The 43526-nt window shown below is 67.0% G+C and carries 44 protein-coding genes, 2 tRNA genes and 1 other RNA gene; 14 read left to right on the top strand and 33 right to left on the bottom strand.

Going from position 1 to position 43526, the window contains the following annotated elements; translation table 11 throughout:
• Nucleotides 1–177: 177 nt before the first annotated feature.
• From nrdF to AC0B44_RS20375, 8 genes are all read right to left on the bottom strand, one after another.
• Complete coding sequence (gene nrdF / locus AC0B44_RS20410) at nucleotides 178–1185, bottom strand: class 1b ribonucleoside-diphosphate reductase subunit beta (RefSeq protein WP_471904586.1); 1008 nt, start codon at nucleotides 1183–1185, stop codon at nucleotides 178–180.
• A gap of 52 nt (nucleotides 1186–1237) precedes the next feature.
• Nucleotides 1238–3319, bottom strand: coding sequence for a class 1b ribonucleoside-diphosphate reductase subunit alpha (gene nrdE, locus AC0B44_RS20405; RefSeq protein ID WP_471904591.1), 2082 nt, complete (start codon nucleotides 3317–3319; stop codon nucleotides 1238–1240).
• Nucleotides 3320–3521: 202 nt separating this feature from the next.
• Complete coding sequence (gene nrdI, locus AC0B44_RS20400; protein WP_471904585.1) at nucleotides 3522–3974, bottom strand: class Ib ribonucleoside-diphosphate reductase assembly flavoprotein NrdI; 453 nt, start codon at nucleotides 3972–3974, stop codon at nucleotides 3522–3524.
• Nucleotides 3975–4080: 106 nt separating this feature from the next.
• Nucleotides 4081–4311 carry a redoxin NrdH gene (locus AC0B44_RS20395; protein ID WP_169619677.1) on the bottom strand — a complete coding sequence of 77 codons (231 nt, stop codon included), beginning with the start codon at nucleotides 4309–4311 and terminating at the stop codon, nucleotides 4081–4083.
• A 332-nt stretch (nucleotides 4312–4643) separates the two neighbouring features.
• Nucleotides 4644–6734, bottom strand: coding sequence for a xanthine dehydrogenase family protein molybdopterin-binding subunit (locus tag AC0B44_RS20390; RefSeq protein WP_471904584.1), 2091 nt, complete (start codon nucleotides 6732–6734; stop codon nucleotides 4644–4646).
• On the bottom strand, nucleotides 6731–7732 hold the full coding sequence (locus AC0B44_RS20385; protein WP_471904583.1) for an FAD binding domain-containing protein: 1002 nt from the start codon (nucleotides 7730–7732) through the stop codon (nucleotides 6731–6733). Before AC0B44_RS20385 ends, AC0B44_RS20390 begins: the two co-directional genes overlap by 4 nt.
• Nucleotides 7729–8289 (bottom strand): 2Fe-2S iron-sulfur cluster-binding protein, encoded by a 561-nt coding sequence (locus tag AC0B44_RS20380; protein ID WP_471904582.1) that lies wholly within the window; start codon nucleotides 8287–8289, stop codon nucleotides 7729–7731. The genes AC0B44_RS20385 and AC0B44_RS20380 overlap by 4 nt, the downstream gene beginning before the upstream one ends.
• Before the next feature lie 193 nt (nucleotides 8290–8482).
• Nucleotides 8483–9046 (bottom strand): NAD(P)H-dependent oxidoreductase, encoded by a 564-nt coding sequence (locus AC0B44_RS20375; protein ID WP_471904581.1) that lies wholly within the window; start codon nucleotides 9044–9046, stop codon nucleotides 8483–8485.
• Between the two features lie 90 nt (nucleotides 9047–9136).
• Here AC0B44_RS20375 and AC0B44_RS20370 point away from each other — a divergent pair, with 90 nt between their 5' ends.
• Together AC0B44_RS20370 and AC0B44_RS20365 are read left to right on the top strand one after the other, a co-directional pair.
• Entirely contained in the window at nucleotides 9137–9739 is a 603-nt protein-coding gene (locus AC0B44_RS20370; protein WP_471904580.1) for a TetR/AcrR family transcriptional regulator, read from the top strand.
• Between the two features lie 42 nt (nucleotides 9740–9781).
• Entirely contained in the window at nucleotides 9782–10207 is a 426-nt protein-coding gene (locus AC0B44_RS20365; protein ID WP_471904579.1) for an META domain-containing protein, read from the top strand.
• 64 nt (nucleotides 10208–10271) lie between these two features.
• Here AC0B44_RS20365 and AC0B44_RS20360 read toward each other — a convergent pair whose 3' ends face one another.
• Nucleotides 10272–10820, bottom strand: a complete 549-nt coding sequence (locus AC0B44_RS20360) for a nucleosidase (protein WP_471904578.1) — start codon at nucleotides 10818–10820, stop codon at nucleotides 10272–10274.
• A 118-nt stretch (nucleotides 10821–10938) separates the two neighbouring features.
• On the opposite strand from AC0B44_RS20360, the gene nadE reads away from it, so the two are divergent.
• Nucleotides 10939–11778, top strand: a complete 840-nt coding sequence (nadE, locus tag AC0B44_RS20355; protein WP_471904577.1) for an ammonia-dependent NAD(+) synthetase — start codon at nucleotides 10939–10941, stop codon at nucleotides 11776–11778.
• 18 nt (nucleotides 11779–11796) lie between these two features.
• On the opposite strand, the gene AC0B44_RS20350 is transcribed toward nadE, so the two are convergent.
• Both AC0B44_RS20350 and moaA read right to left on the bottom strand, forming a co-directional pair.
• Nucleotides 11797–12075, bottom strand: a complete 279-nt coding sequence (locus AC0B44_RS20350; protein WP_471904576.1) for a MoaD/ThiS family protein — start codon at nucleotides 12073–12075, stop codon at nucleotides 11797–11799.
• Nucleotides 12068–13126: a GTP 3',8-cyclase MoaA gene (moaA, locus tag AC0B44_RS20345; protein WP_471904575.1), complete on the bottom strand. Its 1059-nt coding sequence runs from the start codon at nucleotides 13124–13126 to the stop codon at nucleotides 12068–12070. The genes AC0B44_RS20350 and moaA overlap by 8 nt, the downstream gene beginning before the upstream one ends.
• 131 nt (nucleotides 13127–13257) lie before the next feature.
• Between moaA and AC0B44_RS20340 the strand changes: the two genes are divergently transcribed.
• From AC0B44_RS20340 to AC0B44_RS20325, 4 genes are all read left to right on the top strand, one after another.
• Nucleotides 13258–14451 carry a molybdopterin molybdotransferase MoeA gene (locus tag AC0B44_RS20340; RefSeq protein WP_471904574.1) on the top strand — a complete coding sequence of 398 codons (1194 nt, stop codon included), beginning with the start codon at nucleotides 13258–13260 and terminating at the stop codon, nucleotides 14449–14451.
• A complete protein-coding gene (gene moaCB / locus AC0B44_RS20335; RefSeq protein ID WP_471904573.1) occupies nucleotides 14448–15437 on the top strand; it encodes a bifunctional molybdenum cofactor biosynthesis protein MoaC/MoaB in 990 nt (329 codons plus the stop codon). The genes AC0B44_RS20340 and moaCB overlap by 4 nt, the downstream gene beginning before the upstream one ends.
• A complete protein-coding gene (locus tag AC0B44_RS20330) occupies nucleotides 15430–15897 on the top strand; it encodes a molybdenum cofactor biosynthesis protein MoaE (RefSeq protein WP_471904572.1) in 468 nt (155 codons plus the stop codon). Before moaCB ends, AC0B44_RS20330 begins: the two co-directional genes overlap by 8 nt.
• 226 nt (nucleotides 15898–16123) lie before the next feature.
• Nucleotides 16124–17551: a DEAD/DEAH box helicase gene (locus AC0B44_RS20325; protein WP_471904571.1), complete on the top strand. Its 1428-nt coding sequence runs from the start codon at nucleotides 16124–16126 to the stop codon at nucleotides 17549–17551.
• Nucleotides 17552–17564: 13 nt separating this feature from the next.
• Here AC0B44_RS20325 and AC0B44_RS20320 read toward each other — a convergent pair whose 3' ends face one another.
• The 4 genes from AC0B44_RS20320 to AC0B44_RS20305 form a co-directional block, all read right to left on the bottom strand.
• The gene (locus AC0B44_RS20320) at nucleotides 17565–18587 is read right to left on the bottom strand and encodes a CobW family GTP-binding protein (protein ID WP_471904570.1); all 1023 of its coding nucleotides are present in this window, start codon (nucleotides 18585–18587) and stop codon (nucleotides 17565–17567) included.
• 84 nt (nucleotides 18588–18671) lie between these two features.
• Nucleotides 18672–19310 (bottom strand): MBL fold metallo-hydrolase, encoded by a 639-nt coding sequence (locus AC0B44_RS20315; RefSeq protein ID WP_471904569.1) that lies wholly within the window; start codon nucleotides 19308–19310, stop codon nucleotides 18672–18674.
• Nucleotides 19307–20392, bottom strand: coding sequence for an S-(hydroxymethyl)mycothiol dehydrogenase (locus AC0B44_RS20310; RefSeq protein ID WP_471904568.1), 1086 nt, complete (start codon nucleotides 20390–20392; stop codon nucleotides 19307–19309). The genes AC0B44_RS20315 and AC0B44_RS20310 overlap by 4 nt, the downstream gene beginning before the upstream one ends.
• Before the next feature lie 65 nt (nucleotides 20393–20457).
• Entirely contained in the window at nucleotides 20458–20628 is a 171-nt protein-coding gene (locus AC0B44_RS20305) for a helix-hairpin-helix domain-containing protein (RefSeq protein WP_471904590.1), read from the bottom strand.
• A 366-nt stretch (nucleotides 20629–20994) separates the two neighbouring features.
• Here AC0B44_RS20305 and AC0B44_RS20300 point away from each other — a divergent pair, with 366 nt between their 5' ends.
• Complete coding sequence (locus tag AC0B44_RS20300; protein WP_471904567.1) at nucleotides 20995–22626, top strand: cutinase family protein; 1632 nt, start codon at nucleotides 20995–20997, stop codon at nucleotides 22624–22626.
• 301 nt (nucleotides 22627–22927) lie between these two features.
• On the opposite strand, the gene AC0B44_RS20295 is transcribed toward AC0B44_RS20300, so the two are convergent.
• From AC0B44_RS20295 to AC0B44_RS20265, 7 genes are all read right to left on the bottom strand, one after another.
• Nucleotides 22928–23000, bottom strand: a tRNA-Ala gene (locus AC0B44_RS20295).
• A gap of 139 nt (nucleotides 23001–23139) precedes the next feature.
• Nucleotides 23140–23886: a DsbA family protein gene (locus AC0B44_RS20290; protein ID WP_471904566.1), complete on the bottom strand. Its 747-nt coding sequence runs from the start codon at nucleotides 23884–23886 to the stop codon at nucleotides 23140–23142.
• A gap of 36 nt (nucleotides 23887–23922) precedes the next feature.
• Entirely contained in the window at nucleotides 23923–24411 is a 489-nt protein-coding gene (locus AC0B44_RS20285) for a MauE/DoxX family redox-associated membrane protein (RefSeq protein ID WP_471904565.1), read from the bottom strand.
• Between the two features lie 10 nt (nucleotides 24412–24421).
• Nucleotides 24422–25729 carry an MFS transporter gene (locus AC0B44_RS20280; protein ID WP_471904564.1) on the bottom strand — a complete coding sequence of 436 codons (1308 nt, stop codon included), beginning with the start codon at nucleotides 25727–25729 and terminating at the stop codon, nucleotides 24422–24424.
• Between the two features lie 60 nt (nucleotides 25730–25789).
• The gene (gene pgm, locus AC0B44_RS20275) at nucleotides 25790–27418 is read right to left on the bottom strand and encodes a phosphoglucomutase (alpha-D-glucose-1,6-bisphosphate-dependent) (RefSeq protein WP_471904563.1); all 1629 of its coding nucleotides are present in this window, start codon (nucleotides 27416–27418) and stop codon (nucleotides 25790–25792) included.
• Between the two features lie 128 nt (nucleotides 27419–27546).
• A complete protein-coding gene (locus tag AC0B44_RS20270) occupies nucleotides 27547–27789 on the bottom strand; it encodes a DUF2630 family protein (RefSeq protein WP_471904562.1) in 243 nt (80 codons plus the stop codon).
• 81 nt (nucleotides 27790–27870) lie between these two features.
• The gene (locus AC0B44_RS20265; RefSeq protein WP_471904561.1) at nucleotides 27871–28041 is read right to left on the bottom strand and encodes a hypothetical protein; all 171 of its coding nucleotides are present in this window, start codon (nucleotides 28039–28041) and stop codon (nucleotides 27871–27873) included.
• 386 nt (nucleotides 28042–28427) lie between these two features.
• Between AC0B44_RS20265 and AC0B44_RS20260 the strand changes: the two genes are divergently transcribed.
• Complete coding sequence (locus tag AC0B44_RS20260) at nucleotides 28428–28952, top strand: SRPBCC family protein (protein WP_471904560.1); 525 nt, start codon at nucleotides 28428–28430, stop codon at nucleotides 28950–28952.
• Between the two features lie 59 nt (nucleotides 28953–29011).
• On the opposite strand, the gene ssrA is transcribed toward AC0B44_RS20260, so the two are convergent.
• The 9 genes from ssrA to prfB form a co-directional block, all read right to left on the bottom strand.
• Nucleotides 29012–29383: a transfer-messenger RNA gene (ssrA, locus tag AC0B44_RS20255) on the bottom strand.
• A 127-nt stretch (nucleotides 29384–29510) separates the two neighbouring features.
• Nucleotides 29511–29921 (bottom strand): TIGR03667 family PPOX class F420-dependent oxidoreductase, encoded by a 411-nt coding sequence (locus AC0B44_RS20250; RefSeq protein WP_471904559.1) that lies wholly within the window; start codon nucleotides 29919–29921, stop codon nucleotides 29511–29513.
• Between the two features lie 121 nt (nucleotides 29922–30042).
• Entirely contained in the window at nucleotides 30043–30900 is an 858-nt protein-coding gene (locus AC0B44_RS20245) for an EamA family transporter (protein ID WP_471904589.1), read from the bottom strand.
• Entirely contained in the window at nucleotides 30897–31373 is a 477-nt protein-coding gene (gene smpB, locus AC0B44_RS20240) for an SsrA-binding protein SmpB (RefSeq protein ID WP_072699659.1), read from the bottom strand. Before smpB ends, AC0B44_RS20245 begins: the two co-directional genes overlap by 4 nt.
• Before the next feature lie 69 nt (nucleotides 31374–31442).
• Nucleotides 31443–32348, bottom strand: coding sequence for a permease-like cell division protein FtsX (gene ftsX / locus AC0B44_RS20235; RefSeq protein WP_471904558.1), 906 nt, complete (start codon nucleotides 32346–32348; stop codon nucleotides 31443–31445).
• A 50-nt stretch (nucleotides 32349–32398) separates the two neighbouring features.
• Nucleotides 32399–33088: a cell division ATP-binding protein FtsE gene (ftsE, locus tag AC0B44_RS20230; protein ID WP_471904557.1), complete on the bottom strand. Its 690-nt coding sequence runs from the start codon at nucleotides 33086–33088 to the stop codon at nucleotides 32399–32401.
• Nucleotides 33089–33119: 31 nt separating this feature from the next.
• A complete protein-coding gene (locus AC0B44_RS20225; RefSeq protein ID WP_471904556.1) occupies nucleotides 33120–33587 on the bottom strand; it encodes a hypothetical protein in 468 nt (155 codons plus the stop codon).
• Entirely contained in the window at nucleotides 33584–34468 is an 885-nt protein-coding gene (locus AC0B44_RS20220) for a mechanosensitive ion channel family protein (protein WP_378528711.1), read from the bottom strand. Before AC0B44_RS20220 ends, AC0B44_RS20225 begins: the two co-directional genes overlap by 4 nt.
• Before the next feature lie 21 nt (nucleotides 34469–34489).
• Nucleotides 34490–35608, bottom strand: coding sequence for a peptide chain release factor 2 (gene prfB / locus AC0B44_RS20215; RefSeq protein ID WP_471904555.1), 1119 nt, complete (start codon nucleotides 35606–35608; stop codon nucleotides 34490–34492).
• Between the two features lie 32 nt (nucleotides 35609–35640).
• On the opposite strand from prfB, the gene hisN reads away from it, so the two are divergent.
• The 3 genes from hisN (at nucleotide 35641) to AC0B44_RS20200 (ending at nucleotide 39172) form a co-directional block, all read left to right on the top strand.
• Nucleotides 35641–36426: a histidinol-phosphatase gene (gene hisN / locus AC0B44_RS20210; RefSeq protein ID WP_378528713.1), complete on the top strand. Its 786-nt coding sequence runs from the start codon at nucleotides 35641–35643 to the stop codon at nucleotides 36424–36426.
• Nucleotides 36427–36534: 108 nt separating this feature from the next.
• Complete coding sequence (locus AC0B44_RS20205) at nucleotides 36535–37929, top strand: acyl-CoA dehydrogenase family protein (RefSeq protein ID WP_471904588.1); 1395 nt, start codon at nucleotides 36535–36537, stop codon at nucleotides 37927–37929.
• 28 nt (nucleotides 37930–37957) lie between these two features.
• The gene (locus tag AC0B44_RS20200) at nucleotides 37958–39172 is read left to right on the top strand and encodes an acyl-CoA dehydrogenase family protein (RefSeq protein ID WP_471904554.1); all 1215 of its coding nucleotides are present in this window, start codon (nucleotides 37958–37960) and stop codon (nucleotides 39170–39172) included.
• A gap of 69 nt (nucleotides 39173–39241) precedes the next feature.
• Here the strand turns inward: AC0B44_RS20200 and AC0B44_RS20195 are convergent, their stop codons facing one another.
• Nucleotides 39242–40186 (bottom strand): alpha/beta hydrolase, encoded by a 945-nt coding sequence (locus AC0B44_RS20195; protein ID WP_471904587.1) that lies wholly within the window; start codon nucleotides 40184–40186, stop codon nucleotides 39242–39244.
• Between the two features lie 319 nt (nucleotides 40187–40505).
• Here AC0B44_RS20195 and AC0B44_RS20190 point away from each other — a divergent pair, with 319 nt between their 5' ends.
• Complete coding sequence (locus AC0B44_RS20190) at nucleotides 40506–42191, top strand: acyl-CoA synthetase (RefSeq protein ID WP_471904553.1); 1686 nt, start codon at nucleotides 40506–40508, stop codon at nucleotides 42189–42191.
• Nucleotides 42192–42248: 57 nt separating this feature from the next.
• Here the strand turns inward: AC0B44_RS20190 and AC0B44_RS20185 are convergent.
• A tRNA-Met gene (locus tag AC0B44_RS20185) sits at nucleotides 42249–42325 on the bottom strand.
• A 445-nt stretch (nucleotides 42326–42770) separates the two neighbouring features.
• On the opposite strand from AC0B44_RS20185, the gene AC0B44_RS20180 reads away from it, so the two are divergent.
• A complete protein-coding gene (locus AC0B44_RS20180; protein WP_471904552.1) occupies nucleotides 42771–43379 on the top strand; it encodes a transglycosylase family protein in 609 nt (202 codons plus the stop codon).
• Nucleotides 43380–43526 lie beyond the last annotated feature (147 nt).

Genomic DNA, 43526 nt, shown 5'->3' with positions numbered 1-43526 from the left:
CCCGCGCGGGGGCCGGGCGGGGGGGGGGGGGGCGGCCCCCGGGCGCCCCCCCCCCCCCCCCCCCCCGGGGGGCGCCCCCCCCCCCCCCCCCCCGGGGGGGGGGGGGGGGGGGCGGGGGGGGGGGCCCCCCCCCCCCCCCGCCGCGGGGTACTGCGAGGGATCGGAGATCCCTGTCTGTCAGAAGTCCCAGTCTTCGTCTTCGGTGACGACAGCCTTGCCGATGACGTACGAGCTACCCGAACCCGAGAAGAAGTCGTGGTTCTCGTCGGCGTTCGGCGAGAGCGCCGACAGGATCGCCGGGTTCACGTCGGTCTCGTCCTTGGGGAACAGCGCCTCGTAGCCGAGGTTCATCAGGGCCTTGTTGGCGTTGTAGCGGAGGAACTTCTTGACGTCCTCCGTCAGGCCCGCCTCGTCGTACAGGTCCGAGGTGTACTGGGTTTCGTTGTCGTACAGCTCGAAGAGCAACTCGAAGACCCAGTCCTTGAGCTCGTCGCGCTCGGCCTGGGTGACCTTCTCGAGGCCCTTCTGGTACTTGTACCCGATGTAGTAGCCGTGGACGGCCTCGTCACGGATGATGAGGCGGATCATGTCGGCCGTGTTGGTCAGCTTCGCGCGCGACGACCAGTACATCGGCAGGTAGAAACCGGAGTAGAAGAGGAACGACTCGAGCAGCGTCGAGGCGGCCTTCCGCTTGAGCGGGTTGTCGCCCTTGTAGTAGTCGAGGACGATCTGCGCCTTGCGCTGAAGGTTCGCGTTGTCCTCCGACCACCGGAACGCGTCGTCGATCTCGCGGGTCGAGCAGAGCGTCGAGAAGATGTTCGAGTACGACTTCGCGTGCACCGACTCCATGAACGCGATGTTGGTGAGGACGGCTTCCTCGTGCGGGGTGACCGCGTCGGGGATCAGCGAGACCGCACCTACGGTGCCCTGAATGGTGTCGAGCAGGGTCAGTCCCGTGAACACCCGCATCGTGAGCTGCTGCTCGTAGGCGTTGAGCGTTCCCCACGACGGGATGTCGTTGGACACCGGCACCTTCTCCGGAAGCCAGAAGTTGCCGGTGAGGCGATCCCACACCTCGGCGTCCTTCTCGTCGGGGACGCGGTTCCAGTTGATCGCGGAGACGCGATCGATGAGTTTGACGCGCAGGCCGTCCGCCGGCGAGTGCGCGTGCGGTGCTGAGGTCATCGGTTACCTACCTGATCGGTGTTCTTGTGCAACGGGTGTCGGGGAAGTCGGATCACAGCATGCAGGAGACGCAACCCTCGACCTCTGTGCCCTCGAGCGCCATCTGCCGCAGGCGGATGTAGTACAGCGTCTTGATGCCCTTGCGCCACGCGTAGATCTGCGCCTTGTTCACATCGCGAGTGGTCGCGGTGTCCTTGAAGAACAAGGTGAGCGACAGACCCTGGTCGACGTGCTGCGTCGCCGCGGCGTAGGTGTCGACGATCTTCTCGTACCCGATTTCGTACGCGTCCTGGAAGTACTCCAGGTTGTCGTTGGTCAGGTAGGGAGCCGGGTAGTAGACGCGGCCGATCTTGCCCTCTTTGCGGATCTCGATCTTCGAGGCGACGGGGTGGATCGAACTCGTGGAGTTGTTGATGTACGAGATCGAGCCGGTCGGCGGTACGGCCTGCAGGTTCTGGTTGTAGATACCGTGCTGCTGCACCGACGCCTTCAGCTCGCGCCAGTCGTCCTGCGTGGGGATCTCCACACCCGACTCGGTGAACAGCTGACGCACCCGCTCGGTGGCCGGCTCCCACGTCTGGTCGGTGTACTTGTCGAAGAACTCACCCGACGCGTACTTCGACTCGGGGAAGCCCTTGAAGTACGAGCCCCGCTCGATGGCGAGCTTGTTCGAGGCACGCAGTGCGTGGAACAACACCGTGTAGAAGTAGATGTTCGTGAAGTCGATGCCTTCGTCGGAGCCGTAGTAGATCCGCTCGCGGGCGAGGTAGCCGTGCAGGTTCATCTGCCCGAGGCCGATCGCGTGGGAATCGTTGTTTCCCTGCTCGATCGACGGGACCGAATTGATGTGCGTCTGGTCGGACACCGCCGTGAGCCCGCGGATCGCGACCTCGATGGTGTGCGCGAAGTCCGGCGAATCCATGGTCTTGGCGATGTTGAGCGAACCGAGGTTGCAGGAGATGTCCTTGCCGACATGGCTGTAGGACAGGTCGTCGTTGTAGGTCGACGGCGTGGACACCTGCAGGATCTCCGAGCACAGGTTCGAGTGGGTGATCTTGCCGGCGATCGGGTTCGCGCGGTTCACCGTGTCCTCGAACATGACGTACGGGTAGCCGGACTCGAATTGCAGCTCGGCGACGGTCTGGAAGAACTCGCGCGCCTTGATCTTCGACTTGCGGATCCGCTTGTCGTCGACCATCTCGTAGTACTTCTCGGTGACGTCGATGTCGGCGAACGGCTTGCCGTAGATGCGCTCGACGTCGTACGGCGAGAACAGGTACATGTCCTCGTTCCGCTTCGCCAGCTCGAACGTGATGTCCGGGATCACGACGCCGAGGGAGAGCGTCTTGATGCGGATCTTCTCGTCGGCGTTCTCACGCTTGGTGTCGAGGAAGCGGTAGATGTCGGGGTGGTGGGCGTGCAGGTACACCGCGCCCGCGCCCTGACGGGCACCGAGCTGATTGGCGTACGAGAAGGAGTCCTCGAGCAGCTTCATGATGGGGATGACGCCGGAGGACTGGTTCTCGATCTTCTTGATCGGCGCGCCGTGCTCACGAATGTTGGTCAGCAGCAGGGCAACTCCGCCGCCGCGCTTCGACAGCTGCAGCGCCGAGTTGATCGCGCGGCCGATCGACTCCATGTTGTCCTCGATGCGGAGCAGGAAGCAGGAGACCGGTTCGCCGCGCTGCTTCTTGCCGGAGTTGAGGAACGTGGGGGTGGCGGGCTGGAAACGCCCGGAGATGATCTCGTCGACGAGGTGCGTCGCGAGGATCTCGTCACCGTCGGCGAGCGTCAGCGCCACCATGCACACGCGATCTTCGAAGCGCTCGAGGTAGCGCTTTCCGTCGAACGTCTTGAGCGTGTACGACGTGTAGTACTTGAACGCGCCGAGGAAGGTCGGGAAACGGAACTTCTGCGCGTACGCGTGCTGGAACAGCGTCTTGACGAACGGCCGCGAGTACTTGTCGAGGACCTCGGGCTCGTAATAGTTCTCCTCCACGAGGTAGTCGAGCTTCTCGTCGAGGTTGTGGAAGAAGACGGTGTTCTGGTTGACGTGCTGAAGGAAGTACTGGCGCGCCGCGGCGACATCCTTGTCGAACTGGATCTCGCCGTTCGGGCCGTACAGGTTCAGCATGGCGTTGAGCGCGTGGTAGTCGAGACCCTTGAGCGACTCGTTGAGCTTCGGGCTCTTGACGGGATCGGGATCGGTAATGGTCACAGTGCTGTCCCCACCTATCGAATAAAGGAACGTGGCCGCGCGCTCACGTATGCGACGCGCGTCGAAATGGATGCGAATGACGGTGTGCCCCATGGATTTCGGGGCGTGGCGGTGCGGCCTATGCGGTTTGCAACTCCGGTTCCCGGAATTGGGCGAGCCCGGCTCGGACACGCTCGACATCGTCTGCCGTGCCCATCAGCTCGAATCGATACAGATAGGGCACCCGGCACTTGCGCGAGATGATGTCGCCCGCGAAACAGTACGACTCTCCGAAGTTGGTGTTCCCCGCCGCGATCACTCCCCGGATCAGACCGCGGTTGTGCTCGTTGTTGAGGAACCGGATGACCTGCTTGGGGACGTAGTGCGTGTCGCGCCCGGTGGCGGTGGTGCCGCCCCCGTAGGTGGGCACCACCAGCACGTACGGCTCGTGCACTTCGAAGGTGCCCTCACGGTCGTGCAGGGGGATCCGCGTCGCCGGGATCCCGAGCTTCTGCACGAACCGGTGGGTGTTCTCCGATGCACTCGAGAAATACACCAGTGAGATGCCCGGGGGCTGACCCTGCGAGGTCATCGATGTTCACCACTCTTCAATCGATTGCGAAGACCGGCTCGGTCGGGCGAAGAACTGCTGCCGCAGCGGGGCTGCGACGGTCCGCGCAAGCGGACGGCACGAACACTCAGGCTGCGACCGTGAGCGCCTTGATGCGATCGGGGCGGAATCCCGCCCAGTGATCGTCACCGGCGACGACAACGGGAGCCTGGAGGTAGCCCAGCGCCATCACGTAGTCGCGGGCCTCCGGGTTCTCGGTGATGTCGACGACGTCGTACTCGATGCCGGCCTTGTCGAGGGCACGGTAGGTGGCGTTGCACTGGACGCAGGCAGGCTTGGTGTAGACGGTGATGTTCATGGGTGCCCCTTAGTTCACATGGCCGTGACGGCCTGACGACTGACTGCTGCGCGGTGCTCGAATGCCCACCGAATCCGTCCCGATCTCACTTCCCCGAGAGACCGGCGACCCTTGGGCCCTCCAGCGGTCTAGACACTACACCTTGTGCCTGACAGAAACACAGAACCCAGGATCTTGTGAGTTACAGGTGTGATATTCCCAGGTCGCACCTTCCCGACACGCACGTTCAGGGGCCTTTACGGCGTGTCGTGACGCGGCGCGCCGACGGTGGCCTTCAGCACAGTGTGTCGCGACCCACCGACACTCTCCTCGGAGTGCCGGTGGGCCACGCGCTACGGCAGTGCGGGCAGCAGGTCGTCGAGCCTGGCCGGCAGGCTCCGGATCCGCACCCCGGTCGCGTGCCAGAGCGCGTTCACGACTGCGGCCGCGCTGCCGACGATGCCGATCTCTCCGATGCCGCGTGATCCCACGGCCGTGGCGTGGAAGTCGTCCTCGTCGAGCCACGCGGCGTCCACATCGCGGATGTCAGCGTGCGTCGGCACGTGGTACTCCGCGAGATCGTGGTTGAGCACGTGCCCGAACCGCGGGTCGCGGATGCTCTCCTCGAACAGTGCCATGGAGATTCCGAACGACATGCCGCCGATGAACTGGGAACGCGCGGTGCGCGGATTGATCACACGGCCCACCGAGAACATGCCGAACATGCGCGGCACCCGGATCTCGCCGGTGTCGCGATCGACCTGGACCTCGACGAAGTGCGCACCGTACGAGGCCGCGGTGTAGCTCTCGAGGTCGGAGTTCTCGCCCGCGGTCGCGGACGCCTCGTCGCCCGGCTCGGGACTGTCCCCGAAACGGGTCCGGAACGTGCCGGCCGCCGCCACGATGGCGTTGCCCCACGACGACGTACCCGAGGAGCCGCCCGCGACCGTTCCGAAGGGCAGCGCGCTGTCACCGAGGTCGAGATCGACCTGCCCCGGGGCGACACCCAGCGCGTCGGCCGCGATGAGCGTGAGCGCGGTCCACGCACCCGTGCCGATGTCCGCCGCCCCGATCCGGACCTGGAACCGCCCGTTTCCGCGGTACCTGATCGATGCTGTCGAGCCGGGCTGGACCATGTGGGGGTACGTCGCCACCGCCATACCCGTACCGGTGAGCCACCGGCCGTCGCTGCGTGTCCCCGGTGACCGATCGGAGGGATCCCAGCCGAATCGCTCCGCGCCTTCGCGCAGGCATTCGACGAGCCGGCGGGACGACCACGGTTTCCCGGTCTCGGGGTCGGCCGCGGGTTCGTTGCGGATGCGGAGTTCGACGGGGTCGATCCCGCACGCCACCGCGAGTTCGTCCATCGCGACCTCGCCGGCGAACATGCCCGGGGCTTCACCGGGCGCCCGCATCCAGAACGGTGCCGGCACGTCGAGCGGGATCGCCCGATGGGACGTGCGCACATTGGGCACGTCGTACAGATTCCGCAGCGGCACGGCGGCCTGCTCGACGAACTCGGTGACGTGGGAACTCTGGACGTAGGCCTCGTGCACGGTGCCGGTGAGCCGGCCGTCGCTGCGGGCCGCGAGACGGACGTGCGATGCCGTCGGCGAGCGGTAACCGACATAGGCGAACATGTCGTGACGGGAGACGGCGAACTTCACCGCGCGGCCCGGTACCGCCTTGGCGGCGAGCGCACCGAGCACGTCGTGCGCGTGCGGCCCGCCCTTCGATCCGAACCCACCGCCGATGTACGGGCAGATCACCCGCATGGTCGAGGAGTCGAGGCCCAGGGCCGGTGCCAGAGCCGAGACAACCCCGTGCGGGTGCTGCGTCGAGGTGTAGAGGGTGAGAGTTTCCCCCTCCCACAGCGCCACGACCGTGTGCGGTTCGAGTGGGTTGTTGTGCTCCTCGGGTGTCGAGTACCACTCGTCGATCACCACGTCGGCAGCGGACAGTGCCGCGTCCGTGTCTCCGCGCTCGGAGTCGGTGGGGTATCCCCCGTTGGCCTTCTCCGGTTTGTAGGCGTCCGGGTGGTCGGGCCGGAAGCGCGTGTCGTGGTCGGTGCTGGTGTACTCCACCGAGAGCAGGTCACAGGCGTACCGCGCTGCTTCCGGGCTCTCCGCCACGACCGCGCCGATGAGCTGACCCCGGAACAGCACGTCGGGGTTCTGCAGCACGACGTACTCGCCCTCGGCCTCGTCGGTCAGACGGGGCGCATTCCACGGAGCGAGCACCGTGATGACGCCGGGGACCGCTTCGGCGGCGGCGGTGTCGATGCGGTCGATCGTCCCCTTCGCGATCGTCGACACCAGCGGCACCAGATAGGCGGGATCCGGCACGGAGTGCTCGTAGGCATACGGCGCGAGACCGGCGACCTTCTGGGGCCCGTCGATGCGGGCGGTCGAGGTGCCGACGGCGCGCGTGGCGATGTGCGTCATGCGGATACCCCTTCGTCGTGGCGGTCGGCGAGATCCCGGAGCACGCCTGCGAGCGTGCGGCGCAGCAACGGGATCTTGAACGCGTTTCCTTCGAGAGTCTCGGCGTCGACGAGTTCCGCATCGGCAGCCCTGGCGAAGAGAGCCTCATCGGGGCGGTCACCGAGAAGTGCGGCCTCGGTGCGGTGTGCCCGCCACGGCCGGTGTGCGACGCCGCCGAAGGCGATACGGCAACCGGTGATGGTGCCGTCGGAGACGGTGAGTTCGGCAGCCACCGAGACGAGAGCGAACGCGTAGGAAGCGCGGTCGCGGACCTTGCGATAGGTGGACAGCATGGTCTGCGGAGGCGGCAGACGGACGCCAACGACGAGTTCGTCGCGTTCGAGAGTGGTATCGAGATCGGGCCGGTCGCCGGGCAGACGGTAGAACTCCTCGAGCGCAACGGTGCGCTCACCGTCCGGTCCCGCGACGAGGACCTCGGCGTCGAGGGCGAGCAGCGCGACCGCCATGTCGGACGGGTGGGTCGCGACGCACTCGTCGGAGGCGCCGAGCACGGCGTGATAGCGCGTGTACCCGCCCAGCGCCGAACATCCGCTGCCGGGCTCGCGCTTGTTGCACGGGGTCGACACGTCGCGGAAGTACACGCACCGGGTGCGCTGCAACAGATTCCCGCCGGTGGTGGCGGCATTGCGAAGTTGCGGAGACGCTCCCGCCAGAAGTGCACGCGTGAGCATCGGATAGTTGCGCCGCACATCCGGGTGGACGGCGAGCGTGCTGTTGCGCACGTTCGCACCGATCCGGAGACCTCCGTCCGCGGTGTGCTCCACGGCGTCGAGCGGCAGGTGGGAGATGTCGACGAGCATTCCCGGAGTGGCCACACCGAGTTTGAGATGGTCGACGAGATTGGTTCCGCCCGCGAGGAACACCGCGTCCGGGTTGTCGTGCACGAGGGCGACCGCCGATGCGGTGTCGCCGGGTCGCTCGTAACGCAGCGGCTTCATCGAACCGCCCCCCGCTCTGCGACCTCTCGGATCGCTTCGACGATGTTGGGGTAGGCAGCGCACCGGCACAGGTTGCCGCTCATCCGCTCCCGGATTTCGTCGTCGTCGAGTTCGGGTGCTCCGTCCAGTTCCGCGGTCACATGGCTGGGGTCGCCGTGCGCGTATTCGTCGAGCATGCCGACGGCGGAGCAGATCTGACCGGGAGTGCAGTACCCGCACTGGAAGGCGTCGTCCTCGAGGAAGCGTTCCTGGAGGGGATGCGGGCCGTCTGCGGCGAGGCCTGCGGCGGTGACGATCTCGGCGCCGTCGTGTGCGACGGCCAGGGCGAGACACGTGACTCTGCGTCGACCGTCGAGAAGGACGGTGCACGAGCCGCACTGGCCGAGGTCGCATCCCTTCTTGGGTGAGGTGACGCCGAGGCGGTCGCGCAACGCGTCGAGCACGGTGGTGCGGGCGTCGACCGTGCAGTGTCGCTCGGTGCCGTCGACGGTGAAGGTGACGGGGTGGTCGTGCAGGCCGGGCGGTGCCGTGCCGGTGTCTGCGGTCTCGGATGCCATGGGTCGTCCTCCGAACGGTGGGCTGTCGTTCGGGCATTCCCGATGGGCAGCGTCTCCAATCACGTCGGCGAGGATCGATTCGTCCCGCGACGCGGGCAGCCGAGAACACAGCGGCCCCGGTCCCGCTGCGGCGGGACCGGGGCCGGTCGTCGCGTGCGCACCCGGGTGGAGCGGGTGGCGACGCGAACGTCGATCAGGCTTCGACGAGTTCCTTCGTGGCATTCACGAGGGCTGCGACGACACCGGAGATCTCGGCCGCAGTCTCGGCATGTTCCTTGGCGTGTGCGTCACCGAACTTACCGAAGGTTCCGCCGACCGAGAGGGAACCGTTCTCGGCGACCTTGCCGCCCGCGATACCGACGGCCTTGACGGTGTCCTCGAGCGCCCACTTCGCGGCGTTGGCGCTGGGCGAGGCGCTGACGACGGCGGCAGGCTTACCCGACAGCGCGCCGGCGCCGTAGGGGCGCGACAACCAGTCGATCGCGTTCTTGAGGACGCCCGAGGTCGAGCCGTTGTATTCCGGGGTGACGAACAGGACGGCGTCGACACCTGCGACGGCGTCACGCAGGGCGGCTGCGGCGGCGGGCACGGTGTCGCCGTCGATGTCTTCGTTGTAGAAGGGCACGTCGGCCAGACCCTCGTGGATGCTCACCTCGACGCCCTCGGGGGCAACGGTGGCAGCGGTCTCGGCGAGCTGGCGGGTGACAGCGGCGGAGCGCAAGCTTCCGACGAGTGCGAGGACTCGGGTCTGAGCCATGGGGTACATCCTTCGATCGAGTTGGTTGATTCCGCAATCATAAACGGACCGCGGTCCACTTGTATTCCCGCCCGGCTAGAGTGTGACGCTGTGAACACTCGCCCGCTGTCGCTCACCGGCGACAGCCCTGTCGAACGCGGCGACGCTGCCCGCAATCGCAAGCGCCTGCTCGACGCCGCGGCCCAACTCGTCGCGGAGCACGGCGCCGACGCGATCACCATGGACGCGGTCGCGGCGAGGGCGGGTGTCGGCAAGGGAACGGTCTTCCGGCGCTTCGGGTCGCGCGCCGGCCTCATGCAAACCCTGCTCGACCACAGCGAGCGCGAGTTGCAGCAAGCCTTCCTGTTCGGGCCACCGCCGCTCGGACCGGGTGCCGACCCGATCGAACGCCTCGTGGCCTTCGGGCGGGCACGGATCGCCCTGGTCGACGTTCAGGGTGAACTACTGCGTGCAGCGGGGGGCGGCGTGCGGTTCTCGGCTCCGGCTCACCGGGTGTCGTTGACCCACGTGCAAACCCTGCTGCGCGCAGCGGGAACCGCCGGAGACCTCCCGCTTCTCGCGCACGCGCTGCTCGCACCCCTCGACGCGGCACTCGTACTCCACCAGCAGCGTGAACTCGGATATTCGCTCGAGCGCCTCGCCGACGGGTGGGCCGACCTCGCGGAACGCGTCGCGCGCCCGGCCGGCGGGTGACGTGACGGTCATCGGGTGACGGTCGCCGGTACGGTGAGCCCCATGGCCGCTGCCCTCCGCGCGTTTGTCGTCCTCACCCTCGGCGGGCTGTTGTGCGCGTGCAACCCGGGCTCGGCGGCACCGACCGCCTCGGATCTCGTGGGCCGCGACTTCGTCTCCACCGAGATCGCCGGCACTCCCATTCCCGGCGGAGGCCCCCTGACGGTCGCCTTCCCCGCGCCCGAACGACTGGCTGCCTACGCGGGGTGCAACCGGATGATGGGCACAGCAGACATGTCCCGTGGCGTCGTACGCGCGGACGGTCTCGCCACCACCATGATGGCGTGCCCGCCGCCGCTCGACGGCGCCGACCAATGGGTTCAGAAGCTCTTTGCAGCCCGGCCACGATGGCATCTGGACGGAAGCGTGCTCACGCTCACAACCGACACGCTCCGGGTGACGCTCGTCGAGCAGTCGGGCGATCGCTGACCTTCCGGCCGCATCCCGGTCGCGTCCGTCGTCCGGGTGCTTGCCGTTGCACGAACGCCGGACGTCAGTACGTGCGCACAAGCCATTCCGCGAGCATGCGCGCGGAATGGTCGATCTGCTTCGGCCAATCCATCGCCGTCTCGTCGGCATGATCGCTCACATACTTGGCGAGGCGGCAGTGCGCTCCCATGTGGGCGGCCGCCGACGCGACCGCGAACCCTTCCATGTCGACGAGATCTGCGCGGGCCGCCAGCACGTCGCGGACCTCGGCATCGGAGACGAACGAATCCCCGGTCGCGAGCACGGTTCCGTCACCGTCACCGAACGTGAGCGTGTCGCTCACCGGATGGCCCAGACTCCGCAACACCTCGCCGCTGATGTCGTGGTTGATCACGGTGGAGGGAAAGTAGAGACCACCGAGCGTGCTGCGCAGGGCGCCGGCGGTGCCGATGTTGACGACGAGTGGCCTGCGCCCCTCCGGGTAACGCGCGAGCGCCGCCGTCACCGCGACCGCGGCAGTGACCTTGCCGATGCCCGTGATCACCAGGTCGTACCGTTCCGGGACGTGCATCGCCTCCGACTCGGTCGCAGATACGACGAGGATCTCACTCACCTGGTGCCTCCGTGGTCGCGGGCCGTCTGCGCTGCCCGTTGCACGCGCGTGACCTCGACCCGCACCGTATCCCGGCGTCGTCTCGCGGCCCGGGGCCGGTGGCGCTAATGTGGCGTCAATGACGAACCTGCGCGATCGGATCATCGAAGAACTCGGAGTCAAGCCCTCCATCGATCCGCGGAGCGAGATCGATTCGCGAGTACAGTTTCTCGCCGACTACCTGGCCTCCACTCCGGCAAAGGGCTTCGTGCTCGGCATCAGTGGCGGCCAGGACAGCACGCTCGCCGGACGACTGGCCCAGTTGGCCGTGGAAAAGCTCCGTGCCGAGGGACGCGACGCCGAATTCGTCGCCGTACGCCTCCCCTACAGCCGGCAGGCCGACGAGCACGACGCACAGATCGCACTCGAATTCATCGAGCCGGATCACACCGTGCGAGCAGACATCAAGCCCGGAACCGATGCCACCGCGACCGAAGCCGGACGCGCGCTGGGCGAGCTCTCCGGACACGGCAGCACCATCCGCGATTTCGTCCGGGGAAACATCAAGGCACGTGAGCGAATGATGCTCCAGTACGCGATCGCCGGCGAACTGGGCCATCTCGTGGTCGGGACCGACCATGCCGCCGAGGCCGTGACCGGCTTCTACACCAAGTACGGGGACGGCGGAGTCGACATCACGCCGCTGGCCGGACTCACCAAGCGGCAGGGCGCTGCGTTGCTGCGAGAACTCGGAGCACCGGAGAGCACCTGGAGCAAGGTCCCCACCGCCGATCTCGAAGACGACCGTCCGGCGCTGCCCGACGAAGAGGCCCTGGGCATGAAGTACAGCGAGATCGACGACTACCTCGAGGGCAAGGACGTCACCGACGATCTCGCGAAACGCCTCGAAGGCAAGTTCCTCGAGACGCACCACAAGCGCGTGATGCCGGTGGCGCCGTCCGACACCTGGTGGAAGTGAGCTAGCCGCCCGTCGTGCTCAGCCGCCGGCGAACGGCGGCAGCACGTCGACGCGGGCACCCGCCGGGCGGGACAGGTCGCGGGTGAGTTCCCCCGTTCCTCCGTCTCCCGGCTCGACGAGGTACGCGGCAACCGACAGCACGCGTTCCATCGCGGGTCCGTACCGCTCCACGAGCGCCGCGCGAAGAGCACCGAGATCGGATCCGGCGGGTAATGCGACGGTCTCCTTCTCGCACCCGGACGCGTCGGTTGCGGCGGCGAAGTACCGCACCTCGATCCCGTTCACCACATCAGCCACCGATTGCTCCCATACTGCGTTGCGGCGGAGCGAAATCCGCCGCGTCGATGCCGTGCCCGGCCCACTTGTTCCACATGGCTCCGCGCCACAGGTCCATCAGTTCGTCGTCGGTCGCACCGCCGCGCAGCGCGGCCCGCAGGTCCGTCTCCTGGTCGCTGAACAGGCAGGATCGCACCGTGCCCTCCGCGGTCAGGCGGGTGCGGTCGCAGTCCGAGCAGAAGGACCGGGTCACCGACGCGATGATTCCCACCGTCGCGGGCCCACCGTCGACGAGCCAGCGTTCCGCCGGCGCGGACGGATCTTCCCGCTCGGTCTCGGTGAGGGTGAAACGCGCTCCGAGCACGTCGAGCAGATCCTGCGCGGGCACCATCCGCGATCGCGCCCACTCGTGGTCTGCGTCGAGCGGCATCTGTTCGATGAACCGCAGTTCGACCTGCTCGCCGAGACAGAACTCCAGCAGGTCGGCGGCGCCCTGCAGGGTTTCCGGCATGAGTACGGCATTGACCTTCACCCGCGCGAAACCGGCGTTCTTCGCGGCGCGGATGCCCGCCAGGACGGACTCGAGACGATCTCGACGGGTCAGTTTCGCGAAATGATCGCGGTCGATCGTGTCGAGGGAGATGTTGACGCGACCGAGGCCGGCCCGCGCGAGCGCATCCGCGCGGTGCTCGAGGCCCACCGCGTTGGTCGTGATCGCAAGCGGGATACCCGGCGCGACACTCGCGCACCCCGCGATGATCTCTTCGAGGTCCCGCCGCACGAGAGGTTCCCCGCCGGTGAACCGCACCTCGCGAACACCGAGTCTGCCGGTCGCGATCCCGACCAGGCGCACGATTTCGTCGACGGTGAGCAGTTGTTCCCGCGGGATGGCGGGAAGCCCCTCCTCCGGCATGCAATAGGTGCAGCGCAGCGAGCATTTCTCCGTGATCGAGACGCGCAGATCGCGGGCGACCCGCCCGAAACGGTCGAGCAATTCGGGCACGTCGGGACGGTCGGACGTGTCGTCGGCACGTCCACGTACAAGCGGAATCCCTACGTTCACTGCCGTCATCCGGTCACAACCACCATGCGCCCAGTATGCCCATTGGCGGCGGCCCGTGAACACCGAAGCACCCCGAAGGGGCCCGGCAGTCCGCAGGTACTCGGGCGGACACGATCTCGATTGTGCCTAGGATTAGCCACATGACGAGCGGCAAGCGGTCCGTGGAGGAACACGAGCGGTACGTGGCGGAACTACTCGGGGCCCTCCGCTCCGGGTCCACCGTGACCGTCCCACTGTCGCGCGCCCTGCATCGCATACTTGCAGCGACCATCCACTCTCCGCTCGATCTTCCCCCGTTCCGGAACTCCCAGATGGACGGGTACGCGGTCGCCTCGAGCACCGTGCCCGATGCGCCCGTGACACTGCCCGTGCAGGGCGTCGTAGCGGCCGGGGACACCGCCGGGACGCTCGTTCCGGGACACGCGCTGAAGATCATGACCGGCGCCCCGCTACCGGATGGCGCCGACGCCGTCGTACCCGTCGAGGACACCGCAGCCGACGAGGACGCCGGGACGGTGACGATCGGCAGAGGCACCGAGCCGGGAACCTACGTGCGGGAAGCGGGCAGCGACGTCCGGACGGGCGACCGTCTGCTGTCGGAGGGCACGGTTCTCGCAGCCCGCCACATCGCGGCGCTGGCCGCCGTCGGGCTGACGAACATCCCGGTCCGGGCGCGACCCCGGGTAGCCGTGATCTCGACCGGGAGCGAACTGGTGACCGCGGGAGACGTGCTCGGCCCGGGACACATCTACAACTCCAACGGGCCGGCGCTGGCGGCGAGTGCCACCGCCAACGGAGCCGACGTCGTGTCGATCGACCACTGCCACGACGATCCCGAGGAATTCGCCGAGATGCTCGCCTACGCCGCGAAGGTCGCCGATGTGATCTTCACGTCCGGCGGGGTGTCGAAGGGTGACTTCGAAGTCGTCAAGGACACGCTCGAACCGCTGGGCGGGGAATTCGTCTCGGTTGCGATGCAGCCCGGCGGCCCACAGGGATCCGCGGTGGTCGAGGGTGTTCCGGTGCTGACCTTCCCGGGCAACCCCGTCAGCGCGCTGGTCTCGTTCGAGGTCTTCGCGCGTCCGGTGCTGCGGGAGGCGGCGGGATATCCGCCCGCAGTGACCGAAATGGTGCCCCTCGCCACGGATCTGACCTCGATCCCCGGCAAGCGCCAGTTCCTGCGCGGTGTCCTCGACGGGCGCACGGTGATGCCTGCGGCCGGGCGCGGATCGCACCTCGTCGCCGGGCTCGCCGCCGCCGACGTTCTCCTCGACATCCCCGCCGACACCGTCTCACTCGAAGCTGGAGACCTCGTGAAAGTGCTGACCCTGTGACCGAATTGAGCCACCTCGACGACCAGGGCCGGGCCCGGATGGTCGATGTGTCCGCGAAAGCGGACACCACCCGCACGGCACTCGCCGCCGGCCGACTCGTCACCACGCCGGAAGTCGTGGCACTCGTGCGCGCCGACGACATGCCGAAGGCCGATGTGCTCGCCACCGCCCGCATCGCGGGTATCGCCGCCGCCAAGCGAACGTGGGAACTGATCCCCCTGTGCCACCAGCTTGCATTGTCGTCGGTGAGGGTGAACTTCGGCTTCACCGACACGGCGATCACCATCGAAGCGACCGCGAAGACCAAAGGGCCGACCGGAGTCGAGATGGAAGCGCTCACGGCGGTCGCCGTCGCGGGACTCACCTTGCACGACATGGTCAAAGCAGTAGATCCTGCTGCGGTTCTCGACGGCGTGCGGCTCCTGTCGAAGGAAGGCGGCAAGCGGGGCCGCTGGCACCGCGACGACCCTGACACCCGCACCGACGCCGCGGCGGACGAGCCCGAGTCGGCGGAGCGTTCCGCGGTCGTCGTGGTCGCGTCCACCGGTGTCGCCGCGGGCACCCGCGAGGACCGCACCGGCCCGCTGATCGAGAAGTGGCTGGGCGAGCGCGGATTCACCGTGCGCGGACCGCTCGTGTACGCCGATGCGCAGATCGCGGCAGGCCTTGCCGACGCACTCCGTGGCGGACCGGCGCTCGTGGTGACCACCGGAGGCACCGGCGCATCGCCGACCGACGCCACGCCCGAGGCGACACTCGCGGTGCTGGACCGCGAACTACCGGGGATCGCGGACTCGATCCGGCGACGGGGACTCGACGTCACGCCCCACGCGGTGCTCTCCCGGGGGGTCGCCGGGCTCGTGGGCCGCACCGTCGTCGTGAACCTTCCGGGATCGCCCGGTGGCGTGAAGGACGGACTCGCTGCGCTCGAGCCGATCCTCGATCATCTGTTGGCGCAGGTCGCGGGAGGCGGAGCACATGAGTGAGACAGACGGCGTCGACACCTCGGGGCGCATCCCCGAAACCAGCGGCAACAGTGAACTGCTGGCACGGATTTCGGCGGAGCCGCTGGATACTGCGGTAGTGGACGCTGCGGTGGCAGGTCCCCGGCACGGCGCCGTGGTGGTTTTCACCGGTGTGGTGCGCAATCACGACGGCGGCCAGTCCGTGAGTGCGCTCGAGTACCAGGCGCACCCCGACGCCGAGGCGTTCCTGCGTCGGTGCTGCGAGGAAGTGGCCGCCGAATCGGGTCTCCCGGTCGCGGCCGTACACCGAGTGGGACATCTCACGATCGGCGATCTCGCGCTCGTCGCGGCCGTCGCCGCGCCGCATCGCGCGGAAGCCTTCGCCACGTGCGCCGAACTGGTCGAACGCATCAAACACGAGGTGCCGATCTGGAAGCGCCAGCACTTCACGCAGGGTGTCACCGAGTGGGTGGGGCTGTAGCCGGACCGGTCGTACCGTGCCGACTGTGCGGTAGGGTGATGTGGTTCGGGTGTCACGAAGACGCCCACCGTCGTGGGATACCGGCGGGATCGGGATCGTGCCCGACCCGCATGCACACTGCAGCTCTCTGCACACGCACCGGCTTTCCTTGCGGCGATCACGTCAGCACCACGGGAACACTTCCCGTCGAGTGCACACACGCCGCAGTGAAAGGCAGCGCTGTTCTATGACCACATCTTTTTCCGATCTTGGTGTCCCCCGTCCTCTCGTCGCTACGTTGAGTGACTCCGGAATCACCAGCCCGTTCCCCATCCAGGTGGACACCCTCCCCGACACACTCGCGGGTCGCGACGTTCTCGGACGGGGCCGTACGGGCAGCGGCAAGACTCTTGCCTTCTCGATCCCCCTCACCGCACGCCTCGCCGGTGGAGCCACCCGCGCTCCCGGCCGCCCCCGCGGTCTCGTACTTGCCCCGACCCGCGAACTCGCAACGCAGATCGCAGCGGTCGTCGAGCCTCTCGCCCATGCGTCGGGCCTGCGGGTGACCACCATCTTCGGTGGCGTGTCGCAGAGCCGTCAGGTCGAAGCACTCCGTCGCGGCGTCGACATCGTCATCGCCTGCCCGGGTCGCCTCGAAGACCTCATGCGTCAGAAGTTCGTCTCCCTCGAGGCGATCGAGGTCACCGTGCTCGACGAGGCCGACCATATGGCCGATCTCGGCTTCCTCCCCGGCGTCACGCGCATCATGAACGCGACCCCGACCAGCGGCCAGCGCCTGCTGTTCTCGGCCACCCTGGACAACGGAGTCGACAAGCTCGTCAAGCGCTTCCTCCACAACCCGGTCATGCACTCGGTGGATGAAGCCAACTCCCCCGTTGCAGCGATGACCCACCACATCTTCGACGTGCCCGGTCTCGACGCGAAGAAGGACCTGATCCGCACCCTCGCTTCCGGCAACGGTCGCCGAATCCTGTTCATGCGCACCAAGCATCAGGCACGCAAGCTGGCCAAGCAGCTCACCGATTCGGGGATCCCCGCAGTCGATCTGCACGGCAACCTGTCGCAGAACGCCCGCGACCGCAACCTCGCCGCGTTCTCCTCGGGTGAGGCCCGCGTGCTCGTGGCGACCGACGTCGCAGCCCGCGGTGTGCACGTCGACGACGTCGAACTCGTCGTCCACGTCGATCCCCCGGCCGAGCACAAGGCATACCTGCACCGTTCGGGTCGTACCGCTCGGGCCGGAAGCGCCGGTGATGTCGTCACCATCGTCCTCCCGGACCAGCGCAAGGATCTTGCCGTGATCATGCGCAAGGCCGCGATCAACGTCACACCGATCAAGTCGACGGCGAAGTCCGAGCACGTGCTCGCACTCGTCGGCGATATCGCGCCCTATGTCGCGCCGAAGCCGGTGCAGACGCCGGCCGCAGGCTCGTCGCGTCCGCAGCGGGCCGGTGGCGCACGTCGCCGCACCCCGTCGCAGGGTGGCGCAGCACGTCAGGGTGCCGGCTCCTCGCGCCAGGGTTCTTCGTCCCGTCAGGGTGTTGCTTCCGCGTCGCGCCAGGGCGCTTCGGCAGGACAGCGCTCCACCGGACACGGCGGAACCGCTGCCACCGGCCGTCGTCGCTCGACGCGCCCCACGGCTACCCCGCGCTGATCTCCCGCCGGGTTCAGCGCGGCGTGAACCGGTGGACGGCGTACATCGCGTCGCCCGACACCGGTTCGGTCGCAATGCATCCCGTCAACCGTTCGCGCACGGCGTCCGCGTCGAGGTCGGCTCCGATCACCACCAGCGTGGTGCAGTCGGGGACGCTCTCGCCGCGGCTCACCGGTTCGAAACGGATGTGATCGCCCACCGTGTGCAGCAGGTAGGTACTCACCTGTAGCCCTGCGGCGACACGCACATAGCCTTTGATACGAAACACCCCTGCGGGCTGGTTCTCGAGAAAATCGACCAGCACGCGGGGGTGTAGTGCATCCCGGGTCTCGAATGTGATCGCGTCGTACGCGTCGTGCAGGTGCGGGTGGTCATGGTCGTCGTCCGAATAGAGCAACTGGTCGAGAGTGAGTTGCTCGCCCGGTTGCGGCTCGGGCCGGTCCGGGATGTCGAACAGCAACGCGGGTTCGATCCGCGCGTGTTCGGTCGAGATCACCGCGGCCCGGGGGTTGAGGCTGCACACGGCACCGAGCAGGTCGTCGTGTGCATCGCTGTCGATCCGGTCGGTCTTGTTGAGCAGCACCAGGTCTGCGAGCGCGACGTGCTGTTCGATCTCGGGATGCTTCGTCCTGGACCGGTCGAACTCCACCGCGTCGACGACGAGCACGAGGCCGCCGTAGGTGACGAAGGGATTCTCGGAGCCCGCGACGAGCCGGATCATGTTGCGGGGTTCTGCCAGTCCGCTGGCTTCGACGACGATGACGTCGAGATCCGACGAGCGGTGCGCGAGACGGTCGAGCATCGCGTCCATGTCGCTGACATCGACTGCGCAGCAGAGGCATCCGTTGCTCAGCGACACCATCGAGTCGACCTGGCCTGCAACCATCATCGAGTCGATGTTGACCGAGCCGAAGTCGTTGACGATCACACCGATCCGCGCTCCGCGCGTGTTGCGCAGGAGATGGTTGAGCAGGGTCGTCTTACCAGCGCCGAGGAATCCGGCCACGACAACCACCGGTATCTGCTTCTTCGCCATACGGTGAGGGTAACGGCGAGGGCGGAGACGCCGCCGCGGGTGGTTCCGGTCGGACGTGCTCCGGAACCACCCGCGGGAGTGGCGTCAGTTACCGCGCTTGATCCACTCCTCGAGGTGCGGAGATTCGGTACCGATCGTGGTGCCGTCACCGTGCCCGGTGTGCACCGTGGTCTCGGCGGGCAGTGCGAACAGCTTGTCGCGGATCGACCCGATGATCGTCGGGAAGTCCGAGAAGGAGCGCCCGGTCGCACCCGGGCCGCCCGAGAACAACGTGTCGCCGGTGAACAATTCGCCGGCTTCGGGCAGGTACAGGCAGACCGAACCCGGTGAGTGGCCCGGTGTCGCAATCGTCTGGATATCGGTGCCGGCCACCGAGATCCGTTGCCCGTCCTCGATCGTGCCGTGGGCGACGCCCGGGTGGGTCATCTCCCAGAGCATGTCGTCGGCGGGGTTGAGGAGGATCGGCGCGTCGAGCTTCTCCGACAGTTCGGGTGCGACGGTGATGTGATCGTTGTGCGCGTGGGTGCAGACGATCGCGACCACCTTGCGGTTGCCGACGGCGTCGATGATCGGCTGCGCGGTGTGCGCGGCATCGATCACGACCACTTCGTCGTCGTTGCCGACGAGCCAGATGTTGTTGTCGACTTCCCACTCACCGCCGTCGAGCGCGAAGGTTCCGTGGGTGACGACGCGATCGACCCGGATCGGCGACACGCGGCTCACAGGATCACCACCGATCGGAGAACCTCGCCGCGGTGCATGGTCTCGAACGCCTTCTCGACATCGTCGATGCCGATGCGCTCGGTGACGAACTTCTCGAGCGGCAGACGTCCCTGCTGGTACAGGTCGACGTAGGTCGGGAAGTCGCGTTCGGGCAGGCAGTCTCCGTACCAGGAGCTCTTGAGCGATCCGCCGTGTGAGAAGAAGTCGACGAGCGGCATCTCGAGGGTCATGTCGGGCGTCGGGACGCCGACGAGAACGACGGTACCGGCCAGGTCGCGGGCATAGAACGCCTGCTTGTAGGTCTCCGGCCGCCCCACGGCGTCGATCACCACGTCGGCACCGAAGCCGCCGGTGATCTCCTTGATCGCCTCGACCGCGTCGGTCGACGTGGAGTTGATCGTGTGGGTCGCTCCCAGGTCGGTGGCCCATTCGAGCTTCTTGTCGTCGCGGTCGACGGCGATGATCTTGCCGGCGCCGGCGAGCCGGGCACCCATGATCGCTGCGTCGCCGACGCCACCGCACCCGATGACTGCGACGGACTGACCGCGAGTGACGCCGCCGGTGTTGACCGCAGCGCCCAGGCCGGCCATCACGCCGCAGCCGAGCAGACCGACGACGGCGGGATCCGCGCTCGGATCGACCTTGGTGCACTGACCCGCGTGCACGAGGGTCTTGTCGGCGAACGCGCCGATACCCAATGCCGGTGTCAGCTCGGTGCCGTCCTCGAGGGTCATCTTCTGCGTCGCGTTGAAGGTCGAGAAGCAGTACTGGGGCTGTCCGCGCTTACACGCCCGGCACTGTCCGCACACGGCACGCCAGTTGAGGACGACGAAGTCGCCCACCGCGACCGAATCGACGCCCTCGCCCACCGCCTCGACGACGCCGGCGGCCTCGTGGCCGAGCAGGAAGGGGAACTCGTCGTTGATCCCGCCCTCGCGGTAGTGCAGATCGGTGTGGCACACACCGCACGCAGCGATCGCGACGACGGCCTCACCGGGTCCGGGATCGGGGATCACGATGGGCACTACCTCGACGGGTGCTCCCTTCGCGCGTGCGATTACTCCGCGGACTGTCTGCGACATGGTGATGTCTCCTTCGTACTGTGGCTCGCGCCGGTCGGTGTTATCGACCCTATCGCCTTGCCTCGTCACGCCTCGCGGAAGCGCAGACCCCTCGCCTCGAGTTCCTCGCCGAGAATGCGGATCGCCTTCGGTCCGACACCGTGGATGGTCAGCAGTTCTTTCGGCGTCACCGAGGTCAGGTGTTCAAATCGGGTGTATCCGCGCTCCGAGAGTGCACGTCGCGACACCTTCCCCATCGCCTGCGGAAACTCCGTCCCGAACGAGCCGTCGGCAGTGTCCACGCCTCTCCTTTCCCATGTCCGGCACGTCCCGAACATGCGTGCGCGGTAGGGAGAGGCCGGGCATGCAGACCTGCCCGGGTCTCCGCGCACGGGGTTCGAGACGCCGGAGGTGTAACGCCGGGAGTCGTTTGCACGACGTGTGATGTGACCCCGCCCGCATCCTCGCACCGGATGTCCGACAGGTGAAACGGATTGGAAAAACCCATGGCTAATGGATCGTCGCCGGCACGCGGCAGAATTTTCGCGGGCGTGCTCGCGCCTCTCGCACTCGGGGTCGCGGCGGCAGTTGCCATCGCGTGGCCGCAACCGAACGTGCCTACTGTGGCTGATCCCGCCCTCGCGGGTTTGGCCTCGACCACCGACTGCCACGACATGGTCAGCATCGGCGTCGGCGGGCGTGGAGACACCCCGCGCGACCAGTCGAAGATGCTGGTGGACGAAAAGGGCAACAAGTTGCCCGCCGCGCAGCAGGGCGCGTACGGCAGCATGTGGGTCAATCCCGTGATCAACGCACCGCTGAAGGAGCACGAGGCGGACAACGGCTACGCGGCGATCTACGTCGAGTATCCCGCCGACCTGTCGAGCTACGAAGACGCCGTGACCAAGGGCGCCGAAAACACCATCACGGTGATGAAGGCGATCCAGGCCTCGTGCCCCGACACACAGTTCGCCATCGTGGGCTTCAGCGAAGGCGCGGATGTCGCCCGGCGTGCGGCGATGCAGATCGGCAACCAGCAGCAGAACCCGGACGGCACCTGGCCCAACGGCGATCCCTCTGCGGTCACGGGAGTCGTCATTCTCTCCGACGCCGGCCGCGGCGTCGACGGAGGCTTCTTCCCGGGCGCCGAGGATCCCAGCAACCCCGACGGCTTCGACCGCCCCTACGAGCCGGGCAGCGGCGCGGCTCCCGGTGGCGGAGTGCTGCCCGGAACCGCCGGTGATTTCGGCAAACTGAACGGCAAGGTTGCCTCCTTCTGTTCCGAAGGCGACTTCGCGTGCTCGACGCCGGAGAACATCTCCATGATCGAACTGCTCGTCAACCTCGGCCGTCAGGTCAACGGTGACGCCATCGAGCGTGAAGGGCTGACCCCCGCAACGGGCGCCGACCTCGCCCAGGTCATCGGCCGGGTCGCGTTGCTCGCGCTCGCCGATATCTCCGCCGACGAAAACTGGATGCGGTCGGACGAGACATTCCTCGATGTTCTGATCAAGGTTTCCGAGCCCGGCTACGTTCCCGAGGCGCCCAAGACGACGCCGGTCGCAGCCGACGGTTCCGAGCCCATTCCGGCGGACCGCCTGGCCAACCTCGCGTACCTGCCGGAGAAGCTCCTCAAGGAGGTCATCGGCTTCGTCCGGACCAATCAGAACACCCTCGCGGTGATCATGAGCGACCCGTACGACCAGACCTTCGGCTACAACCGGGAGACCGACGACCACTACGGTCACCACTTCGACTACTGGGACGACGACATCGACGGCAAGGGCACCAGCACCGTCGACTATGCGGCCGCGTGGCTCAACCACCTGGCCGAGCAGGCCAAGCAGGGTAAGCCCGTGTCCAGCGACGCCGAAGCAAAGGCGATGCGGATGATGGCGGCAGCCGAGGCCGACGAGAAGTCGGAGACCCCGGAGACGTCGGAGACGCCCGCACCCGCGCAGGGAACCGAGACTGCCACGCAGACCCCCGCGGACGGGGCCGCTCCGGCACCCTCCGCGCCCGCACCGAGCGTGTCCGCACCGAGCGTCACACCGGCAGCACCGACCGAGACGGCACCGATCGTTCCGCCGGCCCCGGGAACCGATGCTGTAGTCGTGCCGGATCCCGCGACGGGCGAGTCGACCACAGGCCAGCCCACGACGGGTGAATCGACGACGGGACAGCCCTCGGGCACCACCGCGCCGACCACCACGACTGCGCCTACGACGACCCCGTCACCGCAGCCGGTCTCTTGACCGGCCCGTAAGGCAGAACTCGGCGTCAGCTCTCGCAGCTTCGACCCCGGCCTCGAAAATGAGTGCCGCGGCCGGAGCGCGAGACCGGCGCCGAGTTTTTTCGTACAGCTGCGTAGACATGATGTGCGTCCGCTGCTGCGCACGTCCGGTACGAACCGAGACAGGGCGACGAGGACGTCACCATCGGCTCTCAGGCGAGGTTGTGGCCCGGTCTACGTTCACAGCGGGCGAGAGCCCGAGTCGGGTCCGGACACAAAAATGCCCCGCCGACAGGCGGGGCATTTCTTGTTTTCGATTTACGTGGAGCTAAGGGGACTCGAACCCCTGACCCCCACACTGCCAGTGTGGTGCGCTACCAGCTGCGCCATAGCCCCGTATCCATTTCTCTGCGCCGGGGGCAACCCCTTGCGCTGAAAGAAAGTTACACCATCGCGCTCGTCGGCAACAAATCGCCTGGTAGACGACGGAACGGTGGGAGACGTGCTGCCGGGGTCTCCCACCGCCTCCGTGCCGCTAGTTCGTGAGTTCGGCGATCCAGTTCTCGTTGCCGAGCGCGTCGATGACGGTGCCGTTGTAGATCACGGCAGGAGTGCCGGTCGCGCCGGTGGTGGCGAGCTTCTGACGACCCGCCTCGGCATCGGTCGCGGCCTGCTCCACGCGGGTTCCGTCGGTGATGCACTGCACGGTCTCGTCGGACGCTCCCGCATCACGAGCCAGTTGCGCGAGCGCAGCATTGTCGAGGTCGCTGTTGCCGCCTTCCGCCGGCTGCGTATCCGGCGAGAGCAGCGTGTCGTGGAACTTCGAGAACACAACCGCGTCACCGCTTTCCGCGACGCACTGCGCGGCCGCTACGGCACGTGTGGAGTAGTCGCCGCTGCTCGACAGCCGATCGAGGAAGGCGAGGGTGTGGTAACGGACGGCGAGGTCTCCGTTGTCGATCGCCTCCGCGAGTTCCTGTGAGTGCTTGTGCTCGAGTTCGGCGCAGTACGGGCACATCGGATCTTCGTAGAGATCGATGGTCGCTGCGGCGTCGGGCCGGCCGAGGAGAATCGTCCCGTCATCGTTGGCCACCTCCACCGCCGCGTTCTGCACGGTGCCGTACCCGTCGTTGCGCGCGTCCGTTCCGCCGGATGTCAACAGCACACCGCCGATGACGAGTGCCGCAATCACCACGACAGCGACACCGCCGAGGATGTAGGTGAATTTGTTCGACGTCGGCTCAGGGGTGTACTTCGCCGACTTGACCTTCTTCGCATTCACGACATCTGCCCTTTGTTCGTCTGAGAATGTCCGGGTTCACTCTGCCACTGTGGACTGAGGGCGCACTGAGAACGTCCGCGAACCGGGGCCGAGGGCGAGAGGCGACCGCGGGAACACCATGAGCCAGGCGGACGCGGCGAGGAACGCGAGGTCGCGCAGAATCTCGGAGAGGTAGTCCCAGGCGCTCACGTCGGCGACGACACCGCCGCCACCGAAGCACCCGCAGTCGATGGACAGGCCGCGCGCCCACGCCGACGCGATCGCCGCGATGAGCAGCACCAGGCCTATTGCACTCGCCACCGCCGCCGGTCGCACCGCCAAACCCACCAGCAGCAACAGTCCCAGCGCGAGTTCGAGCGCGGGGAAGACCGCGGCGAAGGGCCGCACCAGATCGGACGGAAGAATTTGATACGCCCGTACCGCTACCACTGTCTGGGTGGGGTCGGAGAATTTGACCCACCCTGACGCCAGCCAGACGGCTGCGAGACCTAGACGCGCGACCGTCGAGACGATACGAATCCACACTGTTTCGACACTACCGATCCTGTGCTCGGCTGCCAGTGTCGTTGCTCACGCCGCCGTCGTTGCTCATCCCGCCGCCGTCGATCACCGCGCTGTCGGGGATCACGGCCCCGTCCTGGCTCACGTCGTCGGCGGCGGGTGCCCGGTCACTCGAGCGTCCGGCGAAGAACCACGGAATCGCGGCGATCAGCATGATCATGCCGGTGGCAGCGAACGCAACAGAGAACGACAGGTGCTGGGCGAGCAGACCCGCCACGATCGGCCCGATCACCGTGCCGATGTCCGCCGTCATCTGGAAGGTCGCGAGTACCGGGCCACCGCGTGCCTTGCTGCCCACCACATCGGCCACCGCGGCCTGCTGGGACGGGTTCGACAACCCCGACCCCATACCGGCCACGAACGACGTGACGAGGAACAGCGCCACACTCTCCGTCAGGCCCATCACGATCGTCGAGACGCCGCACACCAGGAGTCCGGCGAGCACGAAGGGCCGTCGCCCGTAGCGGTCGGACCAGCGCCCGGATCGGATCAGGACGAGAGCGTTGCCCACGGCGAACGCGGTCAGTGCCACGCCGGCGAACGCCTCCCCCTGCTCGAGCGCTTCCACGACGAACAGCGGCACCATCGCGACGCGGACACCGAACACGACCCACCCGTTCGCGAAATTCGAACCGAGCGCCGCACGGTAGACAGGGGAACCGAGCGCTTCGCGCAGCCCCATCACCCGCAGTTCTTCACCCTTGCCGGGCTGCGCGAGGTGCGACGAGCGCAATCGCACGCCAACGACGGCGGCAGCGATCAGCAGGGCCACCGCGTAGATCAGGAACGGTGCCCGGAGCCCGAGGCCGGTGAGCGCACCACCGACGAGGGGACCGAAGATGTTGCCGAGCAGGAAGCTGGTGGCGTACAGACCCGACACGCGGCCGCGTGCGTCGGGCGGCGCGATGCGCACCAAAAGGCCCAGCGCCGACACCGTGAACATCGTCGACCCGATGCCGCCCAACGCGCGGAAGACGAGCAGCTGCCAATAGGTTTCCGCGAAGGCGCAGGCCCCGGTCGACAGGGCCACGATGAGCAGACCCGTGATGTAGACGGGCCGCTCCCCCAGCTTCTGGACGAGCCGTCCGCTGAAGGGCGCGAACACCAGTCGCATCGCGGCGAACGCCGAGATGACGATGGACGCGGCGGTGACTCCCACGTCGAAGCTGCGTGCGAACTGTGGGAGTGCCGGCGCCACCAGCCCGAAGCCGAGGGCAATGACGAAACTCGCCGCGACGAGGACCCAGATCTCCCGCGGCAACGCCGCCTCACGTGTGCGCATGATGCCCACAATGTTAGCTACGCGCACGATCCGCGCTTGCGGCGCGGATGTACGAGCCCGTCAGGACAGGACCGACGAGACCAGGTCCCGCGCGGCCTGTTGCACCTCTGCGAGGTGCTCGGGTCCACGGAACGATTCCGCGTAGATCTTGTAGACGTCCTCGGTACCGGACGGCCGGGCAGCGAACCAGGCGTTCTCGGTGGTGACCTTGAGACCACCGATCGCAGCACCGTTGCCCGGTGCGGTGGTCAGCGTCGCGGTGATGGGCTCGCCCGCCAGTTCGGTGGCGTCGACCTGCTCGGGCGACAACTTCGCGAGCACGGCCTTCTGCTCCCGCGTCGCCGGTGCGTCGACCCGGGCGTACGACGGGTCGCCGTACCGGGCGGTGAGGTCGCCGTAGTACTGCGAGGGGCTCTTACCCGCGACCGCCGTGATCTCCGCGGCGAGCAGCGCGAGCACGATGCCGTCCTTGTCGGTGGTCCACACCGAGCCGTCGTGCCGAAGGAACGACGCGCCGGCGCTCTCCTCGCCGCCGAAGCCCAGCGACCCGTCGAGCAGACCCGGCACGAACCATTTGAAGCCCACCGGAACCTCCAGCAGGGGGCGGCCGAGCCCGGAGGCGACCCGGTCGATCATCGACGAACTCACCAGGGTCTTGCCCACCTTGCTTTCGGTAGACCATCCCGGCCGGTTGCGGAACAGGTAGTCGATGGCCACCGCGAGGTAGTGGTTCGGGTTGAGCAGTCCGGCGTCCGGCGTGATGATGCCGTGGCGGTCCGCGTCGGCGTCGTTTCCGGTCGCGAGGTCGAAGTCCTTGCGCGCTTCGATCATGGAGGCCATCGCGTTGGGCGACGAGCAATCCATGCGGATCTTCCCGTCGGTGTCGAGAGTCATGAACCGCCAGGTCGCGTCGACCAGGGGGTTCACCACGGTGAGATCCAGATGGTGCCGCTCGGCGATCTCACCCCAGTAGTCGACGCTCGCGCCGCCCAGGGGATCGGCTCCGATGCGCAGTCCAGCGGCACGAACCGCACCGAGGTCCACCACGTTGGGCAGGTCGTCGATGTAGGTGGCGAGGAAGTCGTATCGTCCGGCCGCGGCGAGCGCCGCCGAGACCGGCACACGTTTCACGCCGACGAGGCCGGCGGCGAGCAGTTCGTTGGCGCGGGCGGCGATCACCGAGGTCGCGTCGCTGTCGGCGGGGCCTCCCGACGGCGGGTTGTACTTGAATCCGCCGTCGCGCGGCGGATTGTGGGACGGCGTGACCACGATCCCGTCGGCGCGGTGACCCGCGCCCGCGTTGTGCCGAAGGATGGCGTGGCTGACCGCGGGCGTCGGGGTGTATCGCTCACGCGAGTCGACGACGACCTCGACGTCGTTGGCGACGAGCACCTCGAGCGCGGTCGCCCACGCGGGTTCGGACAGGGCGTGCGTGTCGCGGCCGAGGAACAACGGTCCCCCGGTGCCCTGACCCGCCCGGTATTCCACGATCGCCTGCGTCGTCGCGAGGATGTGGTCTTCGTTGAACGCACCGGCGAGGCTCGAGCCGCGATGCCCGGACGTACCGAATACCACCTGCTGCAGTGGGTCTTCGGGATCCGGCTTCACGGTGTAGTACGCAGTGACCAAGTGCGCGAGGTCTTCCAGATCCTCGGCAATCGCCCGCTGTCCCGCTCGCTCGTGCGCCATAAGACCTCCTCGTCGACTGTGTAGGTCTCATCTTGCCCGTGCTCGCCCGGACATGCGCCACCTGCACCCCGGAAACGGGTGGGTAGCCCGAGACGATTTCGAGGATGTGGGTTCGACCCGGCGTCGGCCTACTGCTGGTACGACTCGACCTCTCCCGCCGGACGCGGCCCCTCGTCGTCGGGGTCTTCGCCGAACTCTGCTTTCGCCCGCCGCCGACGGAGCAGATCCCAGCACTGGTCCAAGCGCTCCTCCACGGTGCGCAGTTCCTGTCGATCGTCGTCGGAGATTCCGTCACCGACTGCTCGAGTGCGCAGTTCCTGCTCGCGATGCACCAACTGCTCGATGCGTTCGAACAAATCGTGTTCTGTCATCGCCGACCTCCTTCGACACGGTGCGTGACGAAGGCATAGCCACTCGCACGTCTACCAAACGCACTGCCGCGTCCCGGTGGATCACGCGGGCGCCTCCGGGGGTGGAGAGGAATCGTCGGTGTCGCCGAACATCTGCGCGACGCGCGCCTTGATCTCGGCCGTGGTCATCGACCCTGCCCGGCCCGTGGAACGGACGGGTTCCGGTGAATCGGCAAACGAAGAAGAAGCGGAAGAACTGGAATCTGTGCTCACGATCGGGTGGATCCTTTCAAGCGAAAGCTCGATTCGATCGACTCTCGGACCGGACAACCGCCTCGTTTGTAGACGGGCGGGGCCGGTGTGGGATCGAATCCGAGAAGGCGGGCAACTGGCTGTACCCGAATCCCTCGACGCGACGATCACGCCGCGAGGGGATATCCCCATTACTACCTCCCTCCCAACTTCCCTGCCACTCGGACAAACGCCCAGGTGAACCAAAATCGCTTCCGGCCCACAAGATCAGGAGACATCCTCCGAGGACCCGGGCGGTTTCTCGCTCGGGTGAACCGCTGCTCCAGCCGAAGCGTCCGATGAGTCTGCACCTGCCGGCAGGTCTTACCGACGACCGTTTTGCGACCGGAGGATCAAGGGAGATGAGCATGTCCGCCACATCAGACGCCGACACGAACGACGCCGCTTCGAACAACGCCGCCACATTCGACGTAGTCGGCACCCGGCAGTTCCGCGCACCCGCCGAGGATGCGTGGCGCGCTTGGCACGACCCCACCCACCTGAAGAGTTGGTGGGGACCTCACGGGTTCACCGTTCCGGTGGCCGATCTCGACTTCCGGGTGGGCGGCACCTCGCTCATCGGCATGCGTGCGCCGGCCGAGTTCGGCGGCCAGGACATGTTCACCGCGTGGACGTACCGCAGGATCGAACCGACCACCCTGCTCGAATTCGACCTGACGTTCACCGACGACACCGGTGCTCGGATCGGATCGCCCCCGGGCGTCCCAGCCGACGTACGGCACCTCGTCACTTTCGCACCCGTCGACGGGCAGCAGGGCACGGTGCTGACGGTGACGGAATACGGCTACACGGACGAGGCGGCCCGTGACCAGTCGAAGGCCGGTCTCGAGCAATGCCTCGACAAGATGTCGGCGCTACTGGACGGCAGGTGATCCGGCCAAAAAAAATACCCCAGGTGCGCAACCTCGAAAGGTCCCGCACCTGGGGTTTTCGGTGGAGCTGCCGGGAATCGAACCCGGGTCCTCCGCCGCCTCGCCAGGGCTTCTCCGTGTGCAGTTCGCTATGTCTCTACTTGGATCTCCCGTTCTCGCGAACAAGGCGGGATGACGATCCCAGTCGCTGTTTGATGTCCCATCCGACTCCGCGACCGAGCCGAACGGTAAAGCTCTCTAGTCGATGCCAGGATCCGGGTCGAGAGCAAACCCGGTCTGACAGAGACGCAATCGCTACTTAGGCAGCGAGGGCGTACTCGCGCTGAGTGGTCTCGGCGCTTAATTGGTTGCAGCGACGCTTACGGTGGTCTCTTGCCTGCACCGACACGCTTCCCCTAGCTCAACGTACGCAGTCGAAACCGTTCAGCCCCGCACGTTCCTGCGGAGGTCGTGTGAACCCCGCAGGACTACCTACTGTAGCCATGAATCCGTCTCGTGTCATTTTCATTTCCGAGCCCACTGCTGCGGGACGGAATGAGGCTGCTCACACCGCAGGCGCTACCACTGCCGGACGCGGACCGGAGTCACCCTGACGGGCACCGAATAGTCGTCGCGAAACCGGGCGGGGGTGTAGTCGAGGGAGGCCATCTGCCGCTCGTACTTGTCCACGAAGCGGTTCCAGTCGTCGTCCGGAACCTCGGTGTCGATGACGGCGTGACCCGTGAACACAGCGACGTCGCCGCCGTGTGCGTCGGAGTTGAGGTTGAGGGCCACGCGGGGATCTCTGGCGATATTGGCGAGTTTGTGCGTGCCCGGCTGCGAGAACAGCAGGAAACTTCCGTCCCTCCACAGGAACCACACCGGGGTCGGGACCGGCGTGGACTTCGCGTCCACGGTGGTGAGCCAGATGACCGATTCGTCGGCGAGTCTCCGCGCGACGGTGGCGGACAGGTCGAGGGTATCGGTCATCGGTCGCCTCCCGTTTACTCACCCGGATTCGCCGGCGAGCAGAAACGAGCCCGCAGGTCGCTGTTCCCAACAACCTTCAGGCTACGGTCGGAGCACCGTTACGGGCGGACTTCGAGCAGACTCACGCCGCCACGCTGATGAGCGCTACCGCGAGCGCCGCTGCGAGCATGCCGACGAGCCGGACCCTGCCCACGCGTTCGCCCAGGACGACCATCGCGAGGAGGACGGTCCCGGCGGGATAGAGCGCGGCGACGACGCTCACGAGCGACAACATGCCCTGCTGGTAGGCGAAGATGAGGGCGCCGTTGGCGAGAACGTCGAGCGCACCGATCCCGAGCAGGATCGGCACCATGTCCCGGGTCGGCCACACGACTTTGCGCCAGACCACCGCGATGACGGACCACACGACGAGTGTCGCGGTCAGCCGTGAGGTGACGAGCCCCCACAGCCCGGTCCCTTCCTCGATCTGGCCGAGCGTGATGAACGACAGGGCGAACGCGATGCCCGATCCCACCGTGAACCACGCGACCCTCGCGGTGAAGCGGGGATGTTCGTTGCCGACGACGGTCTCGTCGGATTCCCGGCTGACCAGTGCGACGGCGACGAGCGCAATGGCGATGCCCACGTACGACAGCAGTCCCGGACGCTCACCGAGCGAAATTCCCACGAGCACAGGAATGCCCGCGACGAGGATCGCGGTGAGCGGGGACACGACCGACATCGGGCCGGAGGCGAGCGCCAGGTAGAACCACCAGATCGCGATGCCGCCGGCGATCCCCGAGACCGCTCCCCACCCGAGCGACGAGGCCGTCGGCCCACCTCCGACGAACGGCGCGACGAGGAGCGCCATCACGAGCGAGACGGGGTACGTGACCGCGACGACGCCCAGGGCGCTGGCGCGCCGGGAGGACGCTCCGCCCGCGAAGTCACTGAGCCCGTATGCGAGCGCGGCGACCAGCGCGAGCGCAACCGCGATCAGCGGCGCATACCCTTCACGCGCCGTCCGAGTTCGCGGGTCACCTCGCGTTCGGCGGTGCGGCGGGCGAGATCCTGCCGCTTGTCGTAGTCCTGCTTACCGCGCGCGAGTGCGAGTTCGACCTTGACCTTGCCGTCGGAGAAGTACATCGACAGCGGAACCAGCGTCTGGTTACCTTCGCGGGTCTTGCCGACGAGTGTGTCGATCTCGCGTCGGTGCAGCAGCAGTTTGCGGGTGCGGCGCGGCGCGTGGTTCGTCCAGGTGCCGTGCCCGTATTCGGGGATGTGCAGCCCGCGCAGCCACACCTCGCCGTCGTCGACGGTCGCGAACGCGTCGACGAGCGACGCTTTGCCTTCGCGCAGGCTCTTCACCTCGGTTCCCACGAGGGCGATGCCCGCCTCGAAGGTGTCGATGATGGCGTAATTGTGACGTGCCTTGCGGTTGGTCGCGATGACCTTCCGGCCCTTTTCCTTCACTTACAGGCCCTTCCGGTCCTCGAACGGTCGATACAGAACACAGTCCAGCATAGGAACCGGGACAAACGGTTATTCACGCACGTACAGGCGGAGGGTCACGTACGAGGTCAACGCGGCCATTCCCACGCCGACGAGCACGAGGAACGGGGCCACCAGCAGGATGTCGCTGTCGGTGATCCGGGCGACGATATTCGCGTCGTACACCTCGGAGAGCATGCCGTCGACGAACACGCTCTTGGCGGTGAACAGCCCGGCGATCGCCAGGGCCGCACCGACGATCGCTGCGACGACGGCTTCCAGCAGGAACGGAAGCTGGGTGTACCAGCGGGTCGCGCCGACGAGCCTCATGATGCCGACTTCGGTGCGTCGCGTGAACGCCGCGATCTGCACCATGTTCGCGATGAGCAGCACGGCTGCGATGGCCTGGATCGTGGCGATCGCGAAGGCGGCGTTCCGGATACCGCCGAGCACGCCGAAGAGTCGCTCGACGAGATCCTGCTGGTTGAGGACGCTGTCGACGCCGGGGCGCGTCCCGAACTCGTCCTGGATCAACGCGAACCGGTCCGGGTCCGACATCTTGATCTTGAAGGATGCGGGGAAGCTGTCGGCGCTGACCAGTTCGGCGAGTTCGGGCTGGTCGGCGAAGACGCGGTCGGTCGCGTCGGCGACGGCATCGTCACGACTGAGGTACTGCACCGACACGACGTCCTCGGTGTTCTCGATGTCGCTGCGCAGCGTGCTGCAGAGTTCCTGTTCACATCCGGGGTCGAGCGAGGAGATGTCTTCGGTGAGGAACACCTGGACCTCCACCCGGTCGAGGAAGATCTGCTGCGTCTTACCCGCCATCTGGACCACCAGCAGACCGGCGCCGAACAACGCGAGAGAGATGGCGGTGGTGAGGATCATCGCGATCGTCATGGTGAGGTTGCGGCGCAGGCCGGTCGTGACCTCGCTGAACAGGAAACTGGCACGCATCGGGGTGGGGATCCTTCGGTTGCCGGATGGAACGCGGAGCAGGACTCGGACTAGCGGCCGACGCCGTAGACGCCGCGTGCGTCGTCCCGGACGAGGCGCCCGAGATCGAGTTCGACGACCCGCCGCCGCATCGAGTCGACGATGTGGTGATCGTGGGTCGCCATGAGGACCGTGGTTCCGGTGCGGTTGATGCGCTCGAGCAGCAGCATGATGTCCTGGCTGGTCTCGGGGTCGAGGTTGCCGGTGGGTTCGTCGGCCATCAGCACGAGCGGACGGTTGACGAAGGCCCGCGCGATGGCGACACGCTGCTGCTCACCGCCGGACAGTTCTCCGGGAAGCCGGTCCGCCTTGCCCGACAGTCCGACGAGTTCGAGGACCTCGGGGACGGTGCGCTCGATCACCGACCGGGGCTTCCCGATCACCTCGAGCGCGAACGAGATGTTCTCGGCGACCGTCTTGCGCTGGAGGAGCCGGAAGTCCTGGAACACGCACCCCAGGTTCTGGCGCAGCTTCGGCACCCGGCGACCTGAAAGTCGATTGACGTGGAAGTCCGCCACGTGGATCTCGCCACTGGTGGGCCGGTCCTCTCGCAACAGCAGTCGCAGGAACGTCGACTTCCCGGAGCCGGACGGTCCGATGAGAAACACGAACTCGCCCTTCTCCACCTCGACCGACACGTTGTCGAGGGCAGGACGCGTGGACGTCTTGTAGGACTTGGACACATTCTCCAGCCGGATCACGACGCCATGCTAGCCGTTACCCGACGGTGACCTACTGTCCCGGCTCACCCGTTCCGGGAGTGTCGCTCTGCTCGTCCACGGTCGGGAGTCCCGGAATCTGCAAGTCGAACGGCATCTGCCGGGTCGTGGTCGTGGTCCCGGTCGTGGGCGCCGACGGATTCTGCGGCGGCGTGGTCGTCGGCGCGACCCCCGGATTCGGCGGCACGGTCCCCGTGGTCGTCGACGGCACGGTCGAGTCGGGCACGAAGCTTTCCGTCGGCGGAACCGGGGTCACCGACGGTTCCGGTGTCGACGGGGACGGCACGAACGGAACGTAGGGCGTCTCGGAGATTATCACGGCCGACGGTGGCGCCTCAGCGGGCTTGTCCGGCTGATTGAGGAACAGGTAGAGCACCCACAGCGCGAGCCACAGCACGCACAGGCCCAGCGTCGCGGTGCGGACCTTGCCGCCCAGCAGATGCGACGGTATCCGGGACCAGAAAGGCTTTTCGCCGCTCACGGGGCCTCCGACCGATCGACGACACTCGCGGTGCCGAGTTGCGGGGTGACGGTGATCCCCTGGACCCGCAGAGCACGCGCGATCCGTGCACGGAGCAGGCGACCGACCTGGAACTGTTTACCGGGGAGCGTACGAGCCACCATCCGGACGCTGAGCTGATCGACCTCGAGGCTTTCGACGCCCATCACGCTGGGTTCGTCGAGGAGCAGTTCGCGTACGCGGGTGTCGTTGTACGCCGCGACGCCGACCTCGCGGAGGATGTCGGTGACGTCGGAGATGTCGGCGCTGACCGGAATCGGCACGTCGACCACGGCGCGCGCCCAGTCCTTCGACAGGTTGACCGCCTTGTTGATCTGGCCGTTCGGCACGATGATGACCTCACCGGCGGTGCTCCGGACCCGGGTGACCCGCAACGTCACGTCTTCGACGGTGCCGACGGCGTCCTCGGAAGCACCCGTGACGGAGATCTGCACGGTGTCGCCGAACCCGTACTGACGTTCGGTGATGATGAAGAAGCCGGCGAGGATGTCCTGGACGATGCGCTGCGCCCCGAAACCGAGCGCTGCACCGATCACCGTCGCCGGCGCGACCAGGCTGCCGAGCGGCAGGTCGAGGTGGTCGAACACCTTCAGCGTCGCGATGATGTAGATGAACGAGATCAACATCCACGTGATGACCTGCGCCATCGAGTGGCGATGCTTTGTGGCCTCCGATCGCACCAGGTCGTCGGATTGCTCGTAGGTCTCGTCGATGCGCCGGGTGATCCGCTCGCCGCCCCAGGACACGAACCGGGCGATCAGTGTCGCACCGAGGACGGTCAGGACGATCAGCAGCCCGTTGCTCGAGAGCCAGTCGAGGAGACTACTCCCGGGAAACACCACGCGACCGCCTCTCACCCCTCATCACGACTTCTGTTCCTCCCGCATCCGCCAGCGGATCCCGGCTTCGAGGAAGCCGTCGATGTCGCCGTCGAGTACAGCGGACGGATTGTTGACCTCGTACTCGGTACGGAGGTCCTTGACCATCTGGTACGGATGCAGCACGTACGAGCGCATCTGGTTGCCCCACGAGCTGCCGCCGTCGCCCTTGAGCGCATCCATCTCGGCGCGCTCTTCCTTGCGCTTGCGCTCGAGCAGCTTCGCCTGCAGCACGCGCATCGCGGCGACCTTGTTCTGCAGCTGCGACTTCTCGTTCTGACAGGTCACGACGATGCCGGTCGGGATGTGGGTCAGGCGCACCGCGGAGTCGGTGGTGTTGACCGACTGGCCACCCGGGCCGGACGAGCGGTAGACGTCGACGCGCACGTCGTTCTCGTCGACCTCGATGTGGTCGGTGGTCTCCACCACGGGAAGCACTTCGACCTCTGCGAAGGACGTCTGACGACGGCCCTGGTTGTCGAACGGGCTGATCCGCACGAGGCGGTGGGTTCCCATCTCGACCGAGAGCGTCCCGTAGGTGTACGGGGCCTTGACCGTGAAGGTCGCGGACTTGATGCCCGCTTCTTCCGCGTAGGACGTGTCGTAGACCTCGACGCCGTAGCCGTGCTTGTCGGCCCAGCGGATGTACATGCGCATGAGCATCTCGGCCCAGTCCGCGGCGTCGATTCCGCCGGCGCCGGCGCGGATGTTGACGAGGGCGTCGCGCTGGTCGTACTCGCCCGACAGCAGCGTCCGCACCTCCATCGCCTGGATGTCGACCCGCAGGCTTGCGCGTTCGGCGTCGGCGTCGGCGTGTGCCGCGACGGCGGCGTCGCCCTCTTCACCTTCGGCCAGCTCGTAGAGCACCGGCAGGTCGTCGAGCCGCTCGCGCAGGTTCTCGACGCGCCGCAACTCGCCCTGCGCGTGCGACAACTCGCTGGTCACCTTCTGCGCGTGCTCCTGGTTGTTCCACAATTCGGGGTCCGCGGCCTGGTGCTCGAGTTCGTCGATCCGGCGGCGCAACTCCTCGACGTCGAGGACGGACTCCACGGTGCGGAGGGTCGTATCGAGTTCGGCCAGGTCTGCGGAAACATCGGGGTGCACGATTTTCAAGGGTAGCCGCTAGCGTTTCCTTCATGCCCACCGACTACACCGCAGATCTGGACCTCGCCCTCCGCCTCGCAGACGACGCGGATGCGATCACCCGCAACCGCTTCGGCGCGCTCGACCTCGAGGTCGACGACAAGCCGGATCTGACTCCCGTGTCGGACGCCGACCTCGCTGTCGAACGGTTGGTGCGTGAGGTTCTCGAAGCCGAGCGCCCGGGTGACGCGGTGCTCGGTGAGGAGTTCGGCGGTGACGCGGTGTTCTCGGGCCGCCAGTGGGTCGTCGATCCGATCGACGGCACCAAGAACTTCGTGCGGGGCGTCCCGGTGTGGGCGACATTGATCTCGCTGCTCGACGACGGCGTGCCCGTCGTCGGTGTGGTGAGCGCTCCGGCCCTGAATCGGCGCTGGTGGGCAGCCGCCGGTGCAGGCGCCTTCGTTTCGTACGACTCGGGCGAGCCCCGGCGACTCGCGGTGTCGCAGGTACGCGCGCTCGAGTCCGCGTCGCTGAGCTTCTCGAGCCTGTCCGGCTGGCGCGAGCGCGGACTGCGGGAGCAGTTCGTCTCCCTCACCGACGAGGTGTGGCGGGTGCGTGCGTACGGCGACTTCTTCTCGTACTGCCTGCTCGCGGAAGGTGCGCTGGAGGTCGCGCTCGAACCGGAGGTATCGCTGTGGGACCTTGCCGCATTGGACGTGCTGGTTCGCGAGGCGGGCGGGCGGTTCACGAACCTCGAAGGTGCCGCCGGCCCGCACGGTGGGAGTGCCATCGCAACCAACGGACACCTGCACGACGAGGTTCTCGCGCGCCTGCGGTGACGACGTGACGGGGCGATGCGGCCAGGGGGAACTTACCCAGTAGTAGACATCACACCTTACTCAGAAGTAAGATCGGTGATCGTCCGCTCCCGCATCGAGAAACCTCTGGTGATCATGAGCAAGCAAGACAGCGTGCCCCGGAACACACCTCGCCGCGACACCTCCGCCGTCGGTCTCAACCCGTTCAAACGCGACGCGATGGGGGCCGCGATGCGCGTGCTCACCCGGATCACCGGGTCCGAGCTCGCCGACCGGTACAACATCCGCCAGACCATCGACCGGGTGACGTACCAGTCCACCAAGACGGGGTTCAAGACCCTCGGCGCCGCGACCCGAACCTTCAAGAAGGTGTCGGGCGGCAGCGCGCCGCAGCGATTGACGACGGCGAAGAACGCCGATTTCTTCGACCTCACCCCCACCGACGACCAGCAGATGATCACCGACACGGTGCGCGAGTTCGCCGCGGAGATCATTCGGCCGGCCGCCTACGACGCCGACGCCGCTGCGGCCGCTCCCGCGGATCTGCTCGCGCGCGCCGCCGAACTCGGCATCACCATGGTCAACGTCCCCGAGGCGTTCGACGGTGTCGCCACCGAGCGTGGCGTCGTCACCAACGCGCTCGTCGCCGAGGCACTCGCCCACGGTGACATGGGCCTGGCGCTTCCGATCCTCGCGCCCAGCGGTGTGGCCGTCGCGCTCACCCAGTGGGGCACCGACGAGCAGCAGCAGACCTACCTGCCCGCCTTCGCGAGCGAGGACGTGCCGCAGGCATCGGTGGTGGTCGCGGAGCCGCGCGCGCTGTTCGACCCGTTCGCGCTGGAGACCAAGGCCGTGCGCTCCCCCAGCGGCTACCGCCTCAACGGCGTCAAGGCACTCGTGCCGGCCGCCGGCAGCGCCGAGTTGTTCATCGTCGCAGCCGAACTCGACGGCAAGCCGTCGTTCTTCATCGTCGAGGCCAAGAGCAAGGGTGTGGTCATCGAGGCCGACCCGAGCATGGGCCTTCGCGCCGCGGGCCTCGGACGCCTGCTGCTCGAGAACGTCGCGGTCCCGCAGTCCGGCCTGCTCGGTGACGAGAACCCGGACGTGCGCGCCGAGCAGTACGCCGACGCGGTGCGACTCTCGCGCCTCGGCTGGGCGTCGCTCGCCCTGGGCACCTCCCAGGCGGTGCTCGACTACGTGATCCCCTACGTCAACGAGCGGCACGCGTTCGGCGAACCGGTCAGCAATCGTCAGGCCGTGGCGTTCATGGTCGCCGATATCAAGATCGAACTGGACGGCATGCGCCTGGTGACGCTGCGGGGCGCATCCCGTGCGGAGCAGGGTCTGTCGTTCGCCCGCGAGGCTGCGCTCGCCCGCAAGCTCGCGACGGACAAGGGCATGAAGATCGGCCTCGACGGTGTGCAACTGCTCGGAGGCCACGGTTTCACGAAGGAACATCCCGTCGAGCGCTGGTACCGCGACCTGCGTGCCATCGGTGTCGCCGAAGGCGTCGTCCTCATCTGAGCGGCCCGATCCGAACAAGGAACCTGTGATGATCAATCTCGAACTTCCCAAGAAGCTCAAGGCTTCCGCGAACCAGGCCCATCAGGTCGCCGCGCAGATCTTCCGCCCGATCTCCCGCAAGTACGATCTCGCCGAGCACGAGTACCCCGTCGAACTCGACACGATGGCGGCGATGGTCGAAGGGCTCAACGACTCGGGCCAAGGCACCGCAGGTGCGACCCTCGGTCGCGACGCGAAAGCCAAGTCCGACAGTGCGTCCGGAAACCTCAACGGCGGCAACATGGCCGGGCTCCTCAACGTCATCGAAACCTGCTGGGGCGACGTGGGTCTGACCTTGTCGATCCCCTATCAGGGCCTGGGCAACTCCGCCATCGCGGCCGTCGCCACCGACGAACAACTCGAGCGTTTCGGCAAGGTGTGGGCCTCGATGGCGATCACCGAGCCCGGATTCGGTTCCGACTCCGCCGCCGTGACCACCACCGCCGTGCTCGACGGTGACGAATGGGTCCTCAACGGCGAGAAGATCTTCGTCACCGCCGGTGAGCGGTCCACGCACGTTGTCGTATGGGCGACCGTCGACAAGTCCAAGGGCCGCGCCGCGATCAAGTCGTTCGTCGTCCCGCGGGAGGCGCCGGGCCTGAGCGTCGCACGCCTCGAGCACAAACTCGGCATCAAGGCGTCCGACACGGCGGTCCTGCTGCTCGACAACTGCCGCATCCCGAAGGACAACATCCTCGGCTCACCCGAAGTGAACGCCGAGAAAGGTTTCGCCGGGGTCATGCAGACCTTCGACAACACCCGCCCGATCGTCGCGGGTATGGCGATCGGTCTCGGCCGTGCGGTGCTCGAGGAGTTGCGCGCCATCCTCAAGGACGCCGGAGTCGAGGTGTCCTACGACGTGCCCGCCAACAACCAGCACGCCGCGGCCGCCGAATTCCTTGCACTCGAGGCAGATTGGGAGGCCGCGTATCTGCTCGCGCTCCGCGCGACGTGGATGGCGGACAACAAGAAGCCCAACTCTCTCGAGGCGTCGATTTCCAAGGCGAAGGCAGGTCGTACCGGTACGGCCGTGTCGCTCAAGGCGGTCGAACTGGCCGGCACGTACGGGTATTCGGAGCGCCCGCTGCTCGAGAAGTGGTCGCGCGACTCGAAGATTCTCGACATCTTCGAGGGCACCCAGCAGATCCAGCAGCTCATCGTCGCGCGACGCGTGCTGGGCAAGACGTCGGCGGAGTTGAAGTAGCCTGCTCCTCAACCGAACAGACCGACGGGCGGCACCACGAGGTGCCGCCCGTCGGTCGTCTCGGGGGGATCAGCGGGCGCGGAGTGCGTCCAGGATGTGCGGGCGTGCCCGCCACAGTTCCTCGGACCAGTACGGCCAGCTGTGGGTACCGACGTTCGGGAAGTTGTACGCCGCACCGATACCCAGGCTGTCCAGGCGGGCCTGGAACGCCCGGGTGGTCGCGAGCGACAACGCTTCGAGTCCCATGCCGTTGGCGGTGTTCACGACGTCGACCATGTTCTCGACGTGGTCGGCGTATCCGGGGATCCCGCTGCCTGCGGAGATGTACATCGGCAACCCGCGCAGGCTCTCGGCCTGAGTGAACGGGTCGTTGCGCGCCCACGACTCGTCCCAGGGCGGCCCGTACATGGCATCGACGTTGTAGAGGCCGGCGTCGAGCATCGCGATCCGGATCGCGGAGCGCATGCCCGGAGCATTGAGCCACAGGTAGCCGGAGAAGGATGCGGCGAACTTGAACTGGTCGCGGTGGTGCGCCGCGACGTTCAGCGCCGCCGTGCCGCCCATCGACAGTCCGGCGATGCCGGTGCGGGTGCGGTCGACCCCGCGCGCGGCGAGCGCTGCGGGCAGGTGACGGGTCAGGAACGTCTCCCACTTGTACGTCACGCTCTGCTGGTTGAAGTTGCTGGCGTTGTACCAGTCGCTATACCAACTGGACTCGCCGCCCACCGGCATCACGAGCGTGACGTTGTCGAGCGCGAACTGCTCGAAGGCGTTCGTCTCGAACGACCAGGCGTTGGCGTCCGGGCGGGCACGCATGCCGTCGAGCAGGTACAGCGCCGCGCTGCCGCCGCGCTTGGCCCACTGCACCTGGCACTTGATCGGGCCCATCTCCGAGTTCACCCAGAGCTCTTCGTACCCTCCCGCGGGTACGGCCTTCGCGACTGCCGGCACCGACGTGGTCATGGCTGCGGCGCCGGCGAGTCCGGCTGCGCCCGCGAGCGCGGTCTTGAGCATCGTTCGTCTACTGAGCGAGGAATTGTCGGAGCGGGTCACGCGGAGCACCTGCACCCTTTCTGTGGGCGTGTTGCCCACGGACGATCGGTCGAGTGTTCTTCGAGTACATCGGCGCCCGTTGCGCCCGTATTACCCGGATACATGCGCCTCGCCGCATAACTCCTGTTCACGAAGATGCTCCAGTGAGATGTCCCACGACCACCCCGGGGGTGTGGCGCGGCCGCCGCGCGCAAATTCGGACATTCCGCCGTGTGTGATACACATCACTACTAGGGTGTGAGCAAACCCCCATCCTTGTTCGAAGCCGAAAGGGCCACCGATGCCGGTGCTCGATCTCAAGAATGTCCGCGGTGCCGTCGACGGCATCACCGATGCAGTGGGCGCCCTCGCCGTGATGCGACGGGCAGGACTGCTCCACTTCCCTCGGGTCGACCAAAGCCTTGCCACCATGGCGGCCGCCCGGAAGTACGGGCCGTTCGCCGGGCCGGTGCACGCCCACGCGGGCCGAAGTCCGAACGTGCCCGCGATCGTCGACGAACGGGGCGAGGTCACGTACCGGCAACTCGAGGACTGGTCCAACGCCCTCGTGCGGGCGTGGCAGAACGACGGCATCACACCGGGGTCGTCGATGGGCATCATGGCACGCAACCATCGCGGACTCGTCGTCACGATGCTGGCAGCCGCGAAACTCGGCGTACGGCTGGTGATGATGAACACCGGGTTCGCACCGCGTCAACTCGCGGAGGTAGCCGAACGCGAGGATGTCACGAGTTTCGTGTTCGACTCCGAGTTCGCCGAGGTGGCGGCCGCGCTGCCCGACAGCGTGCACCGCTACGTGTCGTGGGCGGACGAGGAGGTGCCCGGCGTTCCGACCCTCGAAGAAGTGATCGAGGGAATCGACTCCTCGTCGCCCCCGGCGCCGACGGTCTTCGGGGGATTCGTTCTGCTGACCAGCGGCACGACCGGCACCCCGAAGGGCGCGCCGCGCGGTCGCACCTCGCCGCTCGCCTCTGCCCAGTTCCTCGACCGGGTACCGCTGCGTCCGGGTCAGACGATGCTGATGGCTGCCCCCGCATTCCACGGGACCGGAGTGTCGCAGTTCGCGATAGCCCTCGCGCTGGGTCAGACGATCGTGATGATGCGACGCTTCTCCCCCACCGAGACGCTGAGGCTGATCGACCGGCATCACGCGAACGTGCTGGTGGTGGTGCCCACGATGCTCCAGCGAATTCTCGACCTCGGCCCCGAGAAGATCGCAGAGTACGACACGTCGAGCCTCGAGATCATCTTCTCCGCCGGCTCGGCACTGTCCCCCGACGTGTGCCGCCGCACGCGCGAGTCCTTCGGGGAGGTCCTGCACAACCTGTACGGGTCGACCGAATGTGCCGTCGCCACCGTCGCGACGCCCGAGGACATCCGACTCGCTCCCGGCACTGCCGGACGACCTCCCGTGACCTGCCGGGTGTCGCTGTACGACGCCGACGGCACCCGCATCACCGAACCCAACGCCGTGGGCCGCATCTTCGTCGCCAGCGGCCTGAGCTTCGCCGGGTACACCGACGGCCGGGACAAGGAGCGCATCGACGGGATGCTCTCGATCGGCGACCTCGGCCACTGGGACGAGCAAGGACGGCTGTTCGTCGACGGTCGCGACGACGACATGATCGTCTCCGGTGGCGAGAACGTCTATCCACTCGAAGTCGAGAACCTGCTCGCCGAACGCGACGACGTGTTCGACGTTGCCGTCGTCGGCATTTCGGATCCCGAGTTCGGGCATCGCCTCCGAGCGTTCGTCGTGCCGTCGCCGACGTCGGCGCGCGACCCCGAAGACATCAAGTCCTTCGTACGGTCCAACCTCGCGCGGTACAAGATTCCGCGGGACGTGATCTTCCTGGACGAATTGCCGCGCAATGCGACCGGGAAGCTGTTGCGCCGGGTGCTCGTCGAGATGGATCCGCCGGGAACAGGTGCCGACGAAGGCGCTTCCGCCGCACCCACGGGCTGATCGGCGGTACACAACGTTCAAGGCCCGGGAATCACATATGATTCCCGGGCCTTGTCGTGGTAGCGGGGACAGGATTTGAACCTGCGACCTCTGGGTTATGAGCCCAGCGAGCTACCGAGCTGCTCCACCCCGCGTTGCATGATCGAACCTACAGGAGCGCTGAAACGGAAAGCAAATTGCCGGGGCACCATGCCTACGACAACGCGATTTCGCGTCGGTACGCGTGAGGCGAACCACCGTCCACCCATGACCTCCGACACATAACGCTCCGGTAACGATCTTGGCTTACCCAGACAACACGCCGCGCCTACCTGCGAAGACGCAGATTTCTTTTCTCACAAAGTGGATTTCAGCCGTAACAATCCGCGGGATGAACGGGCCGGAATCCTTTTGTACCTTCGGTGCCGGTTCGAACGGAACCACCACCGGCCCGCCGTGTCGACTCTGGCGAAGACCCGGTGGCGACGACAGTCCGACGGGGCAGAGTGCGCGGCCGCACCGCCCCGGATCGGGCACCACCGAATGCACCGATCTCGCGGGCCCACGCGGTCTGCGAGCGCGAGGAGGTTCTCCACACCGATGACCAAATTGTTCAGCAAACGCACCGTCGGCGCTGCCCTTGCCACCGGGGTCCTGGCCACCGTTCCGCTCGGTCTCGCCACGGGTACCGCGTCCGCTGCCACCCACAACTGGGATGCGGTCGCGCAGTGCGAGTCCGGTGGTAACTGGTCCATCAACACGGGCAACGGCTATTACGGCGGTCTGCAGTTCTCGCAGAGCACCTGGGAGGCCAACGGCGGCACCGGCATGCCGCACCAGGCATCCAAGGAGGAGCAGATCCGCGTCGCCGAGAACACCCTCCAGACGCAGGGTCCGGGCGCATGGCCTGTCTGCGGCCAGTACCTCACCGAAGCGCCTGCGCCGACCCCGGCGCCCGCCCCGGCGCCCGAAGTTGCTCCGGCCCCGGCTCCCGCGCAGGAAGCTCCGGCCGTCCCGGTCGAGGTGCAGCCCTACGTCGACGCTGTCGCGCCCGTCCTGCCTGCCGAGGTGCAGCAGTACGTCGACGTCGCACGCTCCGTCGACCCGGCCCAGGTCCAGCAGTACATCGACGTCGCGCGCAATGTAGCCGTGCAGTACGGCTACGGAGAGCAGTTCGACCAGGTCGTCGCGGCCCTGCCCGGCGTCTGATCGAATGTCCACGGCGTCCGCCGTACGAGACGAAGCGGGGCCCCGCGGTAGAGGCGGTTTCAAGGGGTCGACGCAACACCGCTGTTAGTTGGTGGTGATTAGATCACGCAGACGCTCGGCTGGGGTATCCCAGCCGAGCGTTTTGCG

The organism is Rhodococcus sp. NPDC019050, from assembly GCF_055664235.1.
Note: the sequence above shows the minus strand (reverse complement) of the source record. Positions and strands in the feature narration are given on the sequence as shown.

Coding starts and splice junctions, on each gene's coding strand:
- AC0B44_RS20375 (WP_471904581.1), bottom strand. CDS start 9,046: ATGGCTCAGACCCGAGTCCTCGCACTCGTCGGAAGCTTGCGCTCCGCC.
- AC0B44_RS20380 (WP_471904582.1), bottom strand. CDS start 8,289: ATGGCATCCGAGACCGCAGACACCGGCACGGCACCGCCCGGCCTGCAC.
- AC0B44_RS20195 (WP_471904587.1), bottom strand. CDS start 40,186: ATGCTCAAGACCGCGCTCGCGGGCGCAGCCGGACTCGCCGGCGCCGCA.
- AC0B44_RS20340 (WP_471904574.1), top strand. CDS start 13,258: ATGACGAGCGGCAAGCGGTCCGTGGAGGAACACGAGCGGTACGTGGCG.
- AC0B44_RS20395 (WP_169619677.1), bottom strand. CDS start 4,311: ATGAACATCACCGTCTACACCAAGCCTGCCTGCGTCCAGTGCAACGCC.
- AC0B44_RS20270 (WP_471904562.1), bottom strand. CDS start 27,789: ATGACAGAACACGATTTGTTCGAACGCATCGAGCAGTTGGTGCATCGC.
- moaA (WP_471904575.1), bottom strand. CDS start 13,126: ATGACGGCAGTGAACGTAGGGATTCCGCTTGTACGTGGACGTGCCGAC.
- AC0B44_RS20250 (WP_471904559.1), bottom strand. CDS start 29,921: ATGACCGATACCCTCGACCTGTCCGCCACCGTCGCGCGGAGACTCGCC.
- nadE (WP_471904577.1), top strand. CDS start 10,939: ATGACGAACCTGCGCGATCGGATCATCGAAGAACTCGGAGTCAAGCCC.
- AC0B44_RS20320 (WP_471904570.1), bottom strand. CDS start 18,587: ATGGCGAAGAAGCAGATACCGGTGGTTGTCGTGGCCGGATTCCTCGGC.
- AC0B44_RS20325 (WP_471904571.1), top strand. CDS start 16,124: ATGACCACATCTTTTTCCGATCTTGGTGTCCCCCGTCCTCTCGTCGCT.
- AC0B44_RS20280 (WP_471904564.1), bottom strand. CDS start 25,729: ATGCGCACACGTGAGGCGGCGTTGCCGCGGGAGATCTGGGTCCTCGTC.
- AC0B44_RS20385 (WP_471904583.1), bottom strand. CDS start 7,732: ATGAAGCCGCTGCGTTACGAGCGACCCGGCGACACCGCATCGGCGGTC.
- ftsX (WP_471904558.1), bottom strand. CDS start 32,348: ATGCGTGCCAGTTTCCTGTTCAGCGAGGTCACGACCGGCCTGCGCCGC.
- AC0B44_RS20365 (WP_471904579.1), top strand. CDS start 9,782: ATGGCCGCTGCCCTCCGCGCGTTTGTCGTCCTCACCCTCGGCGGGCTG.
- AC0B44_RS20330 (WP_471904572.1), top strand. CDS start 15,430: ATGAGTGAGACAGACGGCGTCGACACCTCGGGGCGCATCCCCGAAACC.
- nrdF (WP_471904586.1), bottom strand. CDS start 1,185: ATGACCTCAGCACCGCACGCGCACTCGCCGGCGGACGGCCTGCGCGTC.
- nrdE (WP_471904591.1), bottom strand. CDS start 3,319: ATGCTGAACCTGTACGGCCCGAACGGCGAGATCCAGTTCGACAAGGAT.
- AC0B44_RS20180 (WP_471904552.1), top strand. CDS start 42,771: ATGACCAAATTGTTCAGCAAACGCACCGTCGGCGCTGCCCTTGCCACC.
- AC0B44_RS20390 (WP_471904584.1), bottom strand. CDS start 6,734: ATGACGCACATCGCCACGCGCGCCGTCGGCACCTCGACCGCCCGCATC.
- nrdI (WP_471904585.1), bottom strand. CDS start 3,974: ATGACCTCGCAGGGTCAGCCCCCGGGCATCTCACTGGTGTATTTCTCG.
- hisN (WP_378528713.1), top strand. CDS start 35,641: ATGCCCACCGACTACACCGCAGATCTGGACCTCGCCCTCCGCCTCGCA.
- AC0B44_RS20305 (WP_471904590.1), bottom strand. CDS start 20,628: ATGGGGAAGGTGTCGCGACGTGCACTCTCGGAGCGCGGATACACCCGA.
- AC0B44_RS20190 (WP_471904553.1), top strand. CDS start 40,506: ATGCCGGTGCTCGATCTCAAGAATGTCCGCGGTGCCGTCGACGGCATC.
- AC0B44_RS20260 (WP_471904560.1), top strand. CDS start 28,428: ATGTCCGCCACATCAGACGCCGACACGAACGACGCCGCTTCGAACAAC.
- AC0B44_RS20200 (WP_471904554.1), top strand. CDS start 37,958: ATGATCAATCTCGAACTTCCCAAGAAGCTCAAGGCTTCCGCGAACCAG.
- pgm (WP_471904563.1), bottom strand. CDS start 27,418: ATGGCGCACGAGCGAGCGGGACAGCGGGCGATTGCCGAGGATCTGGAA.
- AC0B44_RS20310 (WP_471904568.1), bottom strand. CDS start 20,392: ATGTCGCAGACAGTCCGCGGAGTAATCGCACGCGCGAAGGGAGCACCC.